Origin of the sequence: Acidovorax sp. Root219 (assembly GCF_001428665.1) — a bacterium.
Classification (GTDB): domain Bacteria; phylum Pseudomonadota; class Gammaproteobacteria; order Burkholderiales; family Burkholderiaceae_C; genus Acidovorax.
In genome coordinates this window covers 390,622-444,917 of the sequence record NZ_LMIJ01000010.1, presented here as the reverse complement: position 1 = coordinate 444,917, position 54,296 = coordinate 390,622, and the positions used below count along the sequence as shown (strand labels likewise).

Sequence of the window (54,296 nt, the reverse complement as noted above, 5' to 3'; positions counted from 1 at the left end):
CGGTCGGCCGCCTGGATCGGCTGGTCGTTGATGCTGGCGTGGCGCACGGCCATCAGCCCGGCGTCGTTGAACTCCCAGTTCTCATTGCCGTGGCTGCGATACCAGTTGCCCGCGTCATCATGCCATTCGTAGGCGAAGCGCACCCCGATGCGGTGCGAGCTGAACGCCCAGATCTCCTTGATGAGCCGGTAGTCGAGCTCGCGCGCCCACTTGCGTTCGAGGAACTGGCGCGCCGCTTCGCGCCCCACGGGAAACTCGGCGCGGTTGCGCCAGCGCGTGTCCTCGGTATAGGCCAGCACCACGCGGGCCGGGTCGCGGGAGTTCCAGCCGTCTTCGGCCAGGCGGACTTTCTGGATGGCGGTTTCCAGGGAGAAAGGGGGCAGGGGCGGGCGGGATTCCATGGGCGGTACCTCGGTAGGGTCAGGTCAGTTGAATGTAGACAGATCTGTCTGCATCGCCATCATAAACGCATGTAGACAGACTTGTCTACAATGGCGCCATGCTGCTTGCTCCCCTCCCCGAAGTCCACGATCTGCCTGCGCGCGAGCGCCTGCTGTACACAGCGCACCGGTTGTTCTACCGCGAGGGCATCCGCGCCACCGGCATCGACAAGGTGATTGCCGAGTCGGGGGTGACCAAGGTGACCTTCTACCGGCACTTTCCGAGCAAGAACGATCTCGTCTGCGCCTATCTGGAGATGCGGCATGCCCTGTGGATGGCCTGGTTCGCCGATGCGCTGGCGCGCCATGGCAAGGCTGGCACCGGATTGGTCGCACTGGCCCCTGCGTTGGGCGAGTGGTTCACCCGTGAGGACTTCCGGGGCTGCGCCTTCATCAACAGCGTGAGCGAACTGGGCGATACCGTGCCCGAGGTCAACGCCATCGCCCGCCGCCACAAGCAGGACATGACAGACCTGTTGGCCATGCTGTTGCCGCCATCGGCCACGCAGGCGCAGGATGCCCAGGCACTGGCCCTGGTGGTGGAGGGTGCCATCGTGCGGGCACAACTGGGTGAGCCGGTGCCCGCGGTGCTGGCCAGCGTGTCGCGCCTCTTGCCCGCATTGCAGCCCCGGCGCTGACCTACTCCAGCCGTGCGCCCTGCGAGGCGCCGTGGCCGGTATCCCGGTCGTACTGCTTCTCGCGTTCCACGTGCTCCTGCAACAGGCGGCGGCCCAGCGCGTCGGCGTTGCGTTCCAGCGTGACGCAATCGGCCGCCGCAGGCAGCCGGGCAATGCCCTGGTCGATGGCCTGGGCCGCATCCCGCCCGAACTGCGCATGCCCCTGCTCATGCTGCGCCAAGGCGCGCAGGTAGCGGTCAAAGGTGGCCTGCTGCTGCGGCGAGGCGTTGTGCAGTTCCGGCAACTGCACTTCGGTGGAAAGGCGTGTGGTGACCTCCGTGATCGCGCAGCGGCCCGAGGCCTCGCGCCACCAGCGGTAGTTCCAGCGCACATTCCAGCGCGTGTAGCCATGGAAGCGGCGGCCATTCACCACGATGGGCGTGGCCGCCTGCAGCGCCTGGCGCAATGTCTGCCCGGGCTGCAACTGCACAGGGTAGGGCCGCTGCATATGCTCCTGCACCACGGCGGCGCCGGCGGGATGTTGCTGCAGCACGGCCAGCGTGAGAACGGCCAGCCAGCGCAAGATCTCAATCTCCCCAGGGCAGCATCAGCGTGAGCAGCGAGAGCTGGTCGAACTCGGGCGCGAAGGCATCGATGATGAGCTGCGGCTCGGGGCACAGCGTGGTGTCGGTGATCACGCCGAACTGCACGCCGCCGCCGTAGCTCAGGATGGAGACCCCCAGGCCGATGTCCCCCGACTGCGGCACCCAGAACATGCACTGCGTGACGCGCGCGCCGCACAGCGTGAGCTGCTCCTTGGGGCCGGGCACATTGGTCATCACCGCCGTGGTCTTGCGGCCGAAGAGGTTGAGCAGCGCGTCCTGTGCGGGCTTGATCATCAGGCCTGCCACGGCCAGCATCGCGAACGCGAGGATGGGCTGGGTGCTGCCCTTCAATGCATTCATGCGCCGGCGCACCTCGTACACGCGCTCCACCGGGTTGGCCACGCCGATGGGCAGCACCAGCGGCACCAGGCCGAAGCGGTTGCCCAGCTTCCAGGCCTCCTCCATGGGGCGCAGGTTGACCGGGATCATGGCGCGGATCTCCTGGCCCGCAGGGTCGTCGCCCTGGCTGCGTAGGTAGCCCCCGATGGCACCGGCCACGCAGGACATCAAGACATCGTTGATCGAGCAGTTCAGCGCCTTGCCGATGGCCTTGACCTCTTCGAGCGGGATCGGCGGGCACCAGGCCACACGCTTGGCCCGGCCGGGCTGTCCCTTCAGGCGGGTGGGCGAATCGTCGGGCATCAGCGCCAGAGCGGCCGCGTCGCTCACCAGCTGGTAGGCCACGCGCGCCATGTCCATGGTGCCAGCCAGGCCGTGCTGCATGGCCTTCTCGGGGTCGCCCAGCACCTTGAACGAGCGCGCCGCGCCATCGCCCGCCAGGTCCAGTGCCTTCACCGTGAGGCCGGCCAGCGGCTTGATCAGCGCGTCGGCGATCCAGTCCTCGGCCGTGGCGGCGGCCTCGCGCTTCTTGCGGCTGCGCTTGGGCGGCTCGGACCCCCCGTCCACGATGGACATGGTGACCGAGATCAGGGCGATGCCGTCGGCGATGCAGTGGTGGATGCGCACGATCAGTGCGCTGCCCTGCTGGCCGTCGTCGCCTGTGAAGTTCTCGACCAGGTGCATCTGCCACAGCGGGCGGCGCGGGTCCAGCGGCTGCATGGCCAGCTCACCCACGCGGTCTTGCAGGGCGCGCTGCATGCTCTGGCCCGGTTCCTGGGGTAGGGTCTCGCGCAGCACGTGGGCGGCAATATCGAACTGGCGGTCTTCGACCCAGGTGGCGCCGGCCGCGTCTTCGACCACGCGCTGGCGAAAACGCGGGTACTGCAGCAGGCGCTGCTGCACGCGCTCGCACAGCGCCTCCCAGGCGATGCCGGGGGCCAGCGTCCACACGCCATTGATCATCATCAGGTTGCTGCCCGAGTCCATGCGCAGCCAGGCCGTGTCGACCTTGCTCATGCGCTCGCCCGACAGGCCGAGCATTCCGGTGGCGGCGCGGCGCACATTCTTTTGCACCGCGCCGGCGGCCTTGCGCGCAGCGGGTGGCAAGGCCTGGGCGGCGGCCGCAGTGGTGGCCCGCGCCTTGCGGGCGACCTGGGAGGCGGTGTTCAGCGGGCTGGCCAGGCCTTCGGAGCGGGTGGCGTTGGGAGCAGCAATGCGGGTCACCATCGGATGTACACCTGTTGTGGTTGTTTTGGGGGCTTGCCTCTATGGATTGCGCGACTTTCGCTCGCGCACTGACCGTAAGATACAACGCCGCAAACAATTGCCGACACCGTTCTTTCCCTCCCCCATCTTTCGACCCCCAAGGAGCAACCCATGGCCGACCTGAATGCCGCCTTCGAAGCCGCCAAAGCCAATTCCGAGAACCTGAGCGAGCGCCCCAACAACGCCACGCTGCTCAAGATCTACGCGCTGTACAAGCAGGCCACCGTTGGCGACAACACCGAAAAGAAGCCCAGCTTCTCCGACATGGTGGGCCGCGCCAAGTGGGATGCGTGGAACGCGCTCAAGGGCACCGAGGCCGATGCCGCCAAGCAGCAGTACATCGACCTGATCACCGAGCTGAGCTGATCCGGGCCATGCCCCGCGACTGACCGAGCGGCCTGCGGGCCGCTTTTTCATGGGCGTTGCGGCACGGGCTGGACGGGTGGGGGCATCAATGTTTCAATAGACAGAACCTCATTCTCTTGGGCGCACCTTTCACGCGCCTTGGCCCCCATGCCCCGCAAAGCCGTTTCCGAATCCGTTGCCGATGCCGATGCCGCCCCGGGCGGCGCGGCTGCCGTGGACCGCGCCCTGAGCTTGATGGCCGCCTTCCGCCAGGGCGACGGGCCGCTGGCCTTGACCGAGCTGGCCACGCGCACCCGGCTGTACAAGAGCACGGCACTGCGCCTCTTGGCCTCGCTCGAGCATGCGCGCTGGGTGCAGCGCCTGGACGACGGCCGCTATGCCATCGGGCCCGAGGTGGGGCGGCTGCATGCGCTGTATGCGGCCTCGTTCTCGCTCGACCGGGTGGTGCTGCCCGTGCTGCGCGAGCTGGTGGCCGCCACGGGCGAGAGCGCGGCCTACCACGTGCGCCAGGGCGATGCGCGGCTGTGCCAGTTCCGCGTGGACTCGCCGCACCCCATCCGCGACCATATCCGCGCAGGCGACCTGCTGCCGCTGGACCGGGGCACGGGCGGGCGCGTGCTGGTGGCCTTCGACGCGGCACTGTCCAACTCGCTCGGCCGGCATGACCGCGCGCTGTACGCGCGCATCCGCGCCGACGGCTACCTGGCCAGCGTGGGCGACCGGCTCAGCGAGGTGGCCGGCATCTCGGCGCCGGTGTTTGCCGCCGATGGCACGGTGGCTGCTGCCGTCACGCTGACCATGCCGGCCCACCGCTACGACGAGCGCTACGTGAAAAGCGTGCTCGAAGCCGCACGCAGCCTGGGCGGCCAGATCGGCTGAGCACTGCCTGCCAACCGCTAGCGGTAGGTCGTGAGGTGAATATTGGTCTCGGTGCCTCGGATGCCCGAAATCAGTCGGATGCGCTCGAGCACCTGCGCCAGCTCGGCCATGCTGCCCGCCTCCAGCTCGGCCAGCAGGTCCCAGCGGCCATTGGTGTCGTGCAGGGCGGCCACGCCGGGCTCGCCCAGCAGGCTGGCCACCACCTGGCGCGACTGGTTGCCTTCGACCAGCACGCCCATCCAGGCACGGATGCGGTCGGGCTCGGCCTCGGGCCGCAGCTTGACGGTGTAGCCCACGATCACCTGGCTGTCTTCGAGCTTGCGGATGCGGTTGGTCACCGTGCCGCGGGAGACACCGAGCTTGTGCGCCAGGTCGGCGACGTTCATGCGCGCATTACCACGCAGCAGTGCAATCAGGGAGCGGTCGAGTTCATCCATGGTGGTGGTGCAGAAAGTGAGCAATGGCTGCCATTTTGGCAATCAACCGCGCATTTCGGTACATTTTTGCCGATTCACATTGCCTCGCGCCCGCTGGACACTGGATGCCACCGAACCGGAGACACCCCATGCGACACGACGCCACCCCCCACCACACCAGCGTATCCACCCTCTACCTGAGCGCCCCCGAAGCGGTGGAGCTGATCCGGCGCAAGGGCCTCGCGGCCTGCCTTGCTGGCATTGCCGCCAACATCACCGAGGACTTCTTGCGCTGGGAGAGCTTCGACAAGTCGGCCCGGGTGGCCAGCTACTCGCCCGATGGCGCGATCGAGCTCATGCCGATTGCCGACGACGCGACCTACACCTTCAAGTACGTCAACGGCCACCCCAAGAACACGCGCCTGGGCCTGTCCACCGTGATGGCCTTCGGCGTGCTGGCCGACGTGGCCACGGGCACGCCGCAACTGCTCAGCGAGCTGACCCTGACCACCGCCTTGCGCACCGCCGCCATGTCGGCCGTGGCGGCCAAGGCCCTGGCGCGGCCCGGCAGCCGGGTGATGGCGCTGATCGGCAACGGCGCGCAGAGCGAATTCCAGGCCCTGGCCTTCCAGCATCTGGTGGGCATCACCGAAGTGCGGCTGTACGACACCGACCCTGCCGCCACCGCCAAGCTGCAGGCCAACCTGCAGCCATCGGGCCTGGTGGTCACCGTCTGCGGCAGCACGGCCGAGGCCGTGCGCGGCGCCGACATCGTGACCACGGTGACGGCCGACAAGACCCGCGCCACCATCCTCACCGCCGACATGGTGGCGCCCGGCATGCACATCAACGCCGTGGGGGGCGACTGCCCCGGCAAGACCGAGCTGCAGGCCGAGGTGCTCACGCGCGGCCGCGTGTTCGTCGAGTACCCGCCCCAGACCCGCATCGAAGGCGAGATCCAGCAGATGCCGGCCGACTTTGCCGTGACCGAGCTGTGGCAGGTGCTGGCCGGCCGCGAGGCCGGCCGCGCGAGCGATGCCGAAGTGACGATTTTCGATTCGGTGGGTTTTGCACTGGAGGACTTCTCGGCCCTGCGCTTCATGCGCGATGCGGCGCTGGAACTGGGCGTGGGCGAACGCATCCAGTTGATCCCGGATCTGGCCAACCCCAAGGACCTGTTCGGTGCCTTGCGCCAGGCCGGAGCAGGTGAGGCTGTTGTGCAGAGCGCGACGCACCGGCTTCAGGCCGTTGCCTGAAGCGACGAAAGCCTCACCAGCCCAGCGGCACCGGAGCGGATCCAGTGACCGGCAGGCTGCTCGGTGGGGTCACAGGCGAGGCTCTGTCCTGCCCCGGGGCTGTAGCTCAGTCGCGCCAGACCACGCTGCTGGCCGGATCCGCCCGCGTGGTGCGGAACTGGTTGGCCGGGTGCGCCGGGTCGGCCAGGCCGAAAGAGATGCCGCAGACGATGGTGCGGTCCTCGCCGATGCCCAGCACCTCGCGCAGCACACCGGGGTACGAGGCCAGCGCCGCCTGCGGCACCGAAGCCACGCCCAGGCTGTGCGCGGCCAGCAAAAAGTTGGCGACGTAGGCGCCGCAGTCCACCGCGCCATACACACCCAACGCCTCGTCGCTGCTCACAATGGCCACGTGCGGCGCACCGAACATGCTGAAATTTTCGGCCGCCTGGCGCGCCGATGCGGCCCGGTCACCCTTGGCAATACCCAGCGCTTCGTACAGGCCGTAGCCGCATTCGCGCCGGCGCTCCTGGTACACGCCGCGGTACTCACGCGGCCAGGGCAGGTCGGGCTCCGGCGGTGTGCTGGCAATGCGCTCCTGGAAGGCGCTGCGCAGGCGCTCCAGGGTTTCGCCGCTGGCGATGTGCACCTGCCAGGGCTGGGCGTTGCACCACGATGCCGTGCGCTGCGCCGTGGCCAGGATGCTCTCAGTGGTGGCGCGGGGCAGCGGCTCAGGCAGAAAGGCGCGGCAGCTGTAGCGCGTGTGCAGCAGGTCGCTGAACGTGTCGAACGCGGGCGCGGCCATGGAGGGCTCAGGCCTTTTTGGCTTTGGCCGGTGCCTTGGCTGCGGCCGCCTTGGCGGGTTTCGCGTCGTCGGCGGCCTTCTTTTTCGGCGCGGCCTTTTTGGCGGCGGGCGGGGGGGCGTTCAGCAGGGCATCGAGCTGCTCGCCGATCTCTGCTTCGATGCGGTCCTTGAACGCGCCGAACAGAAAGCCCAGTTGCGCCTTCATCTCGAACTGGTTGGCATCCACCAGCAGGGTGCCCTTGACCCCGGAGCGGCTGAAGTGCAGCGTGTCCTCGGTCTCGCCCTCTTCGTAGGTGCATTCCATGTCGAACTTCTCCTCGGCCTTCTCGGCCCAGGAAAAAGCGACTTTGCGGGCCTGCTTGAAGCCCAGTTGGTGTTCGCGGTGGATATGGATGTCAGGCACCGGGGGTCTCCTGGTTGGGTAGCAATTGGCGCAGCGCCTCGTGGCGCTGTGCCTGGGGTTGTTCACTCAGTACACGCACCGCATCATAGAACCGGTGCCAGTCGCGCCCCTCGCGCTCGAAGATCGCCTCGAAGGCGGGCACGAACTCGTTGTAAGCCGCCTGGGCAGCAAAGCTGGCATTGTTGGCGCTGGCCACCCAGCGGTCGTAGCCGGCGGTCTGGGCCGGCGTGGCCTGCCAGCGCTCGCGCAGGGCCGCATAGTCGGCGCGAAAGGACTGCATGGCTGCGGCCTTCTGCGCCTCCCTGTCCGGCATGCCTTCCTGGGCGTAGATCCTGGCCAGGCGTTCGCGCGTGGCCTGGGTCAGCGCGCGGAACTCGCGCCGGCGCGCCTCGCTGGCCACGAAGGCGGTGCTGGCCTGGGGCGTGGCCTGCTGGGCCAGCCAGCGTGCGCTGCCCAGCCGCTCCACGGCGGTGGCAAAGGATTCATTGAACAGCGTGTCGCCCTTGGCGTAGACCACCTGGTGCGCCAGCTCATGGAACAGCAGGCGCACGAATTCGCCTTCGGGCCAGCCGATGAAGGTGCTCAGCAGCGGATCGCCCCCAGCCCAGTTCATGTAGCCCAGGGTGGAATAGGCGGGCACGCCATAGACCTCGATCTCCAGGCCTTCCTGCGCCAGCCGGCCGGCCTCGGCCTTCGCGTCCGCCTCGTCGAAATAGCCCCGGTAGCCGATGCAGCCCGTCACCGGGAAGCACCAGGTGTGCAGCGTCAGCGAATAGGGCGGCGCGGCGACCACGTTCCACACGGCGGCCGCGCGCTTCAAGTCCGCATAGCGGCGGTAGCTCGGGTTGTCGGGCAGGCCCAGTTCGGTCACCGCGAAGGCGCGGGCGCGTTGGGCCAGTTGCAGGCGCTCGCGCAGTGGCAGCGGGATGTCGGTGCGCGCGATCCAGTCCTCCAGCGGCTCGGCCGAGCGCATCAGCTGCACATGGCCGCGCACCGATTGCCAGTAGTAGCCCAGGGCATTGCCATTGCTGGCGCAGCCGGCCAGGGCCAGGCTGGCAATGAAGGCAGACAGTGCGGCGCCAAGGCGGAGCGGGACGGAACGTGAAGCGAATGGCTGTGGCATATCCGGTGTTCAGTTTAGGGCCTGTCAGCAGCATGTCGGATGGAATTCCTAGAATCCTGCCCATGACCGAAGCCACCGCCACCCCCGAGATTCCCGACGGCCTGTTCGCCGACGACGCAGGCTGCCCGCGCTGCACCTGGTGCCAGGCCACGCCGCTGTACCGCCACTACCATGACAGCGAATGGGGTTTTCCGGTGGCGGACGACCGGCGCCTGTTCGAGAAGCTGTGCCTGGAGGGCTTCCAGTCGGGCCTGAGCTGGCTCACCATCCTGAACAAGCGCGAGGGATTTCGGGCGGCGTTCGCGCAGTTCGATGCCGAGCAGGTCGCAGAGTTCACCGACGCCGACGTGGAGCGCCTGGTGCAGGACGCAGCCATCGTGCGCCACCGGGGCAAGATCGTCTCGACCATCAACAACGCCAAGCGTGTGTTGGAGCTCAGGCAGGAATTCGGCTCGCTTGCGCGCTACGCCTGGCAGTACGAGCCCGCCGCTGGCGAGCGGCCCGAGCGCATCACGCGCGAGGTGGCGCGCACCTTCATCACCTCGCCAGGCTCCACCGCGATGTCCAAGGACCTCAAGAAGCGCGGCTGGAGCTTTGTCGGCCCAACCACCGTGTATGCCTTCATGCAGGCCATGGGCCTGGTCAACGACCACCTCGAAGGCTGCCATGCGCGCGAGAAGGCGCTCAAGGCGCGGGCGGATTTCACCCCGCCGGGGCGTTGACCAGGCCTGGCCAGCCGGGCAGCCTTTCCAGGGCCTGAAGCAATTGCCGGCCTGCTGCATCCAGGCTGGTGTCGTTGCGCACCTCGATGCCGGCCGTTCCTGGCGGCGCCAGGAAGCGCAGCGCGCGCTGCACGCGCTGCTCCACTTCGTCGGCGTTTTCCCGGCCCCGTGATTGCAGGCGGTGGCGCAGCACCTCGGGGCTGGCGGTGATGTGCACTGCCACCAGGGCTGGGTAGCGCGCCAGGGCTTCGGGCAAGTAGGCGCGTGAACCATTGACCAGCAGCCAGCGGCCCTGGGCCAGCGTCGCCAGCTCGGCATGGCGCACGCCATAGGCCAGGCCGTTGGCCTCCCAGTGCAGGGCAAACGCACCGGCGGCGCGCAGCGCGGCGTGGGCGTCGGGCGTGGTGCTTTCATGCGCTTCGCCACCGGGGCTGGCCGGGCGGCTGATGGTGCGCCGCGCCCACTGCACGGGCAGGCCGGCGGGCAGGTGCTGGCGCAGCCAGTCAAGCAGGCTGTCCTTGCCGGCGCCCGAGGGGCCCATGAAGTACAGCAATTTCGCTGTGGTGCTCATGTGCCCAGCTCCAGGTGGTCCAGCAGCACGAAGTCGGCTCCCGGCGTGGGTTCGGCGAACAGGGCCAGGCTGCCAAAGCGCAGCGGCGGCAGGTCGGCAAAGAACTGGTCGGCTGCGTCCTGCACCAGCTCCACGGTCTCGTCATCCGCAGCCGCGAGCGAGCCGGTCAGCGACATGTGGAAGCGGAACTCCTCCAGCACGAAGGGGTAGCCCCACTGCTGCAGCAGTGCATCCTGCCGGGGTGTGAGCCCGGCGGCGCGGCGGCGCGCCAGGTCCCCTTCTGACAGCGCTGCCGCCAGCGGCTGCAGTTGCGTCACACAGGCAGCGGCTGCGGCCTGGATCTCGGCGTTGGCCGGGTGCGCGGCCGCGGGCACCAGTGCGAGGAAATCGCCGATGCGCTCGACCTGCATGGGCGGCATGCTGAACGGCCGCAGCCCCTGGGCCAGCGTCTGCACGGTATGGTGCAGCGTGAGCCAGTCCACGCCCGGCGCCAGCGCAAACGGGGCCTTGAGCGTGGCATGCCAGCCGTAGCGGCGCGGGGCGGCGGTCAGCCGCTCCAGTTCTTCCCGGGCCACGCCGTGGATGTCCAGTGGCTGCATGGGCTGCAGCAGCGCGGCGCAGCGGCCCAGCCAGTGGCTGCCAGCGAGCCAGGCCAGGGTGCCGGGGTTGGGCGCGAAGTACACCGCATAGCGGTGGTGGGCGGCGGTGGGGGAGGGGGTGTTACTCGTCGTCATGGGTGATGGTGAGTTTGACGCGGTCGCCCGCAAACCAGGCGCGGGCCCATTCGATGGGCGTGCCGGCCAGGTCGACGTTCAGGCTTTCGACCAGCAGCACCGGGCGCGTGGCGGGCTGGCGCAGCTCGGCGGCCACGGCAGCATCGGGCAGCTCGGCGGTGATGCGGCTTTCGCGCCGGGTGTAGTCGGCCACGCCGTGCGCGGTGAAGCCGGCGGTGATGGAGCCGGTCTCGCGCACCATGGCGGCCAGGCCCTCGAAGCGGGGCAGGGGAAAGTAGCGCTCGCTCACGTGCAGCGGCTGGCCCTCGGCCTGGCCAATCACGCGCAATTGCAGCAGCGGGCTGCGGGCCGGCACCTGCAGGGCCTTGGCCAGCGCGGCCGTGGCGCGCACCGTCTGCTCCTGCAGCACCACCAGGCTGCCGCGCAGGCCGGCCTGGGCCAGGCCCTGCTGGTGGCGCACGCGCTTGCCCAGTGCCAGGTCCACCGCGAAGTCCTCCACATAGGTGCCGCTGCCCTGCGTGATGCGCACCAGCCCCTGGCTGCACAGGCTGGCCAGCGAGCGGCGGATTGTGTGCCGGTTCACGCCGAACTGTTCGGCCAAGGCATGTTCCGAGGGCAGGCGCTGGCCCGGGGGGTAGATGCCGCTGCCGATGGCCTCGGCCAGTTCGGCGGCAATGCGGGTCCAGAAGCTGTCGCGTGCCGGGCGTGCGGTAGGGGCGGGGTTGGCAAGAACTTGTGTGCTGGTGGTGGCTGTCATGAAACCTACATGCGCGCTGTCTAAGCTGGCGCCAGTTGTTCAATTTGTCTATACAACTTAAAGAGTACCACCTCCATGTTTCAAGCCTTTGACAACCCGGGCCCGGGCCGCCCGCTCTCGCGGGCGCACTGGATGGCGCTGCTGGCCCGTGCGCCCATCGACCTTCTGGCGCCCGCGCTGCACGACCACACCGCACTGCCCGCCCGCTGGCTGCGTGCCCCCGAAACCGGGCTGATGATGGTGCAGGGCCGCGCTGGCGGCACCGGCGAGCGCTTCAACCTGGGCGAGGTCACGGTCACCCGCTGCGCACTGCGCGTGGACGTGGATGGAGCCGATGGCGCCGAGCCCACCGTGGGTGTCGCCTACGTGCTCGGCCGCTCGCACCGCCAGGTGCAACTGGCCGCCCTGGCCGATGCGCTGCTGCAGGACCCCGCGCGCCAGGCCGCGCTGGACGCCAGCCTGCTCGACCCCATCCGCCGCCACCTGGCCCAGGTGCAGTCCGAACGCCAGGCCCGCACGGCCAGCACGCGGGTGGACTTCTTCACGGTGGCCCGCGAAAGCGGCAGCAACGACGGCAGCGACGAGGACCAGGAATGAGCGCGAACCCTACCACCTCCCTGTCCGCCCTGGGTGCGGGCTTCTCCAGCGAGGCCCTGGGCAGCCAGGCCGTGTTCCGCGCCGTGCTCCAGGCACTGTCGCAGCCGGGCGCCCCGGTCGCCATCGTGCACGACGCTGAAGTGCCCGCCACCGGGCACGCGGCCTCGGCCGCTGTGCTGCTGGCCCTGCTCGACAGCGAATGCACGCTGTGGCTTTCGCCCCGGCTGGCGGCCAGCCAGGCCGGCGTGTGGCTGCGCTTTCATACCGGCTGCGTGCTGGTCGATGCACCCGAACAGGCGCGCTTTGCCTGGGTGGCCGCAGGCGATGCCATGCCCGCCCTGGCCGGCCTGCAGTGCGGCAGCGACGAATACCCCGACCAGTCCGCCACCTGCGTAATCGACGTGGCGGTGCTGGCCCCGGCCCTGCACGGCGCGGGCGCCTGGCGCCTCACGGGCCCGGGTATCCGCGACGCGCAGCACCTGCACGTGGCCGGCCTGCCCGGTGACTTCGCTGCGCAGTGGGCCGACAACCACGGCGCCTTCCCGCGCGGGGTGGACGTGGTGCTGGCCACGGCCAGCCACATCGCCGGCCTGCCACGCACGACCTGTATCGAACCATCCACCGTGGAGGCCTGAAGCGCATGTACGTTGCCGTCAAGGGCGGGGAAACCGCCATCCTCAACAGCTACCGCCTGCTGGCCGAGCAGCGCCGGGGCGATACTGCCGAGCCCGAACTCTCGGTGGCGCAGATCCGCGCGCAGCTCAAGCTCGCCGTGGACCGGGTGATGACCGAAGGCTCGGTGTACGACCCCGAGCTCGCGGCGCTGGCCATCAAGCAGGCCTCGGGCGACCTGGTCGAAGCCATCTTTTTGCTGCGTGCCTACCGTGCCACGCTGCCGCGCCTGGGCACCACCCGGCCGCTGGACACCGCGCGCATGGTGCTCACCCGGCGCATCTCCGCCACCTTCAAGGACCTGCCCGGCGGCCAGGTGCTCGGCCCCACCTACGACTACACCCAGCGCCTGCTTGACTTCACGCTGCTGGCCCGGGGCGATGCAGTGGCCGCTGCCGCAGCTCCCGCGCCCTTGGTCGATGCACCCGCCACCACGCCGCGCGTGGTGGACCTGCTCAACCAGGAAGGGCTGATCGAGACCCGCCCCATCCCCGAGGGCGACCCGGCCCCCGCCGACCTCACGCGCGAGCCGCTGCGCTTTCCGGCCAACCGCGCCACGCGGCTGCAGAACCTGGCGCGTGGCGATGAGGGCTTTCTGCTGGCCATGGCGTATTCAACGCAGCGCGGCTATGCGCACTCGCACCCCTTCGTGGGCGAGTTGCGCCTGGGCACGGTGGCGATGGAGATCGTCCCTGAAGAGCTGGGCTTTGCCATCTCCATCGGCGATATGGAAATCACCGAATGCGAGATGGTCAACCAGTTCGCGGGCAGCAAGCACCAGCCGCCGCAGTTCACGCGCGGCTATGGCCTGGCCTTCGGCCACAGCGAGCGCAAGGCCATGGCCATGAGCCTGGTGGACCGCGCCCTGCGCGCCGACGAGCTGGGCGAGCCGGTGGAGTCGCCCGCGCAGATGCAGGAGTTCGTGCTCTCGCACAGCGACAGCCTGGAAGCCTCGGGCTTCGTGCAGCACCTGAAGCTGCCGCACTACGTGGACTTCCAGTCCGAGCTGGAGCTGGTGCGCCGCATGCGCGCCACTGCGGCGGCCAACCCCTCCGAAGAAACCACCCTGGGAGACGACGCATGAACGCGCCCCACGAGCCCGCGCTGATGGGCCTGCCCGCCGATGCCGCGCCCACCGACGGGCACTTCAACTTCGCCTACCTGGACGAGCGCACCAAGCGCATGATCCGCCGGGCCATCCTCAAGGCCGTGGCCATCCCCGGCTACCAGGTGCCCTTCGGCTCGCGCGAGATGCCGCTGCCCTATGGCTGGGGCACGGGCGGCATCCAGGTCACGGCCGCCATCATCGGGCCGGACGATTGCCTCAAGGTCATCGACCAGGGCTCGGACGACACGGTCAACGCGGTCAACATCCGCCGCTTCTTCGAGCGCACCACGGGCGTGGCCACCACCACGCGCACCACCGAGGCGACGCTGATCCAGACGCGCCACCGCATCCCCGAGACCCCGCTGGCCGAAGGCCAGGTGCTCGTCTACCAGGTGCCGGTGCCCGAGCCCATGCAGCGCCTGGAGCCGCGCGAGACCGAGACGCGCACCCTGCACGGCCTGGCCGAGTACGGGCTGATGCACGTCAAGCTCTATGAGGACATCGCGCGCTACGGCCACATCGCCACCACGTACGACTACCCGGTGCTGGTCAACGGCCGCTACGTGATGGCGCCGTCGCCGATCCCCAAGTTCGACAACCCCAAGATGCACATGAACCCGGCGTTGCAGCTCTTTGGCGCAGGCCGCGAAAAGCGCATCTACGCCGTGCCGCCCTACACGCCGGTGGAAAGCCTGGGCTTCGAGGACCACCCCTTCGAGGTGCAGCGCTGGGACTGCGCCTGCGCCCTGTGCGGCGCCACCGACAGTTTCCTCGACGAGGTCATCACCGACGACCAGGGCACGCGCATGCACGTCTGTTCCGACTCGGACTACTGCCAGGAGCGCCAGGCTGCCGCAGCGGCAACGGTGTCCGAAGGGGCGCCCGCATGAGCACAGTGACCCTGCGCGAGGCCACCGAGGCCGACCTGGACGAAGTGCTGGCCCTGTACCAGGGCATCGAGGACAGCCCCGAGCAGGTGCTCAGTCTGGCGGACGCCAAGACCATGCTTGCCCAGTTCCGCGCCTACCCGAGCTACCGTCTCTGGGTGGCCTGCGAAGGCGCCGAACCCGATGCCGACGTGGTCGGCACCTACGCGCTGCTGGTCATGCACAACCTGGCCCACCGGGGCGCCCCCTCGGCCGTGGTCGAGGACGTGGTGGTCGCCGCCGACCGCAAGGGCCAGGGCATCGGCCGCCAGATGATGGCCCACGCCGTGCAGCAGGCGCGCGAGGCCGGTTGCTACAAGCTGGCCCTGTCGTCCCACCGCAAGCGCGCCGATGCGCATGCCTTCTATGAATCCCTGGGCTTTGCGCAGCACGGCCTCAGTTTCTCGATCGAGCCTTGACATGGACGCCACCCTTTCATCCCCCACCCCCCTGCTCAGCGTGCGCGGCATCAGCAAGCGCTACGGCCAGCGCGTGGCGCTGCAGGACGCCTCGTTTGACCTGTGGCCCGGCGAAGTGCTGGCCGTGGTCGGCGAGTCCGGCTCGGGCAAGTCCACCCTGCTCAACGCCGTGGCCGCACGCAGCCGGCCCGATGCGGGCAGTGTGCAGTTCCAGGGCCGCGATGGCAGCCTGCAGGACGTGCTCGGCATGAGCGAGGCGCAGCAGCGCCTCTTGGCCCGCACCGACTGGGGCTTCGTACACCAGAACGCGGCCGACGGCCTGCGCATGGACGTGTCCGCCGGTGCCAATGTGGGCGAACGCCTCATGGGCCTGGGCGAGCGCCACTATGGCCGCCTGCGCGCCACCGCCACCGAGTGGCTGCAGCGCGTGGAGATCGATGCCAGCCGCATCGACGACGCGCCGCGCGCTTTTTCCGGCGGCATGCGCCAGCGCCTGCAGATCGCGCGCAACCTGGTCACCCAGCCGCGCCTGGTGTTCATGGACGAACCCACCTCGGGCCTGGACGTCTCGGTGCAGGCGCGCCTCCTGGACCTGCTGCGCCAGCTCACGCGGCAGATGCAGCTGGCGGCCATCGTCGTCACCCATGACCTGGCTGTGGCCCGCCTGCTGGCGCACCGCATGGTGGTGATGCAGCGCGGCCGCGTGGTCGAGTCGGGCCTGACCGACCAGGTGCTCGACGACCCGCAGCACCCCTATACCCAGCTCCTCGTTTCCTCGGTACTGCAACCATGATGATGAACACCAACCTCCCCATCCTGGAGCTCAAGGGCGTGGCCAAGCGCTTCACCCTGCACCACCAGAACGGCATCGAGCTGCCCGTGCTCGGCAACGTGGACCTGACCGTCGGCGCGGGCGAATGCGTGGTGCTCGACGGCCCCTCGGGCATGGGCAAAAGCACGCTGCTGAAAATGATCTACGCCAACTACCGCGCCAACGCGGGCAGCATCACCGTGCAGCCCGCCAGCGGCCCGGCGGTGGACGTGACCCAGGCCAGCCCGCGCGCACTGGTGCAACTGCGCCGCGACACCGTGGGCTACGTGAGCCAGTTCCTGCGCGTGATCCCCCGCGTGAGCGCGCTCGACGTGGTGGCCGAACCCCTGGCCGAAGATGCGGGCGACGACGCCCACGCACTGGAAGCCGCGCGCGAGACCGCGCGCCAGTGGCTTACCCGCCTGAACATTCCCGAGCGCCTGTGGCACCTGCCGCCCGCCACCTTCTCGGGCGGCGAGCAGCAGCGCATCAACATCGCGCGCAACATGATCAAGCCCAAGCCCCTGCTGCTGCTCGACGAGCCCACGGCGTCGCTCGATGCGGCCAACACCGACACGGTGATCGCCCTGGTCCGGGAGGCAGTGGAGCGCGGCGCCGCGCTGGTCGGCATCTTCCACGACGCGCACGTGGGTGCCGCCGTCGCCACGCGCCGCGTGAACGTGGGTGACTTCCGCGGGGTGGCAGCATGAGCGCTGGCGTGGTCTTTCACAACGCCCGCATGGTGCTGCCCGGCGAGGTGGTGCAGGGCTCGCTCTCGGTGCAGGGCGGGCGCATCGACTCCCTGGCCTCGGGCGGCACCGCCGCGCTGCAGGGCATCGACCTCGGGGGCGACTACCTGCTGCCCGGTCTGGTGGAGGTGCACACCGACAACTTCGAGCGCCACCTGATGCCGCGCCCCAAGGTGCAGTGGGCCGAGATGCCGGCCCTGCTGGCACACGACGCCGAGATCGCAGCAGCGGGCATCACCACCGTGCTCGACGCGCTGGGCGTGGGCGAGGCCGACGTGGACAGCCTGCGCGGCAGCGCCTGGAACCGCGTGCTCGACACCATCGACACCTGCACCGAGCGCAACCTGCTGCGCGCCGACCACCACCTGCACGTGCGCTGCGAGCTGCCCGCGCCCAACACCATCGACCTGTTCGGCCCCTTCCACGGCCACCCGCGGCTGTCGCTGATCTCGCTGATGGACCACACCCCGGGCCAGCGCCAGTGGGAGAACATCGAGCAGGCGCGCACCTACTACACCGGCAAGAAGGGCTGGAGCAGCGAGAAGTTCGAGCGCCAGGTGCAGCATGCCACCACCCTGCAGGCCCAGTACGCCGAGCCGCACCGTGCCTACTTCGTGGACTACTGCCGCACCCACGGCATCGCTCTGGCCAGCCACGACGACACCACGGTGGCGCACGTCGAGCAGGCCCATGCCGAAGGCGCGGGCATGTCCGAGTTCCCGACCACGCTGGCGGCGGCAAAGGCCGCGCGCGAGCGCGGCCTGCTCACCGTGATGGGTGGGCCCAACGTGGTGCGCGGCGGCTCGCACTCGGGCAACGTGGCGGCGGCCGACCTGGCGCGCCAGGGCCTGCTGGACATCCTCTCGTCCGACTATGTGCCCGGCAGCCTGCTGAGCGCCGTGATGCGCCTGGTGCACGACGGCATCCTCACGCTGCCCGAGGCCGTGGCCACCGTCACGCGCAACCCGGCACGCGCGTCGGGCATGCAGGACCGGGGCGATCTCACGCCCGGCCTGCGCGCCGACCTGGTCCAGGTGCACATGGCCGAGCTGCCCGATGGCTCACAGCAGGCCGTGGTGCGCGGTGTCTGGCGCGAAGGGCAGCGCGTGCTCTGAACGTAGCTTGACATGCAAATTTCCCGCAACTGTCAAAGCACTGTCACAGCCGCCTTCCACACTGCATTTGTATAGACGACTTGGAATCCGCCATGCCCATCGCCCTGCGTATCGAACAACTGAACAAGCACTTCGCCAACGGCAAGCACGCGCTGCGCGACATCGACCTCACGGTGCATGCCGGCGAGATGGTGGCGCTCATCGGCGCCTCGGGCTCGGGCAAGTCCACGCTGCTGCGCCATGTGGCCGGCCTGGTGGTGGCCGATGGCGACAGCCACTCGCTGATCGAGGTTGACGGCCGCTGCGTGCAGCAGGGCGGGCGCATCCACCGCGACATCCGCAAGGTGCGCTCGCAGGTGGGCTTCGTGTTCCAGCAATTCAACCTGGTCGACCGCCTGCCCGTGATGATGAACGTGCTGGTGGGCATGCTGCACCGCACGCCGAAATGGCGCGGCTGGCTGCGCGTGTTCCGCCCGCACGAGCGCGCCCTGGCGCTGGAGGCCCTGGCCCGCGTGGGCATTGCCGACTGCCACGCGCAGCGTGCTTCCACCCTCTCGGGCGGGCAGCAGCAGCGCGCCGCCATTGCGCGCACCCTGGTGCAGGGCGCCAAGGTGGTGCTGGCCGACGAGCCCATCGCCTCGCTCGACCCCGAATCCTCGCGCAAGGTCATGGACATCCTGGCGCGCATCAACCGCGAGGACGGCAGCACCGTCGTCGTCTCGCTGCACCAGGTGGACGTGGCCATCAAATACTGCCCCCGCGTGGTCGCGCTGCACCAGGGCCGCGTGGTCTACGACGGCCCCTCGGCCGCCCTCACACCGGCGCTGCTGCGCGAGCTCTATGGCGTGCAGGCCGATGAGATCCTGGGCGCCAGCCTGCCGCTGGCCGTGGTGCCTGCACCGGCGCAGCAGCCGGCTTCCGGCTGGGCAGCCCAGCCGCTGGCCCAGGCCGCCTGAACTTCTCTGTCTTTTGCTTCCCTCTTCCCTACCGTTGTCACCTCTCTGGAGCCATCCATGATCAAGAAACTGTGCGCAGCCCTGGCCCTCGCCCTGGGCATGACCACGGGCGCCCTCGCCCAGGACATCAACTTCGGCATGATCTCGACCGAAGCCTCGCAAAACCTCAAGGCCGACTGGCAGCCCCTGCTGGACGACATGGCCAAGCAGACGGGCCTGAAGATCAATGCCTTCTTCGCCTCCGACTATGCCGGCCTCATCGAAGCCATGCGCTTCAACAAGATGCAGGTCGCATGGCTGGGCAACAAGTCGGCCATGGAGGCGGTGGACCGCGCCAATGGCGAAGTGTTTGCGCAGATGGTCAATGCCGATGGCACCCAGGGCTACTACTCGCACCTGATCGTGCACAAGGACAGGACAGCCCCCTGGCCACGCTGGACGACGTGCTCAAGAACGGCAAGTCGCTGAGTTTTGGCAACGGTGATCCCAACTCCACCTCGGGTTTCCTGGTGCCCGGCTACTACGCCTTTGCACAGAACAAGATCGACGCCAAGACCCATTTCAAGATTGCGCGCAGCGCCAACCACGAGACCAATGCCCTGGCCGTGGCCAACAAGCAGGTCGACGTGGCCACCAACAACAGCGAAAACCTCGAGAAGATCAAGGAACGCCAGCCCGAGAAGTTCAAGGACATCAAGATCGTCTGGACCTCGCCGCTGATCGCGCTTGATCCGCTGGTGATGCGCAAGGACCTGCCCGAAGCCACCAAGGCCAAGATCAAGGACTTCTTCTACAACTACGCCAAGACCGATGCGCGCGAGAAAGAGATCGTCATGAAGATCTCCAAGCTCTCGGGTTTCAAGCCGTCGACCAATGCGCAGCTCATGCCCATCCGCCAGCTCGACCTGTTTGGCAAGCGCAACAAGATCGAGGCCGACGCCACCCTGGCCGATGGCGACAAGAAGACCCGCCTGGCCGAGATCGACCAGCAACTGGCCTCCCTGAAGTAAGCAAACAAGCAAGTAACGCATCCGGCCAGCCCCCACCATGTCCTCTGCACTGACCCCCTCGCTCGCAACCCTGGCGAGCACCACTGCGCCCAAGCGCAGCCTCGCCTGGTACTTGTCCTGGGGCATCCTGCTGGTGGTGCTGGCCGCATCCTGGAAGGGCGCCGACATGCGCCCGCTCGATCTCATCAAGGATTCGGGTAACATGGCCCAGTACGCGGCCGAGTTCTTTCCGCCCAATTTCTCGCAGTGGCAGATCTACGTGCAGGAGATGCTGGTCACCCTGCAGATCGCGCTGTGGGGCACGGCGCTCGCGGTGGTCACCGCCGTGCCGTTGGCGCTGCTGGCCTCGTCCAACATCGCGCCCTGGTGGGTGAACCAGCCGGTGCGCCGCGTGCTCGACGCCTGCCGTGCCATCAACGAGATGGTGTTCGCCATGCTCTTCGTGGTGGCCGTGGGCCTGGGCCCGTTCGCCGGCGTGCTGGCGCTGTGGATCCACACCACCGGCACGCTGGCCAAGCTGTTCTCCGAGGCCGTGGAGGCCATCGACCCGCAGCCCGTGGAAGGCATCCGCTCCACGGGGGCGAGCGCCCTGCACGAGATCATCTACGGCGTGATCCCCCAGGTGATCCCGCTGTGGATCTCCTACACCCTCTACCGCTTCGAGGCCAACGTGCGCTCTGCCTCGGTGGTGGGCATGGTGGGGGCGGGTGGCATCGGCGTGGTGTTGTGGGAGATCATCCGCGGCTTCCAGTACGCCGAGACCTGCGCGGTGATGCTCATCATCGTGGTCACCGTGAGCCTGATCGACCTGGTGTCGGCGCGCATCCGCAAGACCATGATCTGAGGCTTCCCATGGCATTGACCCAGCACGACATCGCCCTGCTGCTCACCGAGCGCGGCCAGAAGCAGTATGGCCGCGAGGCCGTGAGCCAGCTCGACCACGCGCTGCAATGCGCCCACCTGGCCGAGGAGGCCGGCGAGACCCCCGCCACCGTCGTCGCGGCCCTGTTGCACGACCTGGGCCACCTGCTGGCCCCCGCCGCAGCAGAGCACGAGGCCCGTGCACCGCGCCACGACGACCTGCACCAGTACGTGGCCCTGCCGTTCCTGCGCGGCGTGCTGCCGGATGCAGTGCTGGAGCCCATCCGCATGCACGTCGATGCCAAGCGCTACCTGTGCGCGGTGGACGCCGACTACTGGGCCGCGCTCTCGCCTGCGTCGCAGCACAGCCTGGAGCTGCAGGGCGGCGCCTACGGCCTGGTCGAGTGTGCCCGGTTTGCCGAGCAGGCCTTTGCGCAGGAGGCCATCCGGCTGCGCCGCTACGACGACCTGGCCAAGGTGCCCGGCCGCGCCACGCCGCCGCTGCCGCACTACCTGGCGCTGATGGAGCAGGTGGCGGCCGGCTGATTCAAGCAGCCTTGTCGTTCATCCATTTCAGGTCCAGCGGCCGGTCCTCGAACTCGGTGTTCAGCACCACGGTGCTGGTGGTGCGGGCCACGCCCGCAATGGCCTTGATCTCGTAGATCACGTCTTCCAGCGCACGTGCATGCGTGGTGCGGATCTTGGCCAGGAAGTCGTACTCGCCGGCCACGCTGTGCAGCTCTTCCACCTGGGGCATGGCGCGCAGGCGCGGCGCCACGTCGCGGCAGTGGATGCCGCCATCGTTGCGGATGGCGACGAAGGCCGTGAAGTTCAGCCCCACGCGCTCATGGTCCACGCTGATCGAGAAACGGCGGATCACGCCCTTGTCCAGCATCTTCTTCACCCGCTCATGCACGGCAGCCGTCGACAGTCCCACTTCGGCCCCGACGTCGGCGTATGAACGTCGGCCATCGGTGCCCAAGGCAGAAATAATTCTGGTGTCTATCTCATCTGTCTGAATATTTGCTTGCATAAGCGCGTGAATTTGGTAAAAATTCCGAAATCCCTGTGATTTCCATAAATTTTCCGGTCAGGTGAAGAATATGCCGACATTTTTCAATGCGCAAGCAGGCAAGCACCGTGTGTGGGCTATCGCCATCGCCCTGTTGCTGGTCTACGTGGTCTGGGGCACCACCTATTTCGCCATCGGCATCGCCGTGCAGACCATGCCGCCGCTGCTGATGAACGCCATCCGCTTCCTCTGTGCGGGCGCCATCATGCTGGCGGTGGCGCTGTGGCAGGGCCATGCCCTGCCCACGGCCGTGCAGTGGCGCAACTCGGCCGTCGTCGGCGGCTGCATGGCGTTCCTGGCGATGAACCTCATGGGCTTTGCGCAGAAGATGGGCATCGGCTCGGGCCTGATGGCCACGGTGGTCACCACCATGCCCATGTGGCTGGCGCTGTGGTCGCGCTGGGGCGGTGAGCGCGTGCCCGCGACCAGCTGGATCGGGCTGGGGCTGGGCGTGGTGGGGGCGCTGCTGCTGGCGATGGAGGGCGACTTCTCGGCCACCTGGCTGGGTGCGCTGCTGGCCTTTGGCGCGCCGCTGTGCTGGAGCATCGGCTCCTACGCTTCGCGCCGGCTGTCCTTGCCTGCACCCGCCATGGCCTCGGCCGCGCAATGGTTCACGGGCGGCGCCATGGGCCTGGTGGTGGCGCTGTGCTTCGAGCCGGTCAGTGCACTCGGCCAGGTCAGTGCCAAGTCCTGGGCGGCCTGGGTGTACCTGCTGTTCTTCGGCACGCTGGTGGCGCTCAACGCCTACCTGTGGCTGCTGCAGAACACTTCGGCTGCGCTGGCCGGCAGCTATTCGTTCGTGAACCCGGCTGTGGCCCTGCTGGTGGGTGTGGCGCTGGGCGGCGAACTGCTCACGGGCTGGGTGTATGCCGCGCTGCCGCTGATCGGTGCAGCGCTGGTGTTCATCCTCTACGGCAAGGCGCTCATGGAACGTTGGGAGCGCCGTGCGCCAGCCGCGCTGGAAAGCGGCGCAGGCCAGGCGGGATAGGGCTTGTTGACAGGCCCTATACGCCCTGAGCGGTCATGCGTCGGGCACTACGGCGGTCGCTTCGATCTCGATCTTGGCGCGCTCTTCCATCAGGCCGGCCACCTGTACGCAGGCCATGGCTGGGAAGTTCTTGCCCAGCACCTCGCGGTAGACCACGCCCAGTTCCTTGAGGCGGGCGTTGTACTCGTTGCGGTCCACCACGTACCAGGTCAGGCGCACCAGGTGCTCGGGGCCGGCGCCGCCGGCTTCGAGCACGGCGCGCACGTTGAGCAGGGTCTGGCGCGTCTGGGCGATGAAGTCATCGCTCTCGAACTGCTGCTGTGCATTCCAGCCGATCTGGCCGCCGGTGAAGATCATCGTGCCGCGCGCGGCCACGCCGTTGGCGTAGCCCTTGGGCGTGACCCAGCCGGGGGGTTGCAAGTGGGTGTTCATGGTGTCGTGTTCGATGGGGGGTTGGCAGCGGCCGCAGCGGCTTCGCGCTGGCGCAGCCGAAAGCGCTGGAGTTTGCCCGTCTCGGTGCGCGGCAGTGTGGTGGCGAATTCCACCAGGCGCGGGTATTTGAAGGGGGCGATGGTGGCCTTCACATGGTCCTGCAGTGCCTTGGCCATGGCCGCATCGCCTGTGTGGCCGGGCTTGAGCACGCAGTAGGCCTTGACCACCATGCCGCGCTCTTCGTCGGGCACGCCGATCACCGCGCATTCGGCCACGGCCGGGTGGCGCAGCAGGGCGTCTTCCACCTCGGGGCCGCCGACGTTGTAGCCCGCGGTGATGATCATGTCGTCATCGCGTGCTTGGTAGAAGAAGTAGCCGTCCGCGTCCTGCACGAAGGCGTCGCCCGGGTAGTTCCAGCCGTTCTTCACGTACTTGGCCTGGCGCGGGTCGTCGAGGTAGCGGCAGCCCGTGGGGCCGACCACGGCGAGCTTGCCCACCGTGCCGCGCGGCAGTTCCTTGCCCTGGCCGTCGACCACCTTGGCCTGGTAGCCCGGCACCACCTTGCCGATGGCACCGGCACGGCTCTCGCCGCCCGCGGCCGAGATGAAGATGTGGAACATCTCCGTGGCGCCGATGCCGTCGGTCATGTCGATGCCCGTGGCCTCCTTCCACAGCTGGCGGGTGGCGTCGGGCAGGGCCTCCCCCGCGCTCACGCTGGTGCGCAGCGTGGGCAGGCCCAGCTGGCGCGCGAACGGCGCCATCTGCCGGTAGAAGGTGGGTGCGGTGTAGCAAATGGTCACGCCGGCGTCGTTCATCAGGCGCACCATGGTCTCGGGCGTGTAGGGCTGGTCGGGGAAGTAGATGCTGGCGCCTGCCCACATGGGGAACAGCAGCAGTCCGCCGAGGCCAAAGGTGAAGGCCAGCGGCGGCGAGCCGGCCACGATGTCGTCGGGCCGGGCGCGCAGCACATGGCGCGGCCAGGCCTCGCAGGCGGCCAGCACGTCGCGGTGCGTGTGCACGGCCGCCTTGGGCGCGCCCGTGGTGCCCGAGGTGAAGGCCATCAGGGCCACGTCGTCGGCCGAGGTCGGGCAGGCCGGCTGGGTACCCCACATGGCCTGCGCGCGTGTGAGCAGGTCGCCCGCATCGGGCGCGGTGTGGAAGGCAATGGTGGTGGCCAGCACCGGGTGCTCGGCCTGGGCCGCCTGCAGCTCGGCCAGCAGCCGGCCGTCGCACAGCGCCAGCGTGGGCTGGGCCCGCTCGATGATGCTGCCCAGCTCCACCGCGCGCAGCAGCGGCATGGTGGCCACCGCCACCAGCCCGGCGTGCACCACGCCCAGCCAGGCCAGCGCCATCTCCACCGTGTTGCCGCCACGCAGCAGCACGCGGTTGCCGGGCACCAGGCCATGCTCTTTCGTCAGCAGCTCCGCAATGCGCGCGGCCTCGGCGCGCGCCTCTCGGTAGCTGTAGCTGCGGTGCGGGCCGCGCAGCAGGGGGCGGTCGCCATGGCCGGCGCGCTCGGCCTGCTCGAACAGGGCCTGCACCAGGTTGGCCTGGTCGGCGATCTGCAGCTCGGGTGTGTCGTAGTTGAACGTGGGCAGGGCCTCGCGTGTGGGCAGGCGGTCGTGCACGAACTGGTCGGGCTGGGCGCTGGGGTGGGCCATGGGGGGATCCTTCCTTGTGGCTGCGGGTCAGGATGCCTGCAGGGCGGCCTTGCCGATGATGAGCTGCTGCACCTCGGTCGCGCCTTCGTAGATGCGCAGCGAGCGGATGTCGCGGTACAGGCTTTCCACCTTGCTGCCCACCTCCACACCGCGCCCGCCGTGCAGCTGCAGCGCCATGTCGATCACGCGCTGGGCGTTCTCGGTGGCGGTCATCTTCGCCATGGCCGCCTCGGCGGTGACACGCGTACCGCCGTGCTTTTCGCCCTCGTCGCGCAGCCAGGCGGCGCGGTAGGTCAGCAACGCGGCGCTGTCCACCAGCGCCGCCATCTCGCCGATGCGTGCCTGCGTGAGCTGGAAGTCCGCCAGCGTCTGACCGAACATCTTGCGCTGGCGCGCATGGTGCACGGCCTCGGCCAGTGCCCGGCGTGCCATGCCCAGGGCCGCAGCGGCTACGGACGCGCGGAAGATGTCCAGCGTGCGCATGGCCAACTTGAAGCCGCCGTTCAGCTCGCCCAGCAGGGCCGTGGCGGGCACCTGGCAGTCCGAGAAGACCAGCGTGGCCAGCGGATGCGGGGCCATCACGTGGATGTGCTGCGACGTGTCGAGGCCTTTGGCCGTGGCATCGACGATGAAGGCGCTGATGCCGCGCGTGCCGCCGTCCGGCTCAGTCTTGGCGAAAACGCAGTAGAAGTCGGCGATGCCGCCGTTGCTGATCCAGGTCTTGCTGCCGTTGACGGCGTAGGCGCCACCGGATGCCGGCAGCGCCGTGGTGCGCATGGCGCCCACATCCGATCCGGCCTCGGGCTCGCTCAGCGCAAAGGCCGCGATCAGCTGGCCGCTGGCCACACCCTGCAGGTAGTGCGCCTGCTGCGCGGCGCTGCCGGCCAGGGTGATGGCGCCGCTGCCCAGGCCCTGCATGGCAAACGCAAAGTCCGCCAGCGGCGAGTGGTAGGCCAGGGTTTCGCGCAGCAGCACCAGCGCGCGCGAGTCCAGCGCAGGCAGGGCGCCGCCGTGCGCTGCGGGCACGCAGTAGCGCAGCCAGCCGCCTGCGCCCAGGCGCTGGACCCAGTCACGGCAAGCGGCGCGGTCGTCGGTTTCGTCCACGTCCTGTGCGGCGGCCCAGGGCACCAGGCCGCGCGCCAGCGCGCGGTGTGCGTCGTCGAAGAAGGGCAGGGCCAGGTGGGCAGTGGAGGGCGCGCAGGGCGCCGGTGGGGTGGCAATGTGCATGGCTCAATCCCCCTCGAACACGGGTTTCTGCTTGGCCGCAAAGGCCTCGTAGGCGCGGCGGAAGTCCTGCGTCTGCATGCAGATGGCCTGGGCCTGGGCCTCGGCCTCGATGGCCTGGTCGATGGTCATGGCCCATTCCTGGGCCAGCATGGTCTTGGTCATGCCATGGGCAAAGGTCGGGCCGCTGGCCAGCGAGCGAGCGGTCTCGTGCACCTCTTGCAGCAGGTCGGCCGCGTCGTACAGGTCGTTGAAGAAGCCCCAGGCCAGGCCTTCCTGCGCCGTCATCGCGCGGCCGGTGAACAGCAGCTCCGAGGCGCGGCCCTGGCCGATGAGGCGCGGCAACAATGCACAGGCGCCCATGTCGGCGCCGGCCAGGCCCACGCGGGTGAAGAGAAATGCCGTCTTGGCCGCTGCCGTGCCGTAGCGCATGTCGCAGGCCAGCGCCATCATGGCGCCCGCACCAGCGCAGATGCCGTCGATGGCCCCCAGGATGGGCTGCGGGCAGGCGCGCATGGCCTTGACCAGGTCACCCGTCATGCGCGTGAACTCCAGCAGCTCGGGCATGGTCATCGTGGTCAGCGGGCCGATGATCTCGTGCACGTCGCCGCCCGAGCAGAAATTGCCGCCCGCGCCGGTGACCACCACGCACTTCACGTCGGTGGCAAAGCGCAGCGCGTAGAAGAAGTCGCGCAGCTCCGCATAGCTCTGGAAGGTGAGCGGGTTCTTGCGCTCGGGTCGGTTCAGCGTGACGGTGCCCACGCCATCGGCAAAGCTCCAGGCGAAATGCTGGGCTGCGTAAGGGGCCTTGGGTTCGAACTGTGCGCGCATGGGGTTGGCCGCGCTGATGTTGTGCTTCATTGCTCTGTCTCCACAGGGTGTTGTTGGGTGTGTTCCTTGACCTTGCCCAGCAAGCGGTGCAGGGTGGCGATGTCGCGCTCGGCCAAAGCGGCAAAGGCCTCGACGATCCACTGCTCGTGCTGGCGGGCCATGTCGTTGAACTGCTGGCGGCCGTGGGGCGTCAGGCGCACGCAGTAGGCGCGGCGGTCGCCCTCCACGTCCACGCGCTCCACCAGGCCCTCGGCCACGAGCTGGTCGGTGATGCCGGTGACGTTGCCGCTGGTCACCATCATGCGGCGCGACAGGTCCTTCATCTTCAGGCCGTCGGGCGCGCGCTCGAGCTGCGCCATCAGGTCGAAGCGCGGCAGCGTGGTGTCGAACTGGGCGCGCAGGCCGGCGCGCACCTGCTTTTCGATCAGTTGCGTGCAGGTCAGCATGCGCAGCCACAGGCGCAGGGCCTCCGGGTGCTCGCTCGGCGCGGCGCCGTGCAATCGGGCTTCGAGGTCCATGGCCTAGCCCTCTTCCTCGTTGGAACCGCGCTTTTGCTGCGCTTCCAGCGCGGCCTGCAGCTGCTTTTGCTTGCCGATCTCGCGCAGCATCTGGTCGCGGCCGCTCTGGTACTGCACGGGCCAGTCGGTGTGGGCTGCGGCCACGGGGCTCAACTGGGCCGCGGCGTGCAGCGTCCAGGCCGGGTCGGCCAGGTGCGGGCGGGCAATGGCGCACAGGTCGGCGCGGCCGGCGGCGATGATGCTGTTGGCGTGGTCGGCCTCCGTGATGGCGCCCACGGCCATGGTGGCGATGCCCACCTCGTTGCGGATGCGGTCGGCAAACGGTGTCTGGTACATGCGCCCGTAGACCGGCTTGGCGCTGCGCGTGGTCTGGCCGGAAGACACGTCGATCAGGTCGCAGCCCGCGGCCTTGAACAGGCGCGCGATCTCCACCGCGTCGTCGGGCGTGGTGCCGCCGGGTGCCCAGTCGTGGGCCGAGATGCGCACGCTCATGGGCTTGTCCACCGGCCACACGGCGCGCAGCGCGGTGAACACCTCCAGCGGATAGCGGCAGCGGTTGGCCAGGCTGCCGCCGTAGTCGTCGCTGCGCTGGTTGGTGATGGGGCTGATGAAGCTGGCCAGCAGGTAGCCATGCGCGCAGTGCAGCTCCAGCCAGTCGAACCCGCAGGCAGCGGCGCGGCGCGCGCTGTCGGTGAAGGCTGCGGTCATCGCATCCATGGCCGCGCGCGTCATCGCCGTGGGGGTCTGGTTCTGGTCGCCATAGGCCAGGGGGCTGGCGGCCAGCAGGGACCAGTTGCCTTGTTCGAGCGGCTCGTCCGTGCCCTCCCAACCCACGCGGGTGGAGCCCTTGGGGCCGCTGTGGCCCAGCTGCATGCCGATTTTGGCGCTGCTGCTGCCATGCACGAACTGCACGATACGCGCGAACGCAGCCTGCTGCGCGTCGTTCCATAGGCCCGTGCAGCCGGGGGTGATGCGGCCTTCGGGCGTGGGGCTGGTCATCTCCACCATCACCATCGCCGCGCCGCCCAGGGCGCGCGCGCCCAGGTGCACCAGCAAGAAGTCCTGCGGCACGCCATCGACCGCGCTGTAGGTGGCCATGGGCGAGACGACGATGCGGTTCTTGAGCGTGAGATCCCGCAATTTGAACGGTGTCAGCATGGGCGGCACGGCGGTCTTGCCGCCCGCCAGCCAGCCCTCGTACCCTTCCAGCCACTGCGCATCGCGCAGGCGCAGGTTTTCGTGGCTGATGCGCTGGCTGCGCGTGAGCAGCGAGTAGGCAAACTGCTCCACCTCCATGCCGGTGTAGCGCGTCACGTTCTCGAACCATTCGGTGGAGTTGCGCGCCGCGTTCTGGATCTTGAGCACCTCCACGCTGCGGCGGGCCTCGTAGTGCTGCAGCACCTCGTCGATGGGCAGGCCGGTGGCGAACTCGTTGGCCAGGTCGATGGCATCTTCGAGCGCCAGCTTGGTGCCGCTGCCGATCGAGAAATGCGCCGTGTGCGCCGCATCGCCCATCAGCACGATGGGCACCTGCTTGCCACCGATGGCCTCGCGGTGCACCCAGGTGCTGCAGATCACGCGTGGAAAGCGGATCCAGTTGGCCGAACCGCGCAGGTGCGTGGCGTTGCTGATGAGGGCATTGCCGTCCAGGTACTTGCCGAACAGGCGCTCGCAAAAGGCGATGGCCTCGGGCTGCTCCATCTGGTCGAGGCCGTGGGCCTTCCACACCTCCTCAGGCGTTTCCACGATGAAGGTGGAGGTGTCGGCATCGAACTGGTAGGCATGGGCCTGGAACCAGCCATGCTCCGTCTGCTCGAAAGCAAAGGTAAAAGCGTCGAACTTCTTGTGCGTGCCCAGCCAGACGAAACGGCACTGGCGCAGGTCGATATCGGGCTGGTAGGTGGTGGTGTAGCGCGTGCGGATGCGGCTGTTCAGGCCGTCGCTGGCGATCACCAGGTCGGCGTTGTACTTCGCGGCGGCTTCCTGGTCGTCCTGCACGTCGGCTTCGAACACCAGTTCCACCCCCACCGCGATGCAGCGCTCCTGCAGGATGTTGAGCAGCCGCTTGCGTCCGATGCCGCAGAACCCGTGCCCGCCCGAGCGCACGCTGCGGCCTTTGAAGAACACCTCGATGTCGTCCCAGTGGTTGAACGCATCGCCGATCTGGCGCGCCGTGGCGGCATCGGCCGCCTGCAGGTTGGCCAGCGTCTGGTCCGAGAGCACCACGCCCCAGCCAAAGGTGTCGAACGGGCGGTTGCGCTCCAGCACCGTCACGCGGTGCGCCGGGTTCTGCTGTTTCATGAGCAGGGCGAAATACAGACCTGCGGGGCCGCCGCCAATGCAAAGGATGTTCATGGGAAAATAGTTTAGGCTTAAACAAAATACTGTCAATGGGGCCATCCCGAAAAAGCGTTTGGGCGACCTTTGCGATCCAAATGGGGTGTTGACGCACTGCAGCACAGGGCCAAGAATGGTTGGCATGAAGCACCTGCTGCACGCTCTGGAAGGGCGGTTGGCTGCGTTGCCCGTGCCCATGGCGGTCCAGCTGCCTGCGGGCCGGCAACTGGGCGCCAGCAAGCCCGCCGTCACCTTGCGGTTTCGCGACCGCATGGCTCTCGTCGCCCTGGCAACGGGCGAGATCGGCAACGTGGGCGCCGCCATCGTCGAGGGCCGCGTGGCACTCGAAGGTGGCATGCGCGACCTGATGGCCGCTGCGGCCGGCCTGCTCACCCGCGACCCCGCGCACGGGCAGCAGCACCGATGGTGGCACCGCGCGCTGGCGCGGGCCCGTTCCATGGCCGCGCACACCCTGGGGCATGACGCCCGGCATATCCAGTTCCACTACGACCTGTCCGACGACTTCTATGCCCTGTGGCTGGACGAGCGGCGCGTGTACTCCTGCGCCTACTACCAGGGCGCCGCCATGGAACTGGGCCAGGCGCAAGAGGCCAAGCTCGACCACATCTGCCGCAAGCTGCGCCTGGCACCCGGCGAGCGCTTCCTGGACATCGGCGCCGGCTGGGGCGGCCTGCTGCTGTGGGCGGCCGAGCACTATGGAGTGGACGCCACGGGCATCACCCTCTCGCGCCACCAGCACGCGCACGTGCAGCGCCTGATCGAAGAGCGCGGCCTGCAGGGCCGAGTGCGCATGGAGCTGCGCGACTACCGCGAGCTGCAGCCCCGTGAACCCTTCGACAAGATTGCATCCGTCGGCATGTTCGAGCACGTGGGCCGCGCGCAGATGGGCCGCTACTTCGACACCGTGCACCGCCTGCTGCGCTCAGGCGGCCTGCTGCTCAACCACGGCATCACCGCTGGCGCGGTGGACAGCACCCAATTGGGCGCCGGCATGGGCGACTTCATCGAGGCGTACATCTTTCCCGGTGGCGAGTTGCTGCACGTGAGCGTGGTGCTGGCGAACATGGCCCGCGCTGGCCTGGAAATGGTGGACACCGAGAACCTGCGCCCGCACTACGCGCGCACCCTGTGGGCGTGGTCCGACAGGCTGGAGGCGCAACTGCCTGCGGCGCGCGAGGTGCTGGCCGCACAGGGCGGGGCCGGGCGGGGCGATAAAGTATTGCGTGCGTACCGCCTGTACCTTGCCGGGAGCGCCCTCGGGTTCGAGCGCGGCTGGATGGCCCTGCACCAGATGCTGGCCATACGGCCCGACGGGGATACGGCAACGGGCACCATGCCCGGCGCACAATCTGACTACCCGTTCACGCGGGAGTACATCTACAAGAACTAGACGACATCACAGACAACCAGGCAACTGCGACAACCACAGCCAACCCGAGAGACCACAGCACACCATGCTCTACAAATTCAAGTCCAAAGCCGCCGCCGACCTGATCATGCTCGAACCCCAGGGCCGCCAGATCCTGGAAATCATCGGCAAGGCCCCTGGCAGCAGCGGCATCGTGACCGCCGCGCAGATCCCCGGTGCGATCTCGGCACTGGAGGCTGCGGTGGCCTCCAGCGAAGCCCAGCCGCCGGCCCCAGAAGGCCAGGACGCGGAGGATGAGGACGAGCAAGGCGCCCGCGCCGATACGGTGAAGCTGCGCCAGCGCGCAGCGCCGTTCATCGAGATGCTGCGCAAGAGCGCGGCGGAGAAGGCGGACGTGGTCTGGGGGGTGTGACCCGTCTGGGCAGCAGGATGCCACGACCACAAGAAGAAGGCCCGCTTGCGCGGGCCTTGTGCCTTTCGCAGGCCGTTATGCCGCCAGGCCTGCTGGTAGCCGCCCCTTGATGGCTGCGGTGGTCAGGTTCAGTCCACCTTCGCCCCCGACGCCTTCACCACCTGCGCCCACTTCTTGTGTTCGGCGTCGATGTGTTTGGCGAATTCGGCGGGTGTGTTGCCTCCGGGGATTGCGCCCTGCGCCACCAGCCGTTCCTTCATCGCAGGCGAGGCCAGAGACTTGGCGACTTCCTGCTGGATGCGGTTCACGATCTCGGGCGGGGTGCCGGCAGGGGCGAGCAGTCCGAACCAGGAACTGGCCTCGAAGCCCTTGAGCGTGGGGCCGCCGGCCTGCTCCACCGTGGGCACGTCGGGCAGGGCGCTGGAGCGCTGGCTGCTGGTCACGGCCAGAGCGGTGAGCTTGCCGCCCTTGATCTGTGCCATGGACGACGGCAGGTTGTCGAACATCACGTCGGCATTGCCGCCCACCAGGTCCATCAGCGCGGGGCCAGAGCCGCGGTAGGGCAGGTGCAGCATAAAGGTGCCAGTCATGCTCTTGAACAGCTCGCCCGCGAGGTGGATGGAGGTGCCGTTGCCGCTCGATGCCATGTTGAACTTGCCCGGGCTGGCCTTGGCGACGCGGATGAAATCCTGCACGTTGGCGATGCCCAGGGACTTGGCCTTGTCGACGTTCATCACCATCACGTTGGGCACGGCGGCGACCAGGGTGATGGGCACGAAGTCCTTGATGGGGTCGTAGGGCAGCTTGGCGTACAGCGCGCGGTTGATGCCGTGCGTGCCCACGGTGCCCATGAGCAGGGTGTAGCCGTCGGCCGGGGCCTTGGCCACGATCTCGGCGCCCACGTTGCCGCCGGCCCCGGCCCGGTTGTCCACCACGAACTGCTGGCCGAACGCGCGGGACAGGTCGGGGGTCAGCGCACGGGCCAGGATGTCGGTGGTGCCGCCGGGCGCAAAGGGCACGACGATGCGCACGGGCTTGTTGGGCCAGCCGCTGGCGGTGGCCTGGGCGTGGGCAGCGCGGGGCAGCAGCAGGGCGCTGGCGGTGGCGACGGCCAGGGCGCCGAGCGCGCTCAGCGTGAAGGCCATGGCGATGGCCTTGCGGCGGTTGCGGGCCTGGACCTTGGTGGCTATGGCGGTGTTGCGTGGCAGGGGGCGAGGGGCTTGCTGGGCCATGGGGTGCGTCCTTGTCTGTCGTGTCGAATGGTATGCCCCTGTTCTACGCGCGCGTCTGCATTGGGGGCAGATGGATTACCCGCAGATCGACGCTCCAATGCGACACCCGATGGACCCGGCGCCACACCCTGTCAGGCGCCCGAAGGCGCAAAAAAGCCACCAGGCCCGGGGGCGTGGTGGCTTCGTCGCAGTGTTGTGTACGCGGTCTTGCGTGGCCAGGCTGTCGATCAGTCGGCGTAGGTGCCAGCCGCCTTGATGACGGCAGTCCACTTGTCGATTTCGGACACCACGAACTTCTTGTGCTCGGCAGGTTCCACGCGCTTGTCGGTCACGACCACGGCGCCCAGGCCTTCCTGCTTCTTGATGAATTCAGGGTCCTTCAGTGCCACCTTGAGTGCGTCGTTGATCTTCTTGACGACGTCAGGTGGCGTGCCCTTGGGGCCGTACAGGCCGTGCCAGATGGTCACTTCGAAGTTCTTCAGGCCCGACTCGGCCAGCGTGGGCAGGTCCTTGAGCAGAGGGGTGGTCAGGCGCTTGGGCGTGGTCACGGCATAGGCCTTGACCTTCTTCGATTCGATCTGGCCCGAGGTGTTGGTGGTCTGGTCGCACAGCAGGTCGATCTGGCCGCCGATCAGGTCGGTGATGGCAGGCGCCGTGCCCTTGTAGGGAACGGGCGTCATGTCGATCTGCACGGCGCTCTGGAACATCAGGCCGCACAGGTGCGAGGCAGAACCCAGCCCGGCGTTGCCCAGGTTGATCTTGCCCTTGTTCTGTGCGAGCCAGGCCGACAGCTCCTTGTAGTTGTTCGCCGCCATGGTGGGGCGTGCAATCAGCGTCATGGGCACGTCGTTGACCATGCCCAGGTATTCGAAGTCGTTCGGCACGCTGAAGGCCAGCTTGCGGTACAGCGCAGGCATGGTGGACATGCCGATGTGGTTGAGCAGCAGGGTGTAGCCGTCCGGTGCAGCGCGGGCGACGCGGGCGGCGCCGATGGAGCTGCCGGCGCCGGCGGTGTTGTCCACCACCACGTTGGCGCCCAGCGGCTTGCGCAGGGCTTCGGCCAGGTCACGCGCCACGCGGTCGGTGGGGCCGCCGGCAGCGAAGGGCACCACGATGGTGACCGTCTTGTCCTTGGATGGATATTCCTGCGCGGTGGCGCCGAATGCGGCGGCTGCCGCTGCGGCGACAAGGGCGAGTTGGATCAGTTTTTTCATGAGTGCTCCTCTGTAAAAGACGGGCCATGATATCCAGCGACCCTTTCGCCAGTATTGCGGGAATTACGTACCATGCGGGGGGTAGTGACTTTAAGCAAAAGAGGCTTCAATGGCCCGATGCTAAAGAGTTTGTTGCTACTGATAGCGTAGCAAATTAAGGGTAAACACTGGCGCCCAAACGGGGCAGAGTTTTCCCTTGGTTTGACCTTTGCCAAGGATTTTGGAGGTGCTTGGCAAAATGGGTCAGCAGCCCGGTTCCATATGCACAGAATATGCCTATATATAGGGAATATGGGTCTGCTCCATTAATCCCCCATGGGTCCAACGGATTCGCGCGAATCCACGGGTTTCACCGATAGCTGCGCGCGTCCTCGATCACGCGGCCATCGTTGGGCAGGCTGCCCGGCGGCACCATCTGCACCTCGCCACGCAGCTTGGTCACTTCGCGGATGGCATCACCCAGTTGGCGGGCCAGGCCTTCGGCGGTCTCGGTGGTTTCCACCTGCAGCAGCATCTGGTCGTTGGCCATCTCGCCGCTGACCACCAGGCGTGCACGCAGCACCTGCGGAAAGCGCCTTGCGATGGCGGCCACCTGGCCGGGGTGCACAAACATGCCGCGCACTTTGGTGGTCTGGTCGGCCCGCCCCATCCAGCCCTTGATGCGGCTGTTGGTGCGGCCCGTGGGGCAGGTGCCAGGCAGTACCGCCGAGAGGTCGCCGGTGCCAAAGCGCACCAGCGGGTAGTCGGGGTTCAGCGTGGTTACCACCAGCTCGCCCACCTCACCCTCGGGCACGGGGTCGCCGGTGCCGGGGCGCACAATTTCCACGATCACGCCTTCGTCGAGCACCAGGCCTTCGCGCGCGCTGGTCTCGTAGGCGATCAGTCCGAGGTCGGCCGTGGCATAGCACTGGTATCCTGCAATGCCGCGCTCGGTGAACCAGTCGCGCAGCGAGGGCGGAAACGCCTCGCCCGAGACCAGGGCCTTGGTCACGGTGGGCAGGGCCACACCCATCTCTGCGGCCTTCTCGACGATGAGCTTGAGGAAGCTGGGCGTGCCGATGTAGCCGGCCGGCCGCAGCTCGGCCATGGCCTGCACCTGCTGCTCGGTCTGGCCGGTGCCGCCGGCAAACACGGTGCAGCCCAGCGCATGGGCGCCCGTCTCCATCATGGAGCCGGCGGGCACGAAGTGGTAGCTGAAGCTGTTGTGGATCAGCTCGCCCGCGCGAAAACCCGCGCCGTACATCGCGCGCGCCATGCGCCAGTAGTCGCGCCGCGTGCCCTCGGGCTCGTAGATGGTGCCGGGGCTGGCGAACACACGCGGCATGGCGGCACCGAAGTTGAGGGCGCTGAAGCCGCCGAAGACACTGGTGGCGCGGCCAGCCTGCTGGCGCTCCAGCAGCTCGTGCTTGCGTGTCACGGGCAATTGCGCGAGGGCTGCGCGGCTGGTGATCGCCGATGCGTCAACGCCTGCCAGGATGCCGGCAAAGGCGGTCGATGCTGTCTGGGCGTGGGCCACCTGGCCGGGCAGGGCGGCAAGCAGGGCCGCTTCGCGCGCCCTCGGGTCGCGGGTTTCAAGATCGTCGTAGTGGGCAGCGGTCATGGAATGCTTTCGGGTGCGAACAATGCAAAGACAGGCTTCAGGCCAGCCAGCGCTTGCGGCGCTTGTAGCTCTTGACGTCCTTGAAGCTCTTGCGCTCGCCGCCGCCCACGCCCAGGTAGAACTCCTTGACGTCCTCGTTGCTGGCCAGGTCGCTGGCCGCGCCATCCATCACCACGCGGCCGCTTTCCATGATGTAGCCGTAGTCGGCGTACTTCAGGGCCATGTTGGTGTTCTGCTCGGCCAGCAGGAAGGTGACCTTTTCCTTGGTGTTCAGGTCCTTGACGATGTTGAACACCTCTTCCACGATCTGCGGCGCCAGGCCCATGGAAGGCTCGTCGAGCAGCACCATGCTGGGGTTGGCCATCAGCGCACGGCCGATGGCGCACATCTGCTGCTCGCCACCCGAGGTGTAGGCCGCCTGCGAGGTGCGCCGCGTCTTCAGGCGCGGGAAGTAGTTGTAGACCTTCTCCAGGTTGGCCGCGATCTCGGCCTTGCTGGTGCGGGTGTAGGAGCCCGTCATCAGGTTCTCTTCAATGGTCAGGTGGGCGAAGCAGTGGCGGCCCTCCATCACCTGCACCACCCCGCGCTTGACAAGGTCCGCCGGCGAGAGGTTCTCGATGCGCTCGCCGCGCAGCTCGATGCTCCCCTTGGTGACCGCGCCGCGCTCGCCCTGCAGCAGGTTGGAGACGGCCCGCAGCGTGGTCGTCTTGCCCGCGCCGTTGCCCCCCAGGATGGCGACGATGCTGCCCTCGCGCACCTGCAGCGAGACGCCCTTGAGGACCAGGATCACGTGGTTGTAGATGACTTCGATGCCATTGACGTTGAGAACGATGTTTGTAGCTTGTTCCATATGTCGTTACCGGTTGACCAATCGGCAGGCCTGGTGCGCACGCGTGGCGTGCGCTGCAAGCCTGTCGGTTGGCGGCTCCTTGGGGAGCCGCACCGTGGCGAGGGCGGCAGGACGTCGTGCCCTGCGCGCCATTCACATCAAGACTGGCAATCTGCGGCTTCGCGGCGGCTCATCTTCTTGTCTGCCAGGTACTTGTCGGCACCGGCCTTGACCATGGGCTTGAGAATCTGCTCATCGGCCTGGTACCAGTCAGAGGAGAAGTTCCACTTGCTGCCGTCCCAGGTGTGCACGCGGGCCCAGGTGGAGCCCATGTGGTCGGCGCAGCTCGTGGACAGGGGGCGCATCACGCCGCCAAAGCCCATGGCATCAAGCTTCTTCTGGTCCAGTGCGAGGTTTTCCATGCCCCAGCGCACCTGCTCGCCGGTCATGACCTTGCCCTTGCCGAAGCGCTCCTGCGCGCGGCGCACCGATTCCACGGCCAGCATCTGGATGATCACGCCGCGCGTGTACAGCACCGAGCCCACTTCGTCCTTGGGACCCGTGCCCTGGCTCTTGTCGTGCACGTGCTTGAGGATGTCCTGGATGACCTTGCTCTGCGTGCCGTAGCCGTTCAGCGCCAGGGCGTGGTAGCCCTTGGCGCCTTCGCCCACGTCGCGCACGTCAGGCTCGGCACCGGCCCACCACACGCCATAGAGCTTGTCGCGCGGGAAGCCCGTGGCCTGCGCTTCCTTCAAGGCGGTGGAGTTCATCACGCCCCAGCCCCACAGCAGCACGTAGTCGGGGCGGCTCTGGCGCACCTGCAGCCAGGTGGCCTTCTGCTCCACACCGGGTGCGGTCACGGGCAGCATCTGCAGCTCGAAGCCATGCATCTTGGCGCGTTCTTGCAGCAGCGGGATGGGTTCCTTGCCGAACGGGCTGTCGTGGTAGACCAGGGCGATCTTCTTGCCCTTGAGCTTGTCCAGGCCGCCGGCGGACTTGCCGATGTGCTGGATCAGGATGTCGGCGCCGGTCCAGTAGCTGCCCATGAAGGGGAAGTTCCACTTGAAGGCCTGTCCGTCCTGCGCAACCGACAGGCCGTAGCCCAGCGTCATCAGCGGGATCTTGTCCACGGGCGCCTTCTCGGTCAGCGCGAAGGTGATGCCCGTGGCCTGCGGGTCGAATAGCGCCACGCCGGGCTTGCCTTTCAGGCGCTCATAGCATTCCACGCCGCGGTCGGTGGCGTAGCCAGTTTCGCATTCTTCAAAGGTCAGCTTCACACCGTTGATGCCGCCGTCACGGGCGTTGATCATCTTGATGTAGTCCTGCTTGCCGTTGGCCCATGGCACGCCGTTGGGTGCGTAGGGGCCGGTGCGGTAGGACAGCAGCGGGAAGAACTGCTCCTTGGCTTGCGCGAAGGCGCTCGTCGCAATGGACGAAGCACCTGCAGCAACCACCGCAGCGGCGATCACGAGTTTCGAAAGCTTCATGGATGTCTCCTTTGAATGAATGTGTTGAAGCACGGGGGAAAACAGTCGGGGTGAGCTACCGAGTGGACGCGGCCAGCGGGACCGCCACATCGGGAATTGCGAGTAGGGACTTTCCTTGGGGCTGCATGGGCATGAGCGAACCTGCTCAGTGCGGGAAGGGCCACAGCCTGAGCTTCTGCTTGCCCGTGGACCACAGCTTGGCCAGCCCGTGGGGCTCGACGATCAGGAACCAGACGATGAGCGCGCCGAAGATCATCAGCTCGGCGTGCGACACGCCGGCCGTGGATATCTGGATGCCGAAGGCGCCCAGCAGTGCCGGCAGGAACTGGTTGAGCACGATGGGCAGCACGACGATGAAGGCCGCACCGAAGAAGCCACCCATGATGGAGCCCAGGCCGCCGATGATCACCATGAACAGCAGGCGAAACGAGATCTCGACCGAGAAGGCCGCCGGCTCCCAGGCGCCCAGGTGCACGAAGGCCCACAGCGCACCGGCCATGCCGATGATGAAGGAGCTGACGGCAAACGCGCTGAGCTTGGCGTACATGGGGCGGATGCCGATCACGGCGGCTGCCACGTCCATGTCGCGGATGGCCATCCACTCGCGGCCGATGGCGCCGCGCACCAGGTTCTTGGCCAGTAGCGCGACCACCACCAGCACGGCCAGGCAAAAGAGGTACTTGCTGGTGGCGCTCTCGATGGGCATGCCGAAGACCTGCAGGCTGTTCACCGACACCGAGCCCGAATCGGAGTTGTTGGTAAACCACTTGATGCGCAGGAACATCCAGTCGCTGAAGAACTGCGCGGCCAGGGTCGCCACGGCCAGGTACAGGCCCTTGACGCGCAGGCTGGGCAGCCCGAACAGGATGCCGAAGAAGGTGGCGCACAGGCCGCCCAGGATCAGCGCCGGGATGAGCGGCATGCCCGGAATGCGCACGAAGAAGTTGTAGGCACCGTAGGCCCCCACGGCCATGAAGGCACCCGAGCCCAGCGAGATCTGCCCGCAGTAGCCCACCAGGATGTTCACCCCCAGGGCCGCCAGCGCCATGATGACGAAGGGGATCAGGATGGCGCGGAAGATGTAATCGCTGGCCAGCATGGGCACGGCGATGAAGGCCACGGCCAGGATGAGGCCGATGGCGATGCGGTCCTGCGCGATCGGGAAGATCTGCTGGTCCGAGCGGTAGCTGGTCTTGAACTGGCCGTTTTCGCGGTAGAACATGGAAGTCTCCTTTTCTTGTTCTTGTGGGTTCAGACGCGGTCGATGATCTTCTCTCCAAACAAGCCTTGCGGCCTGAAGAGAAGGAACACCAGCGCCAGCACATACGCAAACCAGATCTCGATACCCCCGCCCACGTAGGGGCCCAGGTAGACCTCGGAGAGCTTCTCGCCCACGCCGATGATCAGCCCGCCGATGATGGCTCCGGGCACCGAGGTGAGGCCGCCCAGGATCACCACGGGCAGGGCGCGCAGGGCCACGGTGGTCAGCGAGAACTGCACGCCGAGCTTGGAGCCCCAGATCATTCCGGCCACCAGGGCCACGACGCCGGCCACACACCACACGATCACCCAGATGCGGTTGAGCGGGATGCCGATGGACTGGGCGGCCTGGTGGTCGTCGGCCACGGCACGCAGGGCGCGGCCGGTGGAGGTCTTCTGGAAGAAGACGCTGAGCAGCACCACCAGCGCGGCGGCAATGCCGGCGGCGATCACGTCTTCCTTGTTGATCAGGATGCCACCCTGGAACAGGGATTCGAGCGCGAAGATCGGTTCCTTGGGCATGCCGATGTCGATCTTGTAGATGTCGCTGCCGAACATCGTCTGGCCCAGGCCTTCCAGGAAGTAGGTGATGCCCAGCGTGGCCATGAGCAGCGTGGCGCCCTCCTGGTTCACGAGGTGGCGCAGCACCAGCTTCTCGATCAGCCAGGCCACCACGAACATGATGGCGCCCGCGATGATGAAGGCCGACACGGTGGCGACCACGGGGCTGGTGATGCCCGTCCACTTGGGGATCCACTCGGCAAAGCGTGCCATGGCCAGGGCGGCGAACAGCACCATCGCGCCCTGCGCGAAGTTGAAGACGCCCGATGCTTTGTAGATCAGCACGAAGCCCAGCGCCACCAGCGAATACAGCATGCCCGCCATGAGGCCGCCGATGAGTGTTTCAAGAAAGAATGCCATGGTTTTGTTCTCCTGCGCGTTCAGTGCGACGTGCCCAGGTAGGCACTGATCACGTCTTCGTTGTTGCGCACTTCGTCGGGGGTGCCGTCGCCGATCTTCTTGCCGTAGTCGAGCACCACCACGCGGTCGGAGATGTCCATCACCACGCCCATGTCGTGTTCGATGAGCACGATGGTGGTGCCGAACTCGTCGTTCACGTCGAGGATGAAGCGGCACATGTCCTGCTTTTCCTCGACGTTCATGCCCGCCATGGGCTCGTCGAGCAGCAGCACCTGCGGTTCCATGGCCAGGGCGCGGCCCAGGTCCACGCGCTTTTGCAGGCCATAGGGCAACTGGCCCACGGGGGTCTTGCGGTAGGCCTGGATTTCCAGGAAGTCGATGATGTGCTCGACGAACTCGCGGTGGCGGATCTCCTCGCGCTCGGCCGGGCCGATGCGCAGCGCCTGCAAGAGCAGGTTGCTTTTGATCTTCAGGTTGCGCCCGGTCATGATGTTGTCGATCACGCTCATGCCCTTGAACAACGCCAGGTTCTGGAAGGTGCGGGCCACGCCCATCTCGGCCACCTGGCGCGAGTTCATGTGCGAAAACGTCTTGCCGCGGAAGGTGATGGAGCCATCCTGCGGCGTGTACACGCCGTTGATGCAGTTGAGCATGGAGCTCTTGCCTGCGCCGTTGGGCCCGATGATGGCGCGAATCTCGTGCTCCCGGACGTTGAACGAGATGTCGGTGAGCGCCTTCACGCCGCCAAACCGCAGGCTGATGTTCTTGACGTCGAGGATGACGTCGCCGATCTTCTTTTGGTTCATGGTGGGGTGTTGCTGCTCGGGCGGGTAGAGAGCGGGTTTCATGCGGCGGCCTTGACGGATGCGAAGGTCTTAGTTACGGCATAACTTGCTTCGCAAGTGAGCCTTCTCTGAAACGATCCCATCATGCGGCTCTCCGCACGCTGGGATACGTTTTGGTGTCCGACAGCTTGAGCGTGGCGCTCACGCTTCCCGTGCGGCCGTCCTCGAACTTGACCTGGGTTTCGATGAACTGCTCGGTGCGCCCGGCGTACAGCGCCTCGACCAGCACGCCGTATTTGTCGGCGATGAAGCCGCGGCGGACCTTGTTGGTGCGTGTGAGCTCGCCGTCGTCGGCATCGAGCTCCTTGTGCAGCACCAGAAAACGGCTGACCTGGCTGCCCGCCAGCAGGGCGTCGGTTGCCAGGTCGGCGTTGACCTTCTCCACGCACTCGCGGATCAGTTCGTACACCTCGGGCTTTTGCGCCAGATCGGTGTAGCCGGCGTAGGGGATGTTGCGGCGCTCGGCCCAGTTGCCCACGGCGTCGAAGTCGATGTTGACCATCACGCACACCTTCTCGCGGCCGTCGCCCAGGGCCACGACTTCCTTGATGTGCGGGAAGAACTTGAGCTTGTTCTCCACATACTTGGGCGCGAACATGGCGCCGTCGTTGGCGCCGCCCTTGATGCGGCCCACGTCCTTCACGCGGTCAATGATCTTCAGGTGGCCATGCGCGTCGAGGAAGCCCGCGTCGCTGGTGTGGTACCAGCCATCGGCCGTGAGCACCTCGGCCGTGGCCGTGGGGTTCTTGTAGTACTCCTTGAGCAGGCCGGCGGACTTGACGAGGATTTCGCCGTTCTCGGCCACCTTGATCTCCACGCCGCGGATGGGCACGCCCACGGTATCGGCGCGGGCCTGGTTGTCGGGCTGCAGGCAGACGAACACTGCGGTCTCGGTGGAGCCGTAGAGCTGCTTCAAGTTAATGCCGATGGAGCGGTAGAAGGTGAACAGGTCGGGCCCGATGGCCTCGCCCGCCGTGTAGGCCACCCGCACGCGCGAGAAACCCAGGTTGTTGCGCAGCGGGCCATAGACCAGCAGGTTGCCCAGGGCGTACTTGATGCGGTCGAGGCCGCCCACGGGCGCGCCGTCCATGAGGGCCGGGCCCACGCGCTGGGCCACAGCCATGCAGGCCTGGAACATCTTGCGCTTCAAGGTGCCGGCGTCTTCCATGCGGATCATCACGCTGGTGAGCAGACCTTCGAAGATGCGCGGCGGCGCGAAGTAGTAGGTGGGGCCCACTTCCTTCAAATCGATGGTGACGGTGCTGGCCGACTCGGGGCAGTTGACCACGTAGCCGCAGGCCAGCCACTGCGCGTAGCTGAAGATGTTCTGGCCGATCCAGGCCGGGGGCAGGTAGGCCAGCACCTCTTCGCTGCCGGTGAGCTTGTCGAACTCGGCACCGGCCGAGGCGCGGTCGAGCAGGGTGCTGTGGGTGTGCACCACGCCCTTGGGGTTGCCCGTGGTGCCCGAGGTGAAGAACATCGCGGCCACGTCCTCGGGCTGTACCTTGGCGACCTCGTCACGGAACCACTTCGGGTGCTGGGTGGCAAAGGCCTTGCCGGATTCGATCAGCGCATCCAGCGACGACAGGCCTTCTTCCTGGTAGTTGCGCAGGCCCCGCGGGTCGTCAAAGAAGATGCGGGCGATCTGCGGGCACTGCTCACGGATTTCGAGCAGCTTGTCGACCTGCTCCTGGTCTTCCACCAGGCAAAAGCGCACCTCGGCGTTGTTCAGCGGGAAGATGCATTCGGCGCCCACGGCGTCCTGGTACAGCGGCACCGGAATGGCGCCCAGCGACTGAGCGGCCAGCATGGTGGCGTACAGGCGCGGGCGGTTGGCACCGATCACCACCATGTGCTCATGGCGCTTCAGACCCGCCTGGTGCAGGCCGGCCGCCACATGCTCCACCAGCGTCGCCAGGTCGGCCCAGCTGTGGGCCTGCCAGATGCCATATTCTTTTTCGCGCAGGGCCGCAGCCGTGGGGCGCTCGGCGGCATGCTTGAGCAGCAATTGCGGAAACGTGGTCTTCATTCCGGTTCCTAAAAAATGAGGGGGTGTCCGCCCGGTGACAGCCGGGAGCGCGGCCTTGTGGCTGCGTGATGGAAGGGATGCTAGGGCCGACTTTGACGCCGTCTTGTCTTGCCGACGACAATTTACGGGAAACTACCCCTTGGGTGAAACCCTGCCCCCTTGGTGCCGTGGTTTGGCGGCGGCAGCAGGCGGGGTATCTCCGGGCACCTCACGATGGGGCGGTATCCTCACGGGCATGTACGCCCCGTTCTTCGGTCTCCAGCACCCTCCGTTCTCCATCGCCCCCGACCCGCGCTATCTTTTCATGAGCGAGCGGCACCGGGAGGCCCTGGCCCACCTGCTGTACGGGCTGGATGCCGGGGGCGGCTTCGTATTGCTCACGGGCGAAGTGGGCGCGGGCAAGACCACGGTGTGCCGCTGCTTCCTGGAGCAGATCCCCGAGCACTGCAATGTGGCCTACATCTTCAACCCCAAGCTCACGGTGGGTGAGTTGCTGCGCTCGATCTGCGACGAGTTCGGCGTGCCGCACAAGGCGGCGGTGCCGGGCCACGAGACGGTAAAGGACTGCATCGACCCGCTCAACGCCTCCCTGCTGGCCGCGCACGCCGCCGGGCGCAACAACGTGCTCATCATCGACGAGGCGCAGAACCTGGAGGCCGACGTGCTGGAGCAACTGCGCCTCCTGACCAATCTGGAGACCAGCGAGCGCAAGCTGCTGCAGATCATCCTCATCGGCCAGCCGGAGCTGCGCAACATGGTGGCGCGCCCGTCGCTGGAGCAACTGGCCCAGCGCGTGATTGCGCGCTTCCACCTCGACGCCCTGAGCCCGCAGGAGACACAGCAGTACATCGCGCACCGCCTGGCCGTGGCCGGTCTGCACGGACCGGTGCCGTTCAGCCGGCGCGCCCTCAGGCGCGTGCACGCGCTGTCGCGCGGCATACCGCGGCGCATCAACCTGCTGTGCGACCGGGCGCTGCTGGGGGCCTATGCGGCCGGCACGCGTGAAGTCAGCACGGCCATCGTCGAGCGGGCCGCGCGCGAGGTCTTCGGTGCACCGGTGGCTGCCTCGGGGGCCGCCGCAGCCACCAACGCCAAGGGGGGGCTGCCCCGCTGGGCGTTGGCCGGGGTGGGCGTGGTGGCCGGGGCTGCCATCGTGGCTGCCGCCGGCTGGGCCCTGGGCGTGCGTCCCTTGCAGGGCCCACCAGGTGCGGCGGGGCGAGTGGCCACGCCCGCGGCGGCACCGCAGCGCAGTGCGTCCAGCACCGCGTCGACGCCGCCCGCAGCAGCGGCCTCTGCCCCCGCTTTGCCATCTGCTGCCGTGCCGACGCCAGCGGCCTCTGCGGCATCGGTCGCAGCGGCTCCCGCCCCCCTGTCCGGGCTGCAGCAGTTCCTGCTGGCGCAGCCGTCCAACGATGTGTCGGCCTGGCAGGCCCTGGCGTCGGCCTGGGGCGCGACGCTGCCCGATGGCGCGGACGCCTGCGCCACGCTGGCGCGCGACGGGCTGCGCTGCTACCGCAACCGCCGTGCGGGGCTGAACCTGATACGCCAGATCGACCGGCCCGTGTTGCTCACGCTGTTCCCCTCGGAGGAGGGTGACAATGCCGTATCGGCCGTGCTGCGCAGCCTGGATGCGGAGCTGGCCACACTGGAGAGCGGTGGCCGCACGCTGCACGTGCCGCTGGCCGACCTGGCGCAGGTCTGGCGCGGCGACATGGTCACGCTGTGGCGCGCCCCGCCCGGCATGCCCGACAAGGGCGAAATCACCGAAAGTTCGGCGGGGGCAGTCTGGCTCGACGCGCGCCTGGCTTCCAAGGCGGCCGGGGGCCTGGGCCCCAGCAGCCGGCCCATGACGCCGGCGCTTCGCCAGTCGCGCATCCACCGATTCCAGATGGCCCAGGGCGTGACGCCCGACGGCCGTGCGGGCCCCCTGACCCTCATACTGCTCAACCGCGCCACCGGCGTGAAAGAACCGCGCCTGCGCACCGGAGCCTGATCCCCATGTCCTACATCCTTGATGCGCTGCGGCGCGCAGAAGCCGAGCGGGGCCGGGGCGCCGTGCCGGGTATCCATACGCAGGCCATGCCCGCGACGAGCGCCTCCCCGGGGGCTGACCGGGCCGGTTCTGCCAACCTGCTGGTGATCGGGTCGGCCGTGGTGGCCGTGGCCGCCCTGGCCGCGGGGGGCACCTGGTGGGCCATGCAGCGCAGTGATACTGCCAGTGGGGCAGTGGTTGCTTCGGCGCCGCAGGCCCCTGTGCCCGCAGCGCCCGTTGCACCACCGGTTGCCGGAGCGGCACCGCCCGCCGTGTCCGCGCCCACAGCGCCTGCCGCCGCTCCCCTGGCGCCCCTGCCAGCGCCTGTGGCCAGCCCGCCCATCACGCCCGCCAGGGTGGAGCCGCGGCCGGTGGCTCCACTGCGCCTGGCAGAGCCGGTGCGTGAGAAGCCTGCCGTGGTGGCTGCGCCTGCACGCACCCGCGACGCCGAGGTGCAGCGCGAGCCGGCGCCTGCCGCGCGCGCGCAGCCGCCCGTGGCCCCGGCACCCGCCGTGGCGGGTGCGCCCACTGCCGCACCGCCCAACGGCCCGGTATTCGCCCAGAACGACCTGCCGCCCTCGGTGCGCGAGCAGTTGCCCGCGCTGCAGGTCACGGGCGCCACCTATTCCAGCAATCCGGCGCACCGCATGGCCATCGTCAACGGCCAGGTGCTGCAGGAGGGCGACCAGGCCGCGCCGGGGCTCAAGCTCGAACGCATCGAGCAGGGCCGCACCGTCTGGTCGTTCCGCGGCTACCGCTACGCCGTGGCGCCGCAGTAGTCTATGGGGTTGACAGAACTTAGCGCAAGAAGCGCCCGTCCCGCCCGATCAGCGTGAGTTCGACGAAGCGCGAGGCATTGCGGTCCGGCGTGCTGGCATTGACCTCGAAGCCGCCCAGGTCCCATTTCTTGAGGTTCCAGGTGGCGTCGATGAAGGCCGTACGCGTCGGGTTGCGGCCGGCGCGTTGCAGGGCCTCGGCGAACACCCGGGCGTTGAGGTAGCCCTCCAGCGCCAGGTGCGAGGGTTCGGCCGTGGCACCCGAGGCCTTCCAGGCCGCCTGGAATTCGCGCACCACGGGCATCACCACGTTGGAGGGCAGGGGCACCACCTGCGAGATGGCCATGCCGGTGGCGTCGGCGCCGAGGGCTTTCACCGTGGCGGGCGTGCCCATGACCGACAGCGCATACAGTGTCACTCCGCGCTTGAGTGCGCGAAAGGCCTTCACGAACTCCAGCGTGGGCTTGCCCGCCAGGCCGATGACGATGGCTTCGAGGTCCGAGCCTGCCAGTTTTGCGGCCGCAGCGCCGGCGTCCGAGGCATTGTTCTCCACCGTCACGGTGACGGCGGCGGGCAGCTTGAGCCGGCCCATGGACTGCTGGGCCGCCGTGAACACCTCTTTGCCGAAGGCGTTGTTCTGGTAGACCATGCCGATGCGCTGGATGCCGATGGTGGACAGGTGCTGCACCAGCTTCTCGGCCTCGTCGGCATAGCTGGCGCGGATGTTGAACACGCTGCGCGCGTTCTTCGTGCGCGTGAGCTGGGCGCCGGTGAACGGGGCGAAGAAGGGCACGCCGCTGTCCACCACCTTGGGCAGCATGGCCTCGATCATGGGCGTGCCCATGCAGTTGAAGAGGGCGAAGTTGCCCGGGTCGGCCAGGAACTTGTCCACATTGGCCAGGGCCTTGGGCACCTCGTAGGCGTCGTCCAGCGTGGTCAGCTCGATGGCGCGGCCGTGCACGCCGCCCTTGGCGTTGATGCCCGCAAAGGCCGCCTTGGCGCCCTGGTGCATGGCCGAGCCCAGGTCTCCGAGCGGTCCGGTGAGGGCGGTGGATTGGCCGATCCGGATCGCCCCCTCCTGTGCCGTGGCCTTGCCCCAGTGCGCCAGTGGCAGGGCGATGGCGCTGGCCAGCAAAGTGCGCCGCTGCAAGTGCGGGCTCGGGGTGTGGGTGCTGCCTGTGGTCATGGTGGTGGTGTCTCCTTGGGGTCGTGGCCGCGCGCGAAAATGCCTGGCAGGCGGCCATCATCCGCAGGCGATTGGCGCAGATCTATCGTTGCGGCGACAATTCGCATCGTGGTATTCCCGCACGCACTCCGCCCGCTTCGCCCCTCCATCGCGCTCCATGAACCAGGATCTGTCACTGCACCAGCGCCGGCGCCTGCCCACCGAGGCCGAGCTGGCCAACATCCCGTGGCTGAGGCCGCTGCAGCCCGCCGAGCGCGAACGCGCCGAGGCAGCCCTGTTGGTGGGCGATGCCGCGCCGGGGGATTACGTGTGCCGCGTGGGCCGGCCCGTGACCTACTGGTTCGGTGTGGTGGAGGGGCTGCTGAAGATGAGCAGCGACAACGCACAGGGCCAGACCATGACCTACACCGGCGTGCCGCCCGGCGGCTGGTTCGGCGAGGGCACGGCCATGAAGCGCGAGCCCTACCGCTACAACATCCAGGCGCTGCGCAAGAGCATCGTGGCCGGTCTGCCGATCGACACCTTCCACTGGCTGCTGGACCATTCCATCGGCTTCAACCGCTTCGTGATGAACCAGCTCAACGAGCGGCTGGGCCAGTTCATCGCGGCGCGTGAGATCGACCGGCTGAACAACCCTGATGTGCGCGTGGCGCGCAGCCTGGCCTCGCTGTTCAACCCGGTGCTTTACCCCGGGGTGGGCGAGGTGCTGCGCATCACGCAGCAGGAACTGGCCTATCTGGTGGGCTTGTCGCGCCAGCGCGTGAACGAGGCGCTGGCGGCGCTGGAAGTGGAGGGCGCCATCCGCGTGGAATACGGCGGCCTGCGGGTGCTGGACCTGGCGGCGCTGCAGTCCAGCATCTTTCAGCGCCTGGCTGAGCCGCGCTAAATGCTCAGGCGCGCGGCAGCGCGGGCATGGCAGCCGTGCGCTGGCCCAGTGGAGTGGGGGCTGGCACGGAGGCCGCGGCGTCTGGGGAGCCACTCCATTCGCGGTCGTCGGTGCGGTCGCGGCTCAGGCGGAAGGTGTGCACCATCTGCGTCAGGCGGCTGGCCTGTTCCTTGAGGCTGTCGGCGGCGGCAGCACCTTCCTCCACCAGCGCGGCGTTCTGCTGCGTCATCTCTTCGAGCGCGCCCACCGAATGGCTGACCTCGCCGATGCGCTGGCTCTGCTCCTGCGTGGCGGCGGTGATCTCGCCCATGATGTCGGACACGCGGCGCACGGACATCACCAGTTCCTCGATGGTCTTGCCCGCGTGGTTCACCAGGGCGCTGCCCTCCTGCACATGCTCGACGCTGGCGCCGATCAGCGTCTTGATTTCCTTGGCGGCCTGGGCTGCGCGCCCGGCCAGGCTGCGTACCTCGCTGGCCACCACGGCAAAGCCGCGGCCTTGCTCGCCCGCACGGGCGGCTTCCACCGCCGCATTGAGCGCCAGGATGTTGGTCTGGAAGGCAATGCCGTCGATCACGCTGGTGATGTCGGCGATCTTGCGCGAGCTGCCACTGATGGTGTCCATGGTGCGTACCACCTGCGAGACCACTTCACCGCCACGCGTGGCCGCGTCCGACGCCGAGGAGGCGAGCTGGTTGGCCTGGCGCGCGGCGTCGGCGCTTTGCGACACGGTGCCCGTCAGATCGGCCAGGGCATTGGCGGCGCCCTGCAGGTTGTGCGAAGTCTGCTCGGTGCGCTGGCTCAGGTCGAGGTTGCCCGAGGCGACTTCGGAGCTGGCCACGAGGATGGATTCCGCCGTGCCGCCGATGTCACCCACCAGGCTGCGCAGCCGGTCCTGCATGGCGGCAATGGCTTCGAGCAGGCGGCCGGTCTCATCGTGGATGCGCACTTCCACCTGCGAGGTCAGGTCGCCGCGTGCAATGCGCTCGGCCACCACCACCGCACGGCCGATGGGGGCGGTGATGCTGCTCGTGATGCGCCAGGCGATGAGGGCGCCCAGGCCAATGGCCAGCAGCACCAGCGCACCACCCGTCCAGCGCGCCCGGCTCTGTGTCACCTCGGCCGAGGCCGTGGCCTGGCTGTTCAAGGTGTTCTGCAGTTCGATCAGCTCGGCCAGCTTGCCGCGCCAGGCGGTTTCCAGCGGCGCGACTTTGGTCATGAGGTTCAGCGTGGCGCTCACGGTGTCGCCATCGTCGGCGGCCTTCATCGCGGAGTCCAGCTCGGGGCGGCTCTTGCGGCCGAATTCCTGCACCTCGGCCAGCAGCTTACGCTCGGCATCGGTGGTGCCGTCGGCCTTGAACAGGTCCGACAGGCTGGCCTCCTGGCGCGCATAGCCCTGCACGGATTTTTCGGCGTTCTTGATCTGGTCGCGGGCCTGCTTGGGATCGATCTCGTTGAGCATGGCGGCAGAGCGGCTCTGGATGCCGATGGCGCTCACGCTGTCCAGCATTTCGTTGACCAGCCGGGTCTTGGTGGCCCCGGTGCCGGTGACCTGCTGCAGATGCTCGTGCAGTTTTCCCACCGAGAGCTGGCCCACGGCGGCCACTGCCATCAGCAGGACCAGCAGGCAACCGAAGCCCAGGCCCAGGCGGCTGGAGATCGACAGGGATTTGATAGGCGAGGCGGCCGGCATGGAGGTCCTTGGCTGTTGAATGCAATGGGGTAACACGAAGCAATAACGGTGCCCAGGCAGGCGGGTGGCCTGTCACTATCGTGGCGCAGGGTGGGCGTACACAGTGTAGGGACAAATGTCACAAAGTGTTATGACGCTTCAGGATGGCCCCATGCGCAGCGCGCATGGCCGCTGTTACAAATGGGGTGCCATGCCCGGCGCATGGGTGCGGGCCAGGGGGAACCCTTGGGTGCTTGCCGATTCGCAGGCCATCAAACGTCTCTTGTTACATATTCCGCATGGAGTGGGTGCTATCGTTTTTGACGGGAGCGCTAGCGCAGGATGTTCACTCTAGTGCAGCATGCCGAAGCCCTATCGGGTATAAACCCGTTACAGTTTCAGCAAAGGTCCTCCATGAGCCGCTTCCACACTTTCCGCCCTCTGCATGGTGTCCTGGCCACGATGGTGCTGATGGGTCTGGCCGCATGCACCGGCGGCCCGATGCCTGATGCATCGGAGCGACGAGAGCGCCTCGTGGCCGTGACGGCAGACCACGAACTCATCGTGTTCGATGCGCGCCGACCCGATACCGTGCTGGAGCGCCGGCGCGTGACGGGCCTGGCCTCGGGCGAGCGCCTGGTCGGTGTGGATTTCCGCGTGGCCAAGGGCGTGCTGTACGCCCTGTCCCAAGCGGGGCGCCTGTACACGCTGGATATTTCTTCCGGGGCACTGACGGCTGTGGGCTCCGCGCCGGCCGCGCTGCCGCTCACGGGTGGGTCTTTCGGTGTCGATTTCAATCCGGCGGCGGACCGCATCCGCGTGGTGTCGTCCTCCGGGCTGAACCTGCGGCTGCACCCGGACACCGGCGCCGTGGTCGATGGCGACCCCGCCCAGCCGGGCGTGCAGCCCGACCCCGTGCTGCACTACGCGCCTGGTGATGTGAACGTTGGCCGTGTGCCCGACGTGGTGGCCGCCGGCTACACCTACAACCCGCAGGACAGCAAGATCACCACCAACTACGCCATCGACCGTGCCCGGGGCGCGCTGGTGATGCAAGGCTCGCGCGAGGGCACCACGCCCGTGGTCTCGCCCAACACGGGCCAACTGCGCACTGTGGGCCCGTTGGGCCTGGGGCCGCTGTCCGATGCCTCCTTTGACATCTCCGACGTGGGCAACGTGGCCCTGCTGGCGGCGCGCACTTCCGGCGATCCGCGCTCGCGCCTGTACAAGGTAGATCTGGAGACCGGCCGCGCCGTCTCGCTGGGCGTGATCGGCAGTGGGGCCCCTCTGGCGGGCATGGCGATAGAGCCATGAGTGCGCGGCCCGTCCTGGCGCAACGGCTGCTGGCGCACGGGTGTGTGTTGGCCGGCTGTGTGTCGGCCATGGCGGGCGTGGCGCATGCGGCCTCGGTGCAGGTGGAGCTGACCGATGCTGCGGGCAAGCCGCTGGCCGATGCCGTGGTGTTCCTCGAATCGGCCGAGGCCAGGCGCCTGGTCAAACCCCAGCCCGGTGTGGAGATGGCGCAGGAAAAGCGCCAGTTCGTACCCGTGATGATGGTGGTGCCGGTGGGCACGGAGGTGCTGTTCCCCAACCGCGACACGGTGCGCCACCACGTCTATTCCTTCTCGCCCACGAAGAAGTTCGAGCTCAAGCTCTACGCCGGAACGCCCGCCAAGCCGGTTCTTTTCGACCAGGCAGGGGTGGTGGTGCTGGGCTGCAACATCCATGACCAGATGACCGGCTGGATCCTGGTGGTGGACACCCCCTACTACGCCAGCTCGCCCGCGACGGGCAAGGCCCAGATCGACAACGTGGCCCCGGGCACCTACAAGCTCCGGGCCTGGCACCACCGGTTGCCGGTGGGGGCGCCGGCGCTGGAGCAGGCACTGACCGTTGCGGCCACCGGCAATGCCAGCGCCTCGGTGCGCATGGCGGGACTGCAGCCTTGAACCTGTCCCTGTTGCGGCGCAGCCTCATCCTGAAGCTGGTGGGCATCTCGCTGCTGCTGCTGCTCATCGTGCAGGCGGCGGGCTTTGCCGTGGTGCGTGCCAGCATCGAGCGCAATGCGCGCAGCCAGATCGCCCGCGCCCTCGATACCGACGAGAACGTCTGGCGGCGCCTGCTGGACCAGAACGCGGACAAGCTGCGCCAGGGCTCGGCCCTGCTGGCGGCCGACTATGGCTTTCGCTCGGCCATCAATTCCGATGACGAGGAGACTATCCAGTCGGTGCTGGAGAACCATGGCAACCGCATCGGCGCGGCCGTGACGGCGCTGCTGGGCACCAACCTGGAGCTGCGCGCCGCCAGCCTGTCGGACGACATGCTGGATTTTCCCGCCACGCTGCGCCAGGTCGTGCCACCGCTGGCGGCCCAGCCGCAGGGCAGCCAGGTGGCGGTGATGGCCGGCGTGCCCTACCAGTTCGTGATGGTGCCCATGCGCGCGCCGGTGGTCATCGGGTGGGTGCTGATGGGTTTTCCCATCGGCCAGCCACTGGCCGAGGAAATGCGGCAACTGCTGTCGGTGCAAGTGGCCGTGGTGGTCAGGGCGGCGGATGGCCGTGTGTCGGTGCCCGTGACCACGCTGTCGGGCCCGGCGCTGGCCGGCCTTCATCGCCAGGGCCTGCCGATTGCGGAGCTCAAGACCGATGAGGGCACGCTGTTGGTGCGCGAGGCCCCGCTGGGCAACGCGGGCAGTGAAGTGAAAACACTGCTGCTGCGCTCGGTGGACGAGGTGGTGGCCCCCTACCAGCAATTGCAGGTGCTGCTGGCCATCATCACCGTGGCCGGCGTGCTGCTGTTTGCGGCGGGCACCGGCCTGGTGGCGCAGCGCCTGGCCACGCCCCTGCGCTCCCTGCTGGCCGCCACGCAGCGCCTGTCGCGCGGCGAATACGGGGTGCCGCTCTCGCATACCGGGCGCCAGGACGAGATCGGCAACCTGGCCCGCTCCTTCGACCGCATGCGCCTGGACATCGGCAGCCAGCAGGCCGAAATCCGCCGCCTGGCTTATTGGGACCGGCTCACGGGCCTGCCCAACCGCGAGCGCTTTCGCGAGGCGGTGGTGCACGCCATCGCCGCACAGGAGGAAGGCTCCGTGCAGCCCTTGACGGTGCTGACGCTCGACCTGGACCGTTTCAAGCACGTGAACGACGTGCTCGGCTATGCCTTCGGCGACCGCCTGCTGCAGGCCGTGGCCGAGCGCCTGCAAAAGCAGTTGCCGGGTGACAGCGACATGGTGGCCCGGCTCGGCGGCAACGAGTTCGCGCTGCTGCTGCGCACGGGTGCCCAGGAGGCGTACGCGCTGGCCCAGGGCATCAACCAGTCGTTCGAGGAGCCCCTGGCCTTCGAGGACCAGACGGTGGACCTGAGTGCCGGCATGGGCTTCGCCTGCTGGCCGGCCGACGCTGGTGATGCCGACACCCTGCTCAGCCGCTCCGAGATCGCCATGTACGCCGCCAAGCGCAAGCTCACCGGCGCGCTGCGCTACGACGCCTCCTTCGACTCGGCCAGCACGCAGACCCTGTCGCTGCTGACCGAGCTGCGCCACGCCGTGGAGCATAACGAGCTGCGCCTGTACCTGCAGCCCAAGGTGCCCCTGCATGGCCAGGCGGGCCTGGCGGCCGAAGCGCTGGTGCGCTGGCAGCACCCGCAGCGCGGCCTGGTGCCGCCGATGGACTTCATCCCGTTTGCCGAGCAGACGGGCTTTGTGCGCCAGCTCACGCTGTGGATGTTCGAGGAGGTGGCGCGCCTGTTGGCCGACCCGCGCACGGCGGAGATGCCGCTGCGCATATCGGTCAACCTCTCCACGCGCGACCTGCTGGACCCGGAGCTCAGCGCGCGCCTGGCCACCATCCTTGCGCGCCATGGCGTGCAGGCCAGCGCCTTCTGCCTGGAGATCACCGAAAGCGCGATCATGGACGACCCCCAGCGCGCCGAGGCCATGCTCAACCGGCTGTCCGAGCAGGGCTTCAAGCTGTCCATCGACGATTTCGGCACGGGGTATTCGTCGCTGGCCTACCTCAAGCGCCTGCCGGTGGACGAGCTCAAGATCGACAAATCCTTCGTGATGGGCATGGAGTCCGGCGAGGACGATGCGATGATCGTGCGCTCCACCATTGACCTGGCCCACAACCTGGGCCTCACGGTGGTGGCCGAGGGGGTGGAGACCCTGGCCATCCTGGACCGGTTGCGCGCCCTGTCCTGCGATGAGGCGCAGGGCTACCACATCAGCCGCCCGCTGGGGGCCGAAGACTTCCTGGCCTGGCAGTCCCGCCAGATCGCCAACGCCGCCACGCCATAACGGCTACGGGGCCGCCATTTGGTGCCCGCTTTGCAAGCTTGGCCGCCCAAATGCCTGCGCAGAGGTGAAAATACGGGCAATGCCTTCTTCCCGTCCTCCTGCCGCCCCAGCCGCCGAGCCTGGTGACCCGCTGCCCCGGCGCGCCGTGTTGCGCCGACCCGCCGCGCCGCCTGTTGCTTCTTCGTCACCCGCTGCGGCCACGTCCCGCGCCCCTGCGCCTGGTGCTGTCCGTGGCAATGCGCGGCCCGATGCGCGCCCGCCGTCCCGCCCTGCCGCTGCAGCGCCCTCGGCACGCGGCAACGTGTGGCGAGCAGAACCCGCGCCGCCGGCCGCCCCGCGTGGAGCCGCTTCTGCCAAGGGTGTCCGGCCGTCCGCCCCTGCTGCTCCCGTGCGCCCAGCGGTGCCGGTCAAGGTCACCGCAGCCGCTGCAGGCACCTCGCGCCTGAACAAACGCATGGCCGAGCTGGGCCTGTGCTCGCGCCGCGAAGCCGACGACTGGATTGCCCAGGGCTGGGTCAAGGTCAACGGCGAGGTGGCGCCTATGGGCCTGCAGGTGCTGCCGGCCGACCGCATCGAGGTCGACAAGCGGGCCCAGGGCCAGCA

The 54,296-nt window shown here is 68.0% G+C and carries 54 protein-coding genes and 1 pseudogene (2 of these 55 only partly in view); 27 read left to right on the top strand and 28 right to left on the bottom strand.

What is annotated here, in order from left to right:
- Positions 1-401, bottom strand: partial view of a nuclear transport factor 2 family protein gene (locus tag ASE28_RS10410; RefSeq protein ID WP_057266514.1) — the 5' portion only. The gene continues 67 nt to the left of window position 1, outside the view; the window shows 401 of its 468 coding nt (coding positions 1-401); its start codon is at positions 399-401; its stop codon lies off the left edge, out of view.
- 98 nt (positions 402-499) lie between these two features.
- Here ASE28_RS10410 and ASE28_RS10405 point away from each other — a divergent pair, with 98 nt between their 5' ends.
- Positions 500-1,078 carry a TetR/AcrR family transcriptional regulator gene (locus ASE28_RS10405; protein ID WP_057266513.1) on the top strand — a complete coding sequence of 193 codons (579 nt, stop codon included), beginning with the start codon at positions 500-502 and terminating at the stop codon, positions 1,076-1,078.
- A gap of 1 nt (position 1,079) precedes the next feature.
- Here ASE28_RS10405 and ASE28_RS10400 read toward each other — a convergent pair whose 3' ends face one another.
- Together ASE28_RS10400 and ASE28_RS10395 are read right to left on the bottom strand one after the other, a co-directional pair.
- Positions 1,080-1,640, bottom strand: a complete 561-nt coding sequence (locus tag ASE28_RS10400; RefSeq protein WP_057266512.1) for a DUF922 domain-containing Zn-dependent protease — start codon at positions 1,638-1,640, stop codon at positions 1,080-1,082.
- Positions 1,641-1,644: 4 nt separating this feature from the next.
- The gene (locus tag ASE28_RS10395) at positions 1,645-3,288 is read right to left on the bottom strand and encodes a wax ester/triacylglycerol synthase family O-acyltransferase (protein WP_057266511.1); all 1,644 of its coding nucleotides are present in this window, start codon (positions 3,286-3,288) and stop codon (positions 1,645-1,647) included.
- A gap of 150 nt (positions 3,289-3,438) precedes the next feature.
- Here ASE28_RS10395 and ASE28_RS10390 point away from each other — a divergent pair, with 150 nt between their 5' ends.
- Positions 3,439-3,693 (top strand): acyl-CoA-binding protein, encoded by a 255-nt coding sequence (locus ASE28_RS10390; RefSeq protein WP_007860945.1) that lies wholly within the window; start codon positions 3,439-3,441, stop codon positions 3,691-3,693.
- Positions 3,694-3,840: 147 nt separating this feature from the next.
- A complete protein-coding gene (locus tag ASE28_RS10385) occupies positions 3,841-4,572 on the top strand; it encodes an IclR family transcriptional regulator (protein ID WP_057199848.1) in 732 nt (243 codons plus the stop codon).
- A gap of 17 nt (positions 4,573-4,589) precedes the next feature.
- On the opposite strand, the gene ASE28_RS10380 is transcribed toward ASE28_RS10385, so the two are convergent.
- Positions 4,590-5,009 (bottom strand): Lrp/AsnC family transcriptional regulator, encoded by a 420-nt coding sequence (locus ASE28_RS10380; RefSeq protein ID WP_057200222.1) that lies wholly within the window; start codon positions 5,007-5,009, stop codon positions 4,590-4,592.
- A gap of 128 nt (positions 5,010-5,137) precedes the next feature.
- Between ASE28_RS10380 and ASE28_RS10375 the strand changes: the two genes are divergently transcribed.
- A complete protein-coding gene (locus ASE28_RS10375; protein ID WP_057199849.1) occupies positions 5,138-6,244 on the top strand; it encodes an ornithine cyclodeaminase in 1,107 nt (368 codons plus the stop codon).
- A 106-nt stretch (positions 6,245-6,350) separates the two neighbouring features.
- Here ASE28_RS10375 and ASE28_RS10370 read toward each other — a convergent pair whose 3' ends face one another.
- From ASE28_RS10370 to ASE28_RS10360, 3 genes are read right to left on the bottom strand one after another with little or no spacing between them, the layout of a single operon-like run.
- On the bottom strand, positions 6,351-7,028 hold the full coding sequence (locus ASE28_RS10370) for a nitroreductase (protein ID WP_057266510.1): 678 nt from the start codon (positions 7,026-7,028) through the stop codon (positions 6,351-6,353).
- 7 nt (positions 7,029-7,035) lie between these two features.
- Complete coding sequence (locus ASE28_RS10365) at positions 7,036-7,431, bottom strand: polyhydroxyalkanoic acid system family protein (protein WP_057199851.1); 396 nt, start codon at positions 7,429-7,431, stop codon at positions 7,036-7,038.
- Positions 7,424-8,554, bottom strand: coding sequence for an aminopeptidase (locus ASE28_RS10360; RefSeq protein WP_057266509.1), 1,131 nt, complete (start codon positions 8,552-8,554; stop codon positions 7,424-7,426). Before ASE28_RS10360 ends, ASE28_RS10365 begins: the two co-directional genes overlap by 8 nt.
- Before the next feature lie 62 nt (positions 8,555-8,616).
- Between ASE28_RS10360 and ASE28_RS10355 the strand changes: the two genes are divergently transcribed.
- Complete coding sequence (locus tag ASE28_RS10355) at positions 8,617-9,276, top strand: DNA-3-methyladenine glycosylase I (protein WP_057266508.1); 660 nt, start codon at positions 8,617-8,619, stop codon at positions 9,274-9,276.
- Here ASE28_RS10355 and phnN read toward each other — a convergent pair.
- The 3 genes from phnN to phnF are packed head-to-tail and all read right to left on the bottom strand — an operon-like array spanning position 9,257 to position 11,338.
- On the bottom strand, positions 9,257-9,847 hold the full coding sequence (gene phnN, locus ASE28_RS10350; RefSeq protein ID WP_057266507.1) for a phosphonate metabolism protein/1,5-bisphosphokinase (PRPP-forming) PhnN: 591 nt from the start codon (positions 9,845-9,847) through the stop codon (positions 9,257-9,259). The genes ASE28_RS10355 and phnN overlap by 20 nt on opposite strands.
- The gene (locus tag ASE28_RS10345; RefSeq protein ID WP_057266506.1) at positions 9,844-10,581 is read right to left on the bottom strand and encodes a DUF1045 domain-containing protein; all 738 of its coding nucleotides are present in this window, start codon (positions 10,579-10,581) and stop codon (positions 9,844-9,846) included. Before ASE28_RS10345 ends, phnN begins: the two co-directional genes overlap by 4 nt.
- Positions 10,568-11,338: a phosphonate metabolism transcriptional regulator PhnF gene (gene phnF / locus ASE28_RS10340; protein WP_057266505.1), complete on the bottom strand. Its 771-nt coding sequence runs from the start codon at positions 11,336-11,338 to the stop codon at positions 10,568-10,570. The genes ASE28_RS10345 and phnF overlap by 14 nt, the downstream gene beginning before the upstream one ends.
- Before the next feature lie 75 nt (positions 11,339-11,413).
- Here phnF and phnG point away from each other — a divergent pair, with 75 nt between their 5' ends.
- The 12 genes and pseudogenes from phnG to ASE28_RS10280 all read left to right on the top strand — a co-directional run bounded on the left by phnG (position 11,414) and on the right by ASE28_RS10280 (position 21,108).
- Positions 11,414-11,935 carry a phosphonate C-P lyase system protein PhnG gene (gene phnG, locus ASE28_RS10335; protein ID WP_057266504.1) on the top strand — a complete coding sequence of 174 codons (522 nt, stop codon included), beginning with the start codon at positions 11,414-11,416 and terminating at the stop codon, positions 11,933-11,935.
- A complete protein-coding gene (gene phnH / locus ASE28_RS10330; protein WP_057266503.1) occupies positions 11,932-12,570 on the top strand; it encodes a phosphonate C-P lyase system protein PhnH in 639 nt (212 codons plus the stop codon). The genes phnG and phnH overlap by 4 nt, the downstream gene beginning before the upstream one ends.
- A gap of 5 nt (positions 12,571-12,575) precedes the next feature.
- Entirely contained in the window at positions 12,576-13,691 is a 1,116-nt protein-coding gene (locus ASE28_RS10325) for a carbon-phosphorus lyase complex subunit PhnI (RefSeq protein ID WP_057266502.1), read from the top strand.
- Complete coding sequence (locus ASE28_RS10320) at positions 13,688-14,605, top strand: alpha-D-ribose 1-methylphosphonate 5-phosphate C-P-lyase PhnJ (protein ID WP_057199860.1); 918 nt, start codon at positions 13,688-13,690, stop codon at positions 14,603-14,605. The genes ASE28_RS10325 and ASE28_RS10320 overlap by 4 nt, the downstream gene beginning before the upstream one ends.
- Complete coding sequence (locus ASE28_RS10315) at positions 14,602-15,060, top strand: GNAT family N-acetyltransferase (RefSeq protein WP_057199861.1); 459 nt, start codon at positions 14,602-14,604, stop codon at positions 15,058-15,060. Before ASE28_RS10320 ends, ASE28_RS10315 begins: the two co-directional genes overlap by 4 nt.
- Position 15,061: 1 nt before the next feature.
- Complete coding sequence (gene phnK / locus ASE28_RS10310) at positions 15,062-15,853, top strand: phosphonate C-P lyase system protein PhnK (protein WP_057199862.1); 792 nt, start codon at positions 15,062-15,064, stop codon at positions 15,851-15,853.
- A complete protein-coding gene (gene phnL, locus ASE28_RS10305; protein WP_057199863.1) occupies positions 15,850-16,581 on the top strand; it encodes a phosphonate C-P lyase system protein PhnL in 732 nt (243 codons plus the stop codon). The genes phnK and phnL overlap by 4 nt, the downstream gene beginning before the upstream one ends.
- On the top strand, positions 16,578-17,735 hold the full coding sequence (locus tag ASE28_RS10300; RefSeq protein ID WP_057266501.1) for an alpha-D-ribose 1-methylphosphonate 5-triphosphate diphosphatase: 1,158 nt from the start codon (positions 16,578-16,580) through the stop codon (positions 17,733-17,735). The genes phnL and ASE28_RS10300 overlap by 4 nt, the downstream gene beginning before the upstream one ends.
- A 92-nt stretch (positions 17,736-17,827) precedes the next feature.
- The gene (phnC, locus tag ASE28_RS10295) at positions 17,828-18,691 is read left to right on the top strand and encodes a phosphonate ABC transporter ATP-binding protein (protein WP_057200223.1); all 864 of its coding nucleotides are present in this window, start codon (positions 17,828-17,830) and stop codon (positions 18,689-18,691) included.
- Between the two features lie 57 nt (positions 18,692-18,748).
- Positions 18,749-19,701: pseudogene (gene phnD / locus ASE28_RS10290) on the top strand (phosphonate ABC transporter substrate-binding protein).
- A gap of 37 nt (positions 19,702-19,738) precedes the next feature.
- Positions 19,739-20,545 carry a phosphonate ABC transporter, permease protein PhnE gene (phnE, locus tag ASE28_RS10285; RefSeq protein WP_057266500.1) on the top strand — a complete coding sequence of 269 codons (807 nt, stop codon included), beginning with the start codon at positions 19,739-19,741 and terminating at the stop codon, positions 20,543-20,545.
- Between the two features lie 8 nt (positions 20,546-20,553).
- Complete coding sequence (locus tag ASE28_RS10280; protein WP_057266499.1) at positions 20,554-21,108, top strand: phosphonate degradation HD-domain oxygenase; 555 nt, start codon at positions 20,554-20,556, stop codon at positions 21,106-21,108.
- Position 21,109: 1 nt separating this feature from the next.
- Here ASE28_RS10280 and ASE28_RS10275 read toward each other — a convergent pair whose 3' ends face one another.
- Positions 21,110-21,595, bottom strand: a complete 486-nt coding sequence (locus tag ASE28_RS10275; RefSeq protein ID WP_218885799.1) for an Lrp/AsnC family transcriptional regulator — start codon at positions 21,593-21,595, stop codon at positions 21,110-21,112.
- Positions 21,596-21,665: 70 nt separating this feature from the next.
- Here ASE28_RS10275 and ASE28_RS10270 point away from each other — a divergent pair, with 70 nt between their 5' ends.
- Positions 21,666-22,622, top strand: coding sequence for an EamA family transporter (locus ASE28_RS10270; protein WP_057266498.1), 957 nt, complete (start codon positions 21,666-21,668; stop codon positions 22,620-22,622).
- 33 nt (positions 22,623-22,655) lie between these two features.
- Here ASE28_RS10270 and ASE28_RS10265 read toward each other — a convergent pair whose 3' ends face one another.
- The 6 genes from ASE28_RS10265 to ASE28_RS10240 are packed head-to-tail and all read right to left on the bottom strand — an operon-like array spanning position 22,656 to position 29,643.
- Positions 22,656-23,054: a RidA family protein gene (locus ASE28_RS10265; RefSeq protein ID WP_057266497.1), complete on the bottom strand. Its 399-nt coding sequence runs from the start codon at positions 23,052-23,054 to the stop codon at positions 22,656-22,658.
- Positions 23,051-24,715, bottom strand: coding sequence for an AMP-binding protein (locus ASE28_RS10260; protein ID WP_057266496.1), 1,665 nt, complete (start codon positions 24,713-24,715; stop codon positions 23,051-23,053). Before ASE28_RS10260 ends, ASE28_RS10265 begins: the two co-directional genes overlap by 4 nt.
- Before the next feature lie 27 nt (positions 24,716-24,742).
- A complete protein-coding gene (locus tag ASE28_RS10255) occupies positions 24,743-25,942 on the bottom strand; it encodes an acyl-CoA dehydrogenase family protein (RefSeq protein WP_057266495.1) in 1,200 nt (399 codons plus the stop codon).
- A gap of 3 nt (positions 25,943-25,945) precedes the next feature.
- Positions 25,946-26,800, bottom strand: coding sequence for an enoyl-CoA hydratase family protein (locus tag ASE28_RS10250; protein WP_057266494.1), 855 nt, complete (start codon positions 26,798-26,800; stop codon positions 25,946-25,948).
- Entirely contained in the window at positions 26,797-27,288 is a 492-nt protein-coding gene (locus tag ASE28_RS10245) for a MarR family winged helix-turn-helix transcriptional regulator (protein WP_057266493.1), read from the bottom strand. The genes ASE28_RS10250 and ASE28_RS10245 overlap by 4 nt, the downstream gene beginning before the upstream one ends.
- Before the next feature lie 3 nt (positions 27,289-27,291).
- Positions 27,292-29,643: a bifunctional salicylyl-CoA 5-hydroxylase/oxidoreductase gene (locus tag ASE28_RS10240; protein ID WP_082608009.1), complete on the bottom strand. Its 2,352-nt coding sequence runs from the start codon at positions 29,641-29,643 to the stop codon at positions 27,292-27,294.
- Between the two features lie 124 nt (positions 29,644-29,767).
- On the opposite strand from ASE28_RS10240, the gene ASE28_RS10235 reads away from it, so the two are divergent.
- Positions 29,768-31,036, top strand: coding sequence for a cyclopropane-fatty-acyl-phospholipid synthase family protein (locus ASE28_RS10235; protein WP_057266584.1), 1,269 nt, complete (start codon positions 29,768-29,770; stop codon positions 31,034-31,036).
- A gap of 64 nt (positions 31,037-31,100) precedes the next feature.
- A complete protein-coding gene (locus ASE28_RS10230; protein WP_057266491.1) occupies positions 31,101-31,427 on the top strand; it encodes a DUF1840 domain-containing protein in 327 nt (108 codons plus the stop codon).
- Positions 31,428-31,555: 128 nt separating this feature from the next.
- Here the strand turns inward: ASE28_RS10230 and ASE28_RS10225 are convergent, their stop codons facing one another.
- The 9 genes from ASE28_RS10225 to ASE28_RS10185 form a co-directional block, all read right to left on the bottom strand.
- Entirely contained in the window at positions 31,556-32,659 is a 1,104-nt protein-coding gene (locus tag ASE28_RS10225) for a tripartite tricarboxylate transporter substrate binding protein (RefSeq protein WP_057266490.1), read from the bottom strand.
- A gap of 227 nt (positions 32,660-32,886) precedes the next feature.
- Positions 32,887-33,873 (bottom strand): tripartite tricarboxylate transporter substrate-binding protein, encoded by a 987-nt coding sequence (locus tag ASE28_RS10220; protein ID WP_057199884.1) that lies wholly within the window; start codon positions 33,871-33,873, stop codon positions 32,887-32,889.
- 349 nt (positions 33,874-34,222) lie between these two features.
- The gene (locus ASE28_RS10215) at positions 34,223-35,473 is read right to left on the bottom strand and encodes a phenylacetate--CoA ligase family protein (protein ID WP_057199885.1); all 1,251 of its coding nucleotides are present in this window, start codon (positions 35,471-35,473) and stop codon (positions 34,223-34,225) included.
- 37 nt (positions 35,474-35,510) lie between these two features.
- Positions 35,511-36,323, bottom strand: coding sequence for an ABC transporter ATP-binding protein (locus ASE28_RS10210; protein ID WP_057199886.1), 813 nt, complete (start codon positions 36,321-36,323; stop codon positions 35,511-35,513).
- Between the two features lie 137 nt (positions 36,324-36,460).
- Entirely contained in the window at positions 36,461-37,789 is a 1,329-nt protein-coding gene (locus tag ASE28_RS10205; protein ID WP_057266489.1) for an ABC transporter substrate-binding protein, read from the bottom strand.
- Between the two features lie 145 nt (positions 37,790-37,934).
- Positions 37,935-39,011: a branched-chain amino acid ABC transporter permease gene (locus tag ASE28_RS10200; protein ID WP_057266488.1), complete on the bottom strand. Its 1,077-nt coding sequence runs from the start codon at positions 39,009-39,011 to the stop codon at positions 37,935-37,937.
- Between the two features lie 29 nt (positions 39,012-39,040).
- Entirely contained in the window at positions 39,041-39,970 is a 930-nt protein-coding gene (locus tag ASE28_RS10195) for a branched-chain amino acid ABC transporter permease (RefSeq protein ID WP_057266487.1), read from the bottom strand.
- A 20-nt stretch (positions 39,971-39,990) separates the two neighbouring features.
- The gene (locus ASE28_RS10190; RefSeq protein WP_057199890.1) at positions 39,991-40,776 is read right to left on the bottom strand and encodes an ABC transporter ATP-binding protein; all 786 of its coding nucleotides are present in this window, start codon (positions 40,774-40,776) and stop codon (positions 39,991-39,993) included.
- 121 nt (positions 40,777-40,897) lie between these two features.
- Positions 40,898-42,844: a long-chain fatty acid--CoA ligase gene (locus ASE28_RS10185; RefSeq protein WP_057266486.1), complete on the bottom strand. Its 1,947-nt coding sequence runs from the start codon at positions 42,842-42,844 to the stop codon at positions 40,898-40,900.
- A 235-nt stretch (positions 42,845-43,079) separates the two neighbouring features.
- Here ASE28_RS10185 and ASE28_RS10180 point away from each other — a divergent pair, with 235 nt between their 5' ends.
- Both ASE28_RS10180 and ASE28_RS10175 read left to right on the top strand, forming a co-directional pair.
- A complete protein-coding gene (locus tag ASE28_RS10180) occupies positions 43,080-44,837 on the top strand; it encodes an ExeA family protein (protein ID WP_057266485.1) in 1,758 nt (585 codons plus the stop codon).
- A gap of 5 nt (positions 44,838-44,842) precedes the next feature.
- Positions 44,843-45,655 carry a general secretion pathway protein GspB gene (locus ASE28_RS10175; RefSeq protein WP_057266484.1) on the top strand — a complete coding sequence of 271 codons (813 nt, stop codon included), beginning with the start codon at positions 44,843-44,845 and terminating at the stop codon, positions 45,653-45,655.
- 19 nt (positions 45,656-45,674) lie between these two features.
- Here the strand turns inward: ASE28_RS10175 and ASE28_RS10170 are convergent, their stop codons facing one another.
- Positions 45,675-46,838, bottom strand: a complete 1,164-nt coding sequence (locus tag ASE28_RS10170; RefSeq protein WP_057266483.1) for an ABC transporter substrate-binding protein — start codon at positions 46,836-46,838, stop codon at positions 45,675-45,677.
- A 157-nt stretch (positions 46,839-46,995) separates the two neighbouring features.
- Between ASE28_RS10170 and ASE28_RS10165 the strand changes: the two genes are divergently transcribed.
- On the top strand, positions 46,996-47,724 hold the full coding sequence (locus tag ASE28_RS10165) for a Crp/Fnr family transcriptional regulator (protein ID WP_057199895.1): 729 nt from the start codon (positions 46,996-46,998) through the stop codon (positions 47,722-47,724).
- 4 nt (positions 47,725-47,728) lie between these two features.
- Here the strand turns inward: ASE28_RS10165 and ASE28_RS10160 are convergent, their stop codons facing one another.
- Positions 47,729-49,417 (bottom strand): methyl-accepting chemotaxis protein, encoded by a 1,689-nt coding sequence (locus ASE28_RS10160; RefSeq protein WP_057266482.1) that lies wholly within the window; start codon positions 49,415-49,417, stop codon positions 47,729-47,731.
- A 393-nt stretch (positions 49,418-49,810) separates the two neighbouring features.
- Between ASE28_RS10160 and ASE28_RS10155 the strand changes: the two genes are divergently transcribed.
- The 4 genes from ASE28_RS10155 to ASE28_RS10140 form a co-directional block, all read left to right on the top strand.
- A complete protein-coding gene (locus tag ASE28_RS10155; protein ID WP_057266481.1) occupies positions 49,811-50,710 on the top strand; it encodes a DUF4394 domain-containing protein in 900 nt (299 codons plus the stop codon).
- Positions 50,707-51,345, top strand: coding sequence for a methylamine utilization protein (locus ASE28_RS10150; protein WP_200963926.1), 639 nt, complete (start codon positions 50,707-50,709; stop codon positions 51,343-51,345). The genes ASE28_RS10155 and ASE28_RS10150 overlap by 4 nt, the downstream gene beginning before the upstream one ends.
- Positions 51,342-53,693 carry a bifunctional diguanylate cyclase/phosphodiesterase gene (locus tag ASE28_RS10145; RefSeq protein WP_057266480.1) on the top strand — a complete coding sequence of 784 codons (2,352 nt, stop codon included), beginning with the start codon at positions 51,342-51,344 and terminating at the stop codon, positions 53,691-53,693. Before ASE28_RS10150 ends, ASE28_RS10145 begins: the two co-directional genes overlap by 4 nt.
- Positions 53,694-54,081: 388 nt before the next feature.
- Positions 54,082-54,296, top strand: the 5' end (the start) of a protein-coding gene (locus tag ASE28_RS10140; RefSeq protein ID WP_082603992.1) for a pseudouridine synthase. 580 nt of this gene lie beyond the right edge of the window; only the first 215 of its 795 coding nucleotides appear in the window; the start codon lies at positions 54,082-54,084; its stop codon lies beyond the right edge, outside the window.

What these genes read in the sequence shown, in the direction of transcription:
- ASE28_RS10405 (WP_057266513.1), top strand. Translation starts at nt 500, where the DNA reads ATGCTGCTTGCTCCCCTCCCCGAAGTCCACGATCTGCCTGCGCGCGAG.
- ASE28_RS10395 (WP_057266511.1), bottom strand. Translation starts at nt 3,288, where the DNA reads ATGGTGACCCGCATTGCTGCTCCCAACGCCACCCGCTCCGAAGGCCTG.
- ASE28_RS10390 (WP_007860945.1), top strand. Translation starts at nt 3,439, where the DNA reads ATGGCCGACCTGAATGCCGCCTTCGAAGCCGCCAAAGCCAATTCCGAG.
- ASE28_RS10385 (WP_057199848.1), top strand. Translation starts at nt 3,841, where the DNA reads ATGCCCCGCAAAGCCGTTTCCGAATCCGTTGCCGATGCCGATGCCGCC.
- ASE28_RS10380 (WP_057200222.1), bottom strand. Translation starts at nt 5,009, where the DNA reads ATGGATGAACTCGACCGCTCCCTGATTGCACTGCTGCGTGGTAATGCG.
- ASE28_RS10375 (WP_057199849.1), top strand. Translation starts at nt 5,138, where the DNA reads ATGCGACACGACGCCACCCCCCACCACACCAGCGTATCCACCCTCTAC.
- ASE28_RS10370 (WP_057266510.1), bottom strand. Translation starts at nt 7,028, where the DNA reads ATGGCCGCGCCCGCGTTCGACACGTTCAGCGACCTGCTGCACACGCGC.
- ASE28_RS10360 (WP_057266509.1), bottom strand. Translation starts at nt 8,554, where the DNA reads ATGCCACAGCCATTCGCTTCACGTTCCGTCCCGCTCCGCCTTGGCGCC.
- ASE28_RS10355 (WP_057266508.1), top strand. Translation starts at nt 8,617, where the DNA reads ATGACCGAAGCCACCGCCACCCCCGAGATTCCCGACGGCCTGTTCGCC.
- phnN (WP_057266507.1), bottom strand. Translation starts at nt 9,847, where the DNA reads ATGAGCACCACAGCGAAATTGCTGTACTTCATGGGCCCCTCGGGCGCC.
- ASE28_RS10345 (WP_057266506.1), bottom strand. Translation starts at nt 10,581, where the DNA reads ATGACGACGAGTAACACCCCCTCCCCCACCGCCGCCCACCACCGCTAT.
- phnF (WP_057266505.1), bottom strand. Translation starts at nt 11,338, where the DNA reads ATGACAGCCACCACCAGCACACAAGTTCTTGCCAACCCCGCCCCTACC.
- phnG (WP_057266504.1), top strand. Translation starts at nt 11,414, where the DNA reads ATGTTTCAAGCCTTTGACAACCCGGGCCCGGGCCGCCCGCTCTCGCGG.
- phnH (WP_057266503.1), top strand. Translation starts at nt 11,932, where the DNA reads ATGAGCGCGAACCCTACCACCTCCCTGTCCGCCCTGGGTGCGGGCTTC.
- ASE28_RS10325 (WP_057266502.1), top strand. Translation starts at nt 12,576, where the DNA reads ATGTACGTTGCCGTCAAGGGCGGGGAAACCGCCATCCTCAACAGCTAC.
- ASE28_RS10320 (WP_057199860.1), top strand. Translation starts at nt 13,688, where the DNA reads ATGAACGCGCCCCACGAGCCCGCGCTGATGGGCCTGCCCGCCGATGCC.
- ASE28_RS10315 (WP_057199861.1), top strand. Translation starts at nt 14,602, where the DNA reads ATGAGCACAGTGACCCTGCGCGAGGCCACCGAGGCCGACCTGGACGAA.
- phnK (WP_057199862.1), top strand. Translation starts at nt 15,062, where the DNA reads ATGGACGCCACCCTTTCATCCCCCACCCCCCTGCTCAGCGTGCGCGGC.
- phnL (WP_057199863.1), top strand. Translation starts at nt 15,850, where the DNA reads ATGATGATGAACACCAACCTCCCCATCCTGGAGCTCAAGGGCGTGGCC.
- ASE28_RS10300 (WP_057266501.1), top strand. Translation starts at nt 16,578, where the DNA reads ATGAGCGCTGGCGTGGTCTTTCACAACGCCCGCATGGTGCTGCCCGGC.
- phnC (WP_057200223.1), top strand. Translation starts at nt 17,828, where the DNA reads ATGCCCATCGCCCTGCGTATCGAACAACTGAACAAGCACTTCGCCAAC.
- phnE (WP_057266500.1), top strand. Translation starts at nt 19,739, where the DNA reads ATGTCCTCTGCACTGACCCCCTCGCTCGCAACCCTGGCGAGCACCACT.
- ASE28_RS10280 (WP_057266499.1), top strand. Translation starts at nt 20,554, where the DNA reads ATGGCATTGACCCAGCACGACATCGCCCTGCTGCTCACCGAGCGCGGC.
- ASE28_RS10275 (WP_218885799.1), bottom strand. Translation starts at nt 21,595, where the DNA reads ATGCAAGCAAATATTCAGACAGATGAGATAGACACCAGAATTATTTCT.
- ASE28_RS10270 (WP_057266498.1), top strand. Translation starts at nt 21,666, where the DNA reads ATGCCGACATTTTTCAATGCGCAAGCAGGCAAGCACCGTGTGTGGGCT.
- ASE28_RS10265 (WP_057266497.1), bottom strand. Translation starts at nt 23,054, where the DNA reads ATGAACACCCACTTGCAACCCCCCGGCTGGGTCACGCCCAAGGGCTAC.
- ASE28_RS10260 (WP_057266496.1), bottom strand. Translation starts at nt 24,715, where the DNA reads ATGGCCCACCCCAGCGCCCAGCCCGACCAGTTCGTGCACGACCGCCTG.
- ASE28_RS10255 (WP_057266495.1), bottom strand. Translation starts at nt 25,942, where the DNA reads ATGCACATTGCCACCCCACCGGCGCCCTGCGCGCCCTCCACTGCCCAC.
- ASE28_RS10250 (WP_057266494.1), bottom strand. Translation starts at nt 26,800, where the DNA reads ATGAAGCACAACATCAGCGCGGCCAACCCCATGCGCGCACAGTTCGAA.
- ASE28_RS10245 (WP_057266493.1), bottom strand. Translation starts at nt 27,288, where the DNA reads ATGGACCTCGAAGCCCGATTGCACGGCGCCGCGCCGAGCGAGCACCCG.
- ASE28_RS10240 (WP_082608009.1), bottom strand. Translation starts at nt 29,643, where the DNA reads ATGAACATCCTTTGCATTGGCGGCGGCCCCGCAGGTCTGTATTTCGCC.
- ASE28_RS10235 (WP_057266584.1), top strand. Translation starts at nt 29,768, where the DNA reads ATGAAGCACCTGCTGCACGCTCTGGAAGGGCGGTTGGCTGCGTTGCCC.
- ASE28_RS10230 (WP_057266491.1), top strand. Translation starts at nt 31,101, where the DNA reads ATGCTCTACAAATTCAAGTCCAAAGCCGCCGCCGACCTGATCATGCTC.
- ASE28_RS10225 (WP_057266490.1), bottom strand. Translation starts at nt 32,659, where the DNA reads ATGGCCCAGCAAGCCCCTCGCCCCCTGCCACGCAACACCGCCATAGCC.
- ASE28_RS10220 (WP_057199884.1), bottom strand. Translation starts at nt 33,873, where the DNA reads ATGAAAAAACTGATCCAACTCGCCCTTGTCGCCGCAGCGGCAGCCGCC.
- ASE28_RS10215 (WP_057199885.1), bottom strand. Translation starts at nt 35,473, where the DNA reads ATGACCGCTGCCCACTACGACGATCTTGAAACCCGCGACCCGAGGGCG.
- ASE28_RS10210 (WP_057199886.1), bottom strand. Translation starts at nt 36,323, where the DNA reads ATGGAACAAGCTACAAACATCGTTCTCAACGTCAATGGCATCGAAGTC.
- ASE28_RS10205 (WP_057266489.1), bottom strand. Translation starts at nt 37,789, where the DNA reads ATGAAGCTTTCGAAACTCGTGATCGCCGCTGCGGTGGTTGCTGCAGGT.
- ASE28_RS10200 (WP_057266488.1), bottom strand. Translation starts at nt 39,011, where the DNA reads ATGTTCTACCGCGAAAACGGCCAGTTCAAGACCAGCTACCGCTCGGAC.
- ASE28_RS10195 (WP_057266487.1), bottom strand. Translation starts at nt 39,970, where the DNA reads ATGGCATTCTTTCTTGAAACACTCATCGGCGGCCTCATGGCGGGCATG.
- ASE28_RS10190 (WP_057199890.1), bottom strand. Translation starts at nt 40,776, where the DNA reads ATGAACCAAAAGAAGATCGGCGACGTCATCCTCGACGTCAAGAACATC.
- ASE28_RS10185 (WP_057266486.1), bottom strand. Translation starts at nt 42,844, where the DNA reads ATGAAGACCACGTTTCCGCAATTGCTGCTCAAGCATGCCGCCGAGCGC.
- ASE28_RS10180 (WP_057266485.1), top strand. Translation starts at nt 43,080, where the DNA reads ATGTACGCCCCGTTCTTCGGTCTCCAGCACCCTCCGTTCTCCATCGCC.
- ASE28_RS10175 (WP_057266484.1), top strand. Translation starts at nt 44,843, where the DNA reads ATGTCCTACATCCTTGATGCGCTGCGGCGCGCAGAAGCCGAGCGGGGC.
- ASE28_RS10170 (WP_057266483.1), bottom strand. Translation starts at nt 46,838, where the DNA reads ATGACCACAGGCAGCACCCACACCCCGAGCCCGCACTTGCAGCGGCGC.
- ASE28_RS10165 (WP_057199895.1), top strand. Translation starts at nt 46,996, where the DNA reads ATGAACCAGGATCTGTCACTGCACCAGCGCCGGCGCCTGCCCACCGAG.
- ASE28_RS10160 (WP_057266482.1), bottom strand. Translation starts at nt 49,417, where the DNA reads ATGCCGGCCGCCTCGCCTATCAAATCCCTGTCGATCTCCAGCCGCCTG.
- ASE28_RS10155 (WP_057266481.1), top strand. Translation starts at nt 49,811, where the DNA reads ATGAGCCGCTTCCACACTTTCCGCCCTCTGCATGGTGTCCTGGCCACG.
- ASE28_RS10150 (WP_200963926.1), top strand. Translation starts at nt 50,707, where the DNA reads ATGAGTGCGCGGCCCGTCCTGGCGCAACGGCTGCTGGCGCACGGGTGT.